Origin of the sequence: Viridibacillus sp. NPDC093762 (assembly GCF_050279675.1) — a bacterium.
GTDB lineage: Bacteria > Bacillota > Bacilli > Bacillales_A > Planococcaceae > Viridibacillus.
The window spans coordinates 288,357-346,027 of record NZ_JBNNUK010000001.1; the positions used below are offsets into that span (position 1 = coordinate 288,357).

A 57,671-nucleotide genomic window follows, 5' to 3' on the forward strand; every position below is an offset into this window, starting at 1 on the left:
GGACTTATCATGGGACAATGGGATCGCTTTTTACAGCCCTATAAGCAAGCAGTGGATGAATTGAAAATTAAGCTAAAAGGAATGCGCGCACAGTTCGAAAAATCAAATGAAACCTCACCAATAGAATTTGTAACAGGTCGGGTGAAGCCGCTTGCGAGTATTTATGACAAGACGTTAGAAAAAGGCCTAGTCTTTGAACCTTCAGATATGCTAGCGCATGAGTTACAAGATATTGCAGGGGTACGTATCATGTGTCAATTCGTGGATGAAATTCCTACTGTTATTGAATTATTACGCCAGCGCAATGATTTAACAGTTGTAGAAGAAAGAGATTATATCACTAATGTAAAAGTTAGCGGGTATCGTTCGTATCACATGATAATCGAATATCCTGTCGGAACCATTCAAGGTGAGAAAAAGATTTTAGCTGAAATTCAAATTAGAACACTTGCAATGAACTTCTGGGCATCTATTGAGCATTCATTGAACTATAAGTATAAAGGGATTTTTCCAGAGGAAATAAAAAATCGCCTGCAAAGCGCAGCAGAGGCAGCGTTTCGCTTAGATGAGGAAATGTCTTTAATTCGTGAGGAGATACAGGAAGCCCAAAAGTATTTTACCGAATACAAAGAGGCTTCAAATCCAAAAGTTAGAGGGGATAATTCGAAAGGAGCTCATGAAAATCTATGAAATTTGCCGTTCAATCACGTAATGATCCACAATCAAATGAATTAATGGAAAGAGCTACTTCGTACTTAACTGATTTTGGATTAGAAATAGATGAAGAAAAACCAGATATCGTGTTGTCGATTGGTGGAGATGGTACACTGCTACATGCATTTCACCGATATAGTCATATATTGTCAGATGTTGCGTTTGTAGGTATTCATACGGGGCATCTAGGTTTTTATGCTGACTGGAAGCCAATTGAAATCGAGAAACTGGTTATCTCTATAGCAAAGAGTGACTATAAAGTAATCGATTATCCTCTATTAGAAGTTGTGATTAATTATCAAAACTCAGATGAAAATTACACTTATTTAGCTTTAAATGAATCTACAGTTAAATCCCCAGAAGTAACATTAGTAATGGACGTTGAATTAAATGGGAGACCATTTGAACGCTTCCGTGGAGATGGTCTTTGTGTTTCTACACCTTCAGGAAGTACAGCTTACAATAAGGCACTTGGAGGTGCCATTTTACATCCATCAATAGAGGCTATTCAAATGACTGAAATGGCGTCTATTAATAATCGCGTATTCCGTACAGTCGGATCTTCACTAGTGTTACCGGCACATCATAGTTGCGTGCTAAAGCCAGTGAAGGCTAAAGATTTTATGGTCACAGTCGATCATGTGCAATTATTGCATAAAAATGTAAAATCAATTCAGTACAAAGTTGCGAAGGAAAAGGTTCGGTTCGCACGCTTTAGAGCATTCCCGTTTTGGCAACGAGTACATGATTCTTTTATTGATAGTGATTTGAAATAATATGAAAGATTTACGATATCACTTAACGTTTAAAGTAGAGCAAGACCAACTTTTTAGAGATGCACTTGCTATGTGGGGAATATCTAAAAGAGCTTTAACTGCAATAAAATTTCAAGGTGGACAACTTTTAGTAAATAATATAGAGCAAAATGTCCGTCATATTCTAAAGAAGGACGATTTAGTCACAATTATCTTTCCTCCGGAAGAAATTAGTCAGGGGTTAGTTCTTGAAGATGGGGAGCTCGAGGTCATTTTCGAGGATCATGAGCTGTTAGTTATTGCTAAACAACCTTATCAAAATACGATTCCTTCCCATGATCATCCTAAAGGTAGTGTTGCTAATTTTGTAGCGGCCCATTTACAACAGCAGGAATTAACTTCAACGGTGCATATTGTAACACGTCTAGATCGGGATACCTCAGGTCTTATGTGTATAGCAAAGCATCGCCACGTTCATCATCTAATGAGTGAAGCTCAAAAGAGACATGCAATACATCGGAAGTATGAAGCGATTGTACATGGTCATATGGAGCAAAATCAACAAGAAATTATTGCTCCAATTGGGCGCAAAGATGGTAGTATTATTGAACGTGAAGTACGAAGTGATGGACAGTTTGCACATACCGATGTTGTCGTATTAAAACGAACAATGTTAGATGGAGAAGCAATTACTCATATTCGTATAAAACTGCACACAGGACGTACGCATCAAATTCGTGTACATATGGCATCTATTGGACATCCACTTGTTGGAGATACATTGTATGGAGGGCATAGAAATTTAATAAATCGTCAAGCTTTACATTGTGTAGAGCTCCAGTTACACCATCCAGTGACGAAACAATATTATAGCTGGCAAATAAATTTACCAAAAGATATGCAATCACTACTATTAGAATAATTAATGTAAGGTGCTTTTATAAAAAAAGCACCTTATTTTTGATTTCCCGGGAAATTTAAAAAATGCCATTTGTAAAAGTACATTAACGAATGTTAGTATTAGGGGTGTTCAAAGAGCTGAAATAAAAAAGTTTTAAAAAAATAATTGCTCTTTTGAAGGTCTACACACTATTATAGTAAGGTGTTATTTTAACTGACTTAATGAGTCGAGAGGAGGGGACATGCATGATAGAAGAAACAAAGGAAAAAGATGAAGTACAATTCGATGAGCAACATCTACGTCAATTACTGGAAAATCTTGAGACAGATAATTTCCGCGAGGAGTTTCTAGCACTTCATCCGTATGATCAGGCACAGTTTTATGAGAAGGTGGGGCCAGATATACGACAGATTATCTATCAGTATCTCTCCCCTAAAGAGATGGCTGACATTTTTGAAGCTATTGAACTCGATGATGACGAATATAAAGGTATTTTAGAGGAAATGGATACGACGTATGCAGCGCAAATGATAGCTGCTATGTATACTGACGATGCGGTTGACGTTTTAAATGAATTAGATAAAGATCAAATCACTCATTTCCTTAAAATAATGGATAAAGATTCAGCACAAGATATCAAAGAGCTTCTGTACTATGCGGAGTATACAGCCGGTTCTATAATGACGACAGAATATGTCGCTATTCCTGAGAATTCAACAGTACGTTCAGCGATGACAATTTTACGCAACGCAGCGCCAGATGCAGAAACGATTTACTATATATTTGTAGTGGATGATACAAATCATTTAACGGGTGTTATTTCTTTGCGTGACTTAATCATTGCAGAAGAAGATACATTAATACGTCAAATAATGAATGATCGTGTTGTAAGTATTAATGTAACTGATGATCAAGAGGCAGTCGCGCAAATTATGAAGGACTATAACTTTTTAGCTGTACCTGTTATTAATTCAAAAAACGAGATGCTGGGTATCATTACAGTCGATGATATTATTGATGTCATTGATGAAGAGGCTTCAGATGACTACTCTAAATTAGCCGGGGTTTCAGACATGGTAACATTCGACAAAAGTCCGTTTGCTGCAGCGAAAAAACGCTTGCCGTGGCTTGTTGTATTATTATTCTTAGGCATGTTAACCGCTAATTTAGTAGACTTATTTACTGGAACATTAGAAAAAGTGACGATACTTGCTGCTTTTATTCCTTTAATAGGTGGTACTTCAGGGAATAGTGGAACGCAAGCATTAGCTGTTGCTGTTCGAGGAATTGCAACTGGTGATGTTGAAGAAGAAAGTAAGATGAAATTATTAATACGTGAAGCAATTACAGGCATAATTACAGGTGTTGTTTGTGGTGCTATTGCATTTGGTATTGTGTTCTTTTGGAAACACATGTGGCTTCTAGGGGTATTAGTAGGAACAGCTATTTGTTGTTCAATTATTGTGGCAACAATTGCAGGATCTTTTATACCATTATTAATGCACCGACTGAAAATTGACCCTGCGGTTGCATCTGGTCCGTTTATTACAACATTAAATGATATAACAAGTATTTTAATTTATCTTGGGATTGCAACGATGTTCATTAGTAAATTAATGTGAACTTATTTTCCGGAGGAGCATACAATATGAAAAAAAGGATGTGTTAACTTGGGGAATCGCCCACTCCTTTTTATCAAAGCTCCCCCGGCTTTTTTTATTGATATTAATAGTGATAGTACTCCGGTTTTGGTTGATGTTATTGAAGAGGTAGTTGTAGAAGATGTTGTAGAAGGTGTTGTAGAAGAGGTAGTTGTAGAAGAGGAAACTGAGCAAGTAGAATCCATAGAACCGGTTATAGAAGATGGTGAAGTACACCGTAAATCAGAGCGTTTAAAATTTTTATCTGCACCGTTTCAACAGAAAGCTTATCAACCATTGCAATTTAGTTTATCAGATGGCCGTATTATAGAAGGGATTGTCGATCGAGTAGTGCAAGACGAAGTGATTTTGAAAAGTTATACAGGTGTCGTATATCCAACGAAAATTAATGAACTCGTGGAAATTAAGTGGCGAGGAAGAGTATTTTAACAGCTGTCCCTGAAAAGGGATGGCTTTTTTTATGCAAAAATAAATCAAAACTGCACAAGATAAAAATATAATATCACAAAAAGCCCCGAAAGTTAGAATACCTAACTTCGAAGCTCATTGCCTGACACTGCTATCATCCATTTTAAAACAAAGACACTACTGCAAAGTCTTTTGACTTGAAATTAGTCGCATACACCTTCTAAAAATACGTCTTTTATACATTGAACTGCACAGAAGCAATTCAAGTCAACAGTAACACAGCTAGTTGATGCTTCCCAATCTACAACTTTACAGATAGTTGATAAATCTACATCAGTACCGCAATCTGTTAACAAATCAGCTACACAATCACCGTGTTTTAAAGGAATTAATACACGTAAAGTAGCACAGCAACGGTCGAAAATATCCTCTACTCGGAAAAAGACCGAGAAACAGTGATGATCGCCAGAAGCTCTAGTTCTGAAAAACGCTTTAAAAGGTGTGCCGTCTTTGTTTAATAGCATAAATACTCGTGTATTAGCGTGTGTGCGTGCAGGGCTTACTAATCCACCAAGAGGTTCAAGGAAACAGTTTGTTGGGCAAGTGTCACAATCATCATTATCATTTTGGTCTTGGATGTCTTTAATTGCGCGTACTACGTCGCAAACACATCCTTTTGACACTTTGTGACCTACTGCATCATCATTTCTTCCGCATCCCATTATTAATTTCACCTCCTTTTCAATCTCCTTATACAATATGTCATATTTGAAAATGAACTAGGGCAACTGCCTCAGTTATGCATAATTTTTCAAAAGAAACGCATACTGTTCTTAAAAAAAGGTGAAGTATATGAAGAGAAATATCTTAAGGATTTTGATTTTATCACTTAGCATCCAGTTTTTAGTCGCTTGCTCTGGAGAACAGCAGGAAAAATTCGCTACCTATCATGCAGCGGGTGATAATGGATCACAATCAGCAATTGAAAAGCTTCTGAAAGAAGAAAAGTCGATTAAAAAAGGTACTGCTGTTTTCGTGGATGATGTTGTATTAGTGGGTGTGCAGATAAAACCTTTTTCAAAATTGAAGCGATCCAAAATCGAAGAGAGTTTGCAGAAGAAATTTGAAAAGGAATTCCCTGGTAAAGACGTACTCGTTAGTACTGACTTCAAAATATCTTGGGAAGCTCAGAAGCTTTTGAAAAAAGAAATAACAGAGGAAGAGCTGAAAAAGAAAATTAAGAAATTACAAGATCTCGCAAAGGAAGAAACCTGATGAATCAAAAAGATTATGAGCAATTACAAACGAAACTATCTCCTAAAACGCCTATTGCCAAAAATGTACTAAAAGCTTTTTTAGTGGGAGGTATTATTTGTGCAATCGGACAAGCCATTTCTTTTTTCTATATTATGAATTTTGATTTTACAGAGCGTACAGCAGGTAATCCAACGGTAGCAACAATGATTTTCATTTCATTATTACTGACTGGATTTGGACTTTATAAAAAGCTTGGACAATTTGCAGGAGCAGGGTCAGCAGTACCAGTTACCGGCTTTGGTAATGCAGTTATTTCAGCAGCTATTGAACACAAGACAGAAGGCTTAGTACTCGGAGTTGGTGGGAATATTTTCAAATTAGCGGGTTCTGTTATTGTATTCGGAGTTGTATCTGCCTTTTTTGTAGCACTTGTTAAATTAATTTTAGTAACGATTGGAGTGACTCAATGGTGATGGATAAAGGTGTAATTTATTTTCCATCTAAGCCGTCCATTTTAGCAGCAGGAGTGGTAGTTGGACCATTGGAGAAGAGAAGTGTTTTTGCGCAAAATTTCGATTTAGTACTAGATGATGAAAGGGCAGATCAAAAAACAAATGAGCAAGGACATCAACATTTGATTGAAGAAGCTGCACAAATAGCATTACAAAAAAAGAAGTTGACTAAGGATGCTGTAGATTTTTTTATAGGTGGAGATTTAGTTAGTCAGATGACGCCGACGAATTTTGCTGCTGCTACTATTGGAAGCCCGTTTATCGGCATGTACTCAGCGTGTGCTACATCAACCTCAGCCGTTATTATCGCTAGCTTACTAACGGAGCTAGGTGGTAGCCATTATGCAATCGCTGGGGCTGCAAGTCAGCATAATGCGATTGAAAGGCAATTCCGATATCCTGTCGATTATGGAGGTCAAAAACCAGCAACTGCACAATGGACTGTAACTGCTGCAGGTTATGTTCTAATTGGTAAGCATCAAGAAGGCGAACCTTGTATTGAGGCTGCGACTTTCGGAAAAGTAGCGGATTTTCAACAATCCGATCCATTTCATATGGGGGCAGCAATGGCACCTGCAGCATTTTCAACTATTAAACAACATTTAAAGGGTAGAGGACAAACAGTGCAGGATTACGATGTTATTATGACTGGTGATTTGGGAAAAGTGGGCTTGCCCATTTTAAAAGAAATGCTAAGACAATCTGGTTTTACGACAAAACAGTTAGAAACAATTCGCGATGGCGGTGCTGAATATTACGGAGATAATCCATTGTTTTTAGCTGGTGCAAGTGGGGCGGGTTGCTCCGCATCTGTGTTTTTTGGCGAAATATTAGCAGAGCTAAAAAGCGGACGGATGAAGCGAGTGCTATTAGTAGCGACAGGTGCTCTCTTGTCACAATTATCTGTGCAACAAAATCAATCGATTCCAACCGTTGCACATGCAATCGAAGTAACGATGAAATGAGGGAATAAAATGTTTACTTCTTTTATAATCGCATTTATTGTTGGCGGATTAATTTGTGTAATTGGTCAACTGCTGATGGATGTCGGTAAATTAACACCTGCACATACATTAGCCATATTAGTTGTCACAGGCGCAATTTTAGATGGCTTTGGCTTATATGAACCGCTTATCGATTTTGCTGGTGCAGGTGCAACAATCCCTATTACGTCATTTGGTAACTCTTTGACACACGGTGCTTTAGCAGAAGCTGAAAAGCATGGTTGGATTGGAGTTTTAACGGGGATGTTTGAAGTGACGAGTTCGGGTATTAGTGCGGCCATCATATTTGGATTTATAGGAGCTTTAATTTTTCGATCAAAAGGAAATATCGACTAGTTCAAACGCCCTCTTCTTTCTGTAAACCGTTGCATACAATACGGTGAGAGAGAGGAGGGATTTCTTATGTCAGGATTCTCAGGTTATGGTTACGGCTACGGCGGTGGCTTCGGTGGCGGAAACGAATGCTACTATGGCGGTCATAGCGGCAATGGTTCAACGTTTATTCTAATCGTTGTTCTATTCATCTTGTTGATTATTGTTGGCGCAAGCTTTATGGGTTAATAAGGGGGGACTTAAATGCAAAGCTCATTCTTTCGAAAAATTGAAGGAAAAACTGGCGTACCAATGGAAGATGTACTTGCATTAGCAAATGCTATTCAATATGCAGATTTTCAAGACGAACGCCAAATTCGAAAAATCATTCGTAAAGTATCTCAACTAGCAAATAAACCAGTAACAAAAGAGCTAGAAGAAAAAATCGTCGCATCTATCTTAAAAGATGGTAATTCTTTAGATTTGAATAAAATTCAAAAAATGTTATAGCATACAATAATATTCTCAGTAATATACTAACTTTAATCGAAGATATGTCTTTGCAGGTAAAGTTATAATATAGGAGGGAATTTTGATGGGCTACATTCTACCAGTTCAGCCATTACAAGCAACGCAATATGCAGAACGTATGAACATGAAATCATATAATTATGCTCATGTTAATACAATTGCAAAAGTAAAAAAGCAATCTCATTTTGAACGTGAGCTTGATATGCGTGCTGAACTTACTGAAATGCAATTGAACAATGAAAAAAACAAAAATCGTGGGAACTCCCTTCAAGTCCATCAACAATTCATCCATCCTAACCCAGCAGAGTTACCAAAATTTGAACTAAAGGTTACTGATAGAGGTAAATATTATAGTAAATATGTTTTAAAAATACTATAGACGATTATCATACGGTACTTCGAAAATAAAAAGGAGCCAATCCATGGTTGAGTTTACAATCAACCGTGGTTGGCTCTTTTTGTGGTAGAAATTAGGTAGATAGATTATTAATTAAAACATTTACACTAGAAAGTCCACAAATCCAATGAAAAAGAGATGAAAGTATCAATGAATAAATAAAAAAGCTACTAAAACGTGGATTATTCAGCGTTTTAGCAACTTAATATTAGAATTCCTTTTCCATTGCGCGATATGGAATGCCAGAATCCAAAAATTCAGGTGATGTAATAATATAATTTTGTTTTTCGTAGAAAGGAATAGCATGTGTTTGAGCATTTAACTTCACTTTTGCTAATTGATGACCTTTAGCGTATTTTTCTAAGTGTGTCATCATTAAAACACCAATTTGCTTTCTTCGAAAATCAGGTAATACACAAACACGGTCTACTTTAGCGATATTACCGTCGACTATTCGTACTCTGCCTGCTGCAATCGGTTCTTCGCCATTGTATGCTACGAAATGTGTTGCGTCTTTGTCGTATTCATCTTTTTCTAAAGGTAGAGGAACACCCTGCTCTTTAACGAAGACTTCCTCCCGAACAAAGAAAGCGTCTCGTAATTCCTTCTCTGTCTCAACAATTTTAGCAAAAACCAATAATTACTCCGCTCCAGACAGTCGGAAAGTTTCGTAAACCGTCCAAGAACCGTCTTCTAACTGATAAAGTAAATGAATACGATCAATAACTTCTTCGGAATAAACGTCTGTCATGCGTAGCTGACCATAAATATCATCATGTTCACCTGAGGACATTTCTTGTGCAATGGTAATATGTGGCACAAATTTATATTCTGGTTCTTCTCCGAATGATTTAGCATGCAATGCATCATGTAATTTTTGAAGCTGTTCTGTTGCTTCCACTTTTAGATAGATAGCATTGTTCACTGGCGCAAATGAACTTACTTTTGATACGTGAATTGAAAGCGGTTTAAATTGTTTACTAATTTCTTGGAGCATACTAGTAACTTCGTTCACTTTTGAGTCATCTACTTCAAAAGCACTTTTTAAAGTAATATGAGGTGTGATTTTAGAAAAATGCGTGTCATATCTTTTTCTATATGAATTCGCAAAATCTTGTAGTTTCTTAGATGGAAATGCAACGATACCGTATTTCATTATTCCGTCCCCCCTAAGTAGTTTTATATAGCTTTTCTTAATTTTCAGTATAACAGAAAAAAGATAATATTCATTGTGAAATACATGTTAAATGGTAAAGTTTTGTTTTATGACACGTTTTAAGTCAGGTTGCCAAAATTTCCATGAGTGATTTCCTTCGAATTCATCGTAGAAAGTAGAAAAGCCTTTGTTGACTATCAACTCATGTAATGCGCGATTAGGTGTAAGAAAATCCTTAATGCTCTTATCCATAGTTACTACTTCATGTTCTTTTGTACCAATAACGTGATAGATTGAAAAAGCATGAACATCTTGTACCTGCTGCACTTTTTCTAAAACATTATCATTTACTAGAGGTGATTGCATTAATACTTTACCAAAAATATTCGGATATTGGATGGCTGCTAGTAAAGATACTGTCGCAGCCTGCGAATCTCCAATCAATGCACGACCCATCCCCATTTGATATGTAGAGTAGTGCTCATCAATATAAGGAACAAGTTCATGTGCTAAAAAGCGTAAGTAAGCTTCATGCTTTTCTCCATTTGGCAAATATTTTTGTCGTCGATCCTCTACACTTTTATAAGGTACACCAACAATTATTAAATTTTCGATATCGCCTTGCTCCAAATAGTCATCTACTACTCGAGAGATTCGGCCTAGTTGAAAATAATCTTTACCATCAGATGCGATTAACACTGAGTATTTATAAAGTGGTGAATAGTTTGCAGGTAAGTAAACTAATAGATGGATTTCTTCTTGTAAGGATTCACTGAAAAAATCTATATCTGTGATGGTGCCACGATCCAAAGCTATCACTCCTTCAGTTTTCTGTACGGAAATTGTAACATATAAGAAAGTAAAGGTATAATAGTAATAATAAAGGACCATAAATTTTGAAATGAGGATGAGTCATGTATAACAAAAAACTTCAAGTTTCATCAGAAGTAGTAGCTAAAGCGGCGCGTGATGCATTAGAACGTCGCGGTGTTACATTAAAGGATATTGCGGAAATTGTGTATGAAATGCAATTTGCATATAATGAAGGCCTATCTCTTGATCATTGTATTGAATCGGTTGATAAAGTACTGTATAAACGTGAAATTCAACATGCAATTTTAGTAGGGATTGAGCTAGATGAATTAGCAGAGAAAAAGTTGCTGTCAGCGCCACTACAACAATTAGTTGAATCCGATGAAGGATTATTTGGAGTTGATGAGACAATCGCTTTAGGAGCAGTATTTACTTACGGTAGTATTGCTGTAACAACTTTTGGACATTTAGATAAACAGAAAATCGGAATAATACAGCAACTTGATACAAAAGCAGGTGAAGGTATTCACACATTCCTAGATGATTTAGTAGGAAGCATTGCTGCATCTGCTGCATCACGTCTTGCTCACCGTATTCGTGATTTAGAAGAGCAAGGAAAATCAATCAAAGATATTAAACCATACGGTACTACAACAGATTAATATTCATCTAGTAATAGCCCAGCCCTCTACCGAAGACTGGGTATTTTTATGCTTTAAATGCTGAAAGTAAGCCGATAACTAATAGTTTATGTTAAGATTACGATGGTGATGACAATGAAAAAATGGGGACTCCTTTTAATCGGCTGTCTAGTATTTATGCTACAAGCATGTACAGAAGCTACAGTGACAAAAAAAGATGAATCAGAAAATCGAATCGATGTCGAAGTGGTAAGTATCATGGACGGTGATACGATTAAAGTGAAATACGACGGAGAAACAAAAAAAGTACGCTATTTATTAGTAGATGCGCCTGAAATGTACCATAAACAATTAGGTGAACAACCATTTGGACGAGAAGCGCAGGCTCGTAATCGTGAAATATTGAACAACGCAAAGCAAGTTTCAATAGAATTTGATGTTGGTGAACATGAAGATAAATATGGTCGCCTTCTTGCCTATATATATGCGGATGGGAAAAGTGTTCAAGAGCAACTAATCCGTGAAGGTCTTGTACGAGTTGGATATATATATGAACCGAATACTACAAATGTGAAAGCTTATGAGAAAATTCAAGATGAAGCTAAAGCATTGAGAAAAGGAATTTGGCAATACGACGGTTATGTAACAAATCGAGGGTTTGATAAATCGGCTGTGAGAAGTGGGGGCTCTACTGAAGGGCAATCAAATAAATCCGATAGCTCAAATCAATCGAATAAAACAAGTTGCTCTATTAAGGGGAATATAAACAGCAAGGGCAATAAGCTTTATCATATGCCAAGCTCCAACAATTATGATGTAGTTAAAGAGGAAAAAATGTTTTGTACTGAAAAAGAAGCGGAGCAAGCTGGATTTAAAAAAGCTAGCTAAAATATAAAAAAGACTTCTCGCAATTGCGAAAAGTCTTTTTTATATTTTTGCTCGGATTTATTATCTTGTCTATTTAATAAAATACAATACATTATCCGTCGGTTCATACTTTACACCGTAAAGAAGTTCATCTTCGTACGCATGAATATTTTCATATATCCATTTCATATGTCCAAGTATTTCTTCTTCAGCAACACCCGTTGGAGCCCAGTAATGAATATCCATTCTCAGTGGCTCGCCTGTCTTTAAATGATGTCTGCAATAACAAATATGTGATGCTAAAATGAAATCGTGACGTTTATAGAAGCGTAATCGCTTTTCAGTGTCTTCTTCAGCTTGATCCAGTGATTCTACCTCCAATAAAATTGGTTTGCCATTGCCTTTTAAATGCTCTAAAATTTTCCCTCCCAATCCTTCACCACGTGCAGAGGAAGAAACAAATAAATAATCGACAAATAAATAATCAGGGTGATCTACATATGTTAATACATATTTTTCGCCTTCTACCTTTTTATAAATACCTACTTTATCTTTCAATAAAAGTTCTATATGTTGACGTGATTTCATTTCTTCAACGGGAAAATATTCGTTCAGTTTTCCAAACCAATCCATATGTATAACCCCTTTCGAATTAATTTTATTATGCAATGTATTGTCGTAAAAATAAAACCGAAATACATCAAAAGAGTAAGATGTTGTTCAATCTTATGAAGTTCCTTGATTGGACTTCCAAATTCAACATATCATTTGGAATTTACCCAACACAAAGATGGTAGCCATTGCTGAGCATTGACTAAAGATAATTTAATTGTATTTTATATACCAAATCAACAATAGATTAATACGATTATCGAGAGATTAAGAGAATTTGGCTTTAATGCTGTTCATCCAGAAAAACTTTATAAGGAAAAGGAAGGTAAGACAATCGAAGACCCTGATGGCTCTGGAGAGTAGTGTTTATGCATACAGTCGAAATTTAGTGTGATACTCTAATGTAAAGATGGTTTAGGAGGTACTCACATGACAGAAATTTGTGTGGTAAGACATGGAGAAACAGATTGGAATACAATAGGGAAATTACAAGGTGTAACAGATGTACCTCTTAATGACAGAGGAATCCAACAAGCAAAAGAATGTGGTGTTTTTTTCAAAAAAACTAAGTGGGCTGCAATTTATACAAGTCCATTAACAAGAGCAAAACGTACAGCGGAAATAATTAACGAACAATTACACATACCTCTAATTGAAATTGAAGAGTTTAAAGAACGTTCTTTCGGTGAAGCAGAAGGTATGGACATGGAAAAACGTATAAAAGCATTTCCAGATAAACAATATCCAAATCAAGAATCCTTGGACTCAGTGCTTGCAAGGTTACGAAACGGACTTGTTGAAATTCATGAGCAGCATCCAAATGATCGAGTCATTCTAGTCGCCCACGGAGCGGTAATTCATGCGCTCTTTACACTACTCGAGAATGGCGATACTTTTCCACAGGAAGTACGATTAGCAAATGCAGGCGTTAGTTATATCAAGATTCAAGACGATAGATGGTTACTTGGTGAATTCAATCAATCATCACATTTGTCGCAAGTAAGTGAAACAGGAAAGATTTAAGATGTGTATGATATTATGTACATCTTTTTTAATTCTCTTTGAAAATGAGCTAAAATAAGGAGTTTTTTTAAATGAAGGATGGTTAACGCCGGTGTCAAGAAAGGGATCAATAATTGATAGGTTCAAAAGGAACGTTATGATCTGTGGTAACAGCTAGTACTTGATGTCTGTAAGTAGTAAGAGAAGTGAATTAGTAATTGTTAATAAATACAAAAAATAGGGAATAGGCCAAAAAATCAATATTTGAGATTTACATGATTGCTTTTTTTTATGTTGGACATACTACTATGAAATGAATTTGTTATAATTCATTTTCAATTTTCCCTACTATCATTAGTTTTTTTACCGTATTCTTTTGGTATTTCTGCGGATTTCCATGGATGAGAGAAGCTGTTTGTGGGGTATGTATAATTCAACTGTTTGTCGTGTATTTATCTTTGAAGGTATACAAGAATTCGTTCGAACGTTTAACGATTCTGTAGTTTTTGAAGTGGGACTCATATTTGTCGTATCGCCAACAACAAAAAGGCTTTCCTTTAGACAATATTCCTCGTTTTGTAAATTGTAAAACCTACATTTTGTATTAAAATGGTAGGTATTTTGTCGAAAAATAAAACGTTTACAAAGAAGTTCGATATTGACAATGGTATGTTATATTTATCATGGGGTTAAGCCTAGTATTTAAGGTCTTTTTTTACAACAGGATGTATATTTTTCGACAATATTCGATAAATGAAACGATGTGATTTTCCACATTGGAACAATTTTTTTGCGAAATTGTGAACGCTAATGTTACAGGATTGTAAAAGTTGTAATAGAATATGTAAAAATAGCAGATATTCTATTAAATTATTGTTAAGCTAATTTAGCGTTCAGGACAAATATATGTTTTGACACTAACTTTTTCAGGAGGAATTTATGTTTAATCGAAAAAAGCCAGATCCATTCTTTGAGGTTTTAGCAAAAATTGCTATAAATGTGCAAGAGGCAATGCATTATGCCAACGATTTCCGTATTCAGAGTTTGGAAGACTTAGAAGAAATTAGCAAACGAATGAAAAAATATGAAACGGATGGGGATTCTCTCATTCATGAATTAATCGTGATGCTGAATAAATCATTTATGACCCCAATTGAGAGAGAAGATATTTTAGCGCTTGCAAACAGTATGGATGACGTTCTTGATGGAATGGAAGAATGTATTGCACACTTCGACATGTTTGCATTAATCGATATCGATGATTCAATGAATACATTTATCGGTTATATTGTGAAAAGTGCTGATGAAATTGTAAAAGCAATGGACTTATTAAAAACGAAAAACTTAATTGGTATGCGTGATCATGCCATTTTAATAAAAGATTATGAAAGTAAATGTGATGAAGTGCTTCGTACATCCATTAAGCAACTATTCTTGCATGAAAAAGATTCAATCCAACTGATTAAGTTCAAGGATATCTATGAACAATTAGAGGATATTGCAGATGATTGCCAAAATGTAGCGAATACTATGGAAACTATTATTATGCGTAATGCATAGGAGCAGGAGTCACGAATGGATACAATACTCTTATTAACAGTTTTAGTTGTTATTTTTGCACTGACATTTGACTTTATCAATGGTTTCCATGATACAGCAAATGCCATTGCTACTTCAGTATCGACACGAGCTTTGCCACCTAAAGTAGCAGTAATAATGGCTGCAGTTATGAACTTTATCGGGGCAATCACATTTACAGGTGTTGCAAAGGCAATTACGAAAGACATCGTAGATCCTTTCGCATTATCAAATGGTTCAGTAATCATTTTAGCTGCATTACTTGCAGCAATTATTTGGAATTTAATTACTTGGTATTACGGAATTCCGTCTAGTTCATCTCATGCGATTATTGGTGCTATCGCTGGTGCTGCTATTGCAGCAGCCGGTTTTGGTATCTTGAACTACTCAGGTTTCGTGAAAATATTAGAAGCTTTATTATTATCACCGTTTATTGCTATGGCTGCGGGTTACTTGATGATGTCTCTATTCAAAGTCATTTTCAAAAATGCAAATCTATATCGTACAAATAAAGGAATCCGATATTTACAGATTTGTACAGCTGCACTTCAATCGTTTACACATGGTACGAATGATGCGCAAAAAGCAATGGGTATTATGACAATGGCTCTAATCGCTGCAGGATTACAAACTGGTGATGATATTCAAGGTTGGGTTCGAGTTTCCGCAGCAATAGCAATGGGTCTTGGTACGTCGATCGGTGGTTATAAAATCATCAAAACAGTTGGTGGTAAAATTATGAAATTGCGCCCTGTTAACGGTGCAGCAGCTGACTTAGCTTCTGCTTCAGTTATCTTCGGTGCAACATTAATCCACTTGCCAGTTAGTACTACACATGTTATTTCTTCCGCTATTATGGGGGTAGGATCTGCACAACGTGTGAAAGGTGTTAAATGGGGAGTAGCTCGTAAAATTGTTTTGACTTGGATTATTACAATGCCATCAGCAGCTGCAATGGCTGCATTGATTTTCTACATTTTAGATTTCATTTTTTAAAAACTTAGCTAACAACTGCCTGACAACTGATTACAAATCGGTTGCAGGCATTTTTTATGAATATTATTATTTGAAAATTATGAAAATATATTTATAATTGGTAGAAGTAAGAAAATAGGGTGTGGGGGGAGTTTTATGAAGAATAAGAGATTAGGATTCAGTGTTGTCGTAATGGCTATGATTTTCTTATTGGTGGCATGTTCATCTGCCGATACAAAAGGTGGAAAATCATCAGTTGATAAAGTAAATAACAAGGACAAACAAACTGTTGTGTATGGCCGAGGAGCGGATTCAGTTTCGTTAGATCCAAGTACAGTAACTGATGGTGAATCGTTCAAAGTAGCACGCAATATTTTTGAGACATTATTAGTTTTTGGCGAACAAGATACATCTACACAACCTGGCTTAGCTAAAGATACGAAAATCTCTGATGATGGTAAGACATATACTTTTACGCTTGAGGAAAACGTTAAATTTCATGATGGTACAGACTTTAATGCGGAAGCCGTTGTTAAAAACTTCGAGCGTTGGATGAATGGTAGTGCGGATCAATTTCCGTATTATGCAGACATGTTCGGAGGCTTTAAAGGAGACAAAAATCACATTATTGATAGCGTAAAAGCTAATGGAGATTATACATTCATCATCCAATTAAAGAAACCAATGATTCCGCTATTAAATAATTTAGCTATGGTGGCTTTTTCAATTGCAAGTCCAACCGCATTTGAAAAGGACGGAGAAAAATTTGGAGAAAATCCTGTAGGAACAGGTCCATTCAAATTTTCAGAATGGAAAAGAAATGATTCAGTCATTTTGACAAAAAACGATAGTTACTGGCAAGATGGATTACCAAAGATGGATAAAGTTATTTTTAAAGCAATGCCAGATAATGCAGCAAGATTAAATGCATTATTGAGTGGAGAAATTGATATTGCAGATGGTGTAGCTCCTGCATCTATTTCGACAGTTGAACAAAATGACCAAATTATTTTAATGGAACGGCCTTCATTTAATGTAGGATATTTAGGGATGACAACAAATAAAGCGCCATTTACAGATATAAAGTTACGTCAGGCGATTAGCCATGCAGTAGATCGCCAAGTAATTGCGGACACATTCTTTGAAGGAAAAGCATTAGTAGCAAAAAATCCGGTGCAACCTACAGCTTTAGGTTATAGCGAAGATACCCCTTTATATGATTATAATCCTGAAAAAGCGAAAGCATTGTTGAAAGAGTCTACTTATGATGGTAAAGAATTAGAATTATGGGCAATGCCCGTACCGCGTCCATATATGCCGGATGGACAAAAGGTTGCTGAGGCGATTCAGAAGAATTTAGCAGATGTGGGGATTAAAACGAAAATTGTGTCATTCGAATGGGCGACATATTTAGAGAAAACAAAAGAAGGGGAAGCAGATTTATTTTTACTTGGTGGTACAAGTGATAATGGTGATCCTGACAATTTATTATCTTTGTTCTTTGATCGTGATGGATCTTTAAATAACTCTCAGTTTTCAAATGATGAAGTTCAAAAGCTTCTGCAAGCTGGTCGTTCTGAACAGGATGTAGAAAAACGTAAAGAGATATATAAACAAATTCAGCTTATTTTGCATAAAGAAGCACCTGTATTACCATTAATACATTCCACACCACTATTAGCAGTATCTAAATCAGTAAAAGACTTTAAAGCACATCCAACAGAAGCTGATGATTTAAAGAATGTCTCTGTAGAATAAAATAAAAACAACACGCTCGTTTTTTAGAGCGTGTTGTTTTTTGTAGACGATATTAGATAGCTCGGTATTTTTTTGCGCAATGAAATTTAAGGAAATGAATAGTACCGAAAATAATAGCAATAGACCGAGGTCGATAGCGATATCTGCAAATGCAACCCATTTATACATAACGTCCGTAAGAGCATCTACGGCGTAGTAAAGTGGCATGATTTTACCGATTGAAAGCAACCAATCCGCCATGCCATCCAGTGGAAATAATCCTGTAAAGAAAATTTGCGGAACAATGACTAGTGGAATGAATTGAACCATTTGATAGACTTCACTTTTTCTTCTTTTTTAAGATCATTCTCGCGAGCAACCCTTCAACAGTAAATGAAGCAATTTGCATAACCAAAAATAATGATTGAGTATTCAGTTAATAAAATCCGGTAGAATAACAAAAAACCTTACGGGCACTTCAATTGATAGAAGGCATCATAAGGTTTCTTGTTTGAGATTATTGAGTCTTTTGTAAGAATCACTATTCATCATAGTTGTCGAGAGGATAAAAGTCAATATAACGGAAGCTTTTTAGTGAGTCTTGATAATATAAATAATGGCTGACTTGTCATGAAGACAGAGTCAGCCTTTTATTATTAATCTCTTATAATAATTCTTTACGAAGTTCTTCTGCTGATTTTGGTGACAACAAGCCAAAAGGTACATCGAAAACCGTTTTAGCTCCTTTGTCGCCAGCTTTGTTAAGCTTGTAAGCAGCACGTGCAAAGGCAACTAGGACGCTTGATGTGAAGTATGGATTGCTTTCTAAGTTTAAAGAGAACTCCATAATTTGCTTATGCTCAACGTTAGATTCACCACTTCGAATAACGAACCCACCATGTGGCATACCGCTATGATTTGTAGCAATTTCATCTTCAGAGATGAAATTTACAGTTGTATCATAATCAGAGAAATAGTTTGGCATAGTTTTAATTTGTTCTTCGATTTTCACTGCATCTGCGCCATCTTCTAAAACAACGAAACATTCACGGGCATGTTTTTCGCGAGTAGTTAATTCAGGGTTTTCACCGTTGCGTACACGATTTACTGCCTCTTCAATTGGTAATGTATATTGCACTGCATTTTTAACACCGTCAATACGACGAACTGCATCAGAGTGGCCTTGACTTAAGCCATCACCCCAAAAAGTATAAGTATTGCCAACAGGTAATACTACTTCTCCTAGAAGACGGTTTAATGAAAATAGACCTGGATCCCAACCAACTGAAATGATGCTTACTTTGTTTGCAGGTTCTGCAACTGCATTTACTGAATCAAAGAAAGCTGGAATGTTGGCATGTGTATCAAAACTATCAATTGTATTAAACCATTGTGCGAAATGAGGTACTTGCTCCGGTAAGTCCGTAGCAGATCCGCCACATAGAATCATAACATCAATGACGTCTTTAAATTTTTCTGCATCGTTCCAAGCATGTACTGGCACATTAGCACTCGCGATTTTTAAAGAAGAAGGATCTCGACGAGTGAACACTGCCACGAGTTCCATATCAGGGTTTTGCGCAATTGCCCCTTCAACACCACGTCCTAAATTACCATAACCTACGATACCAATTCGAATTTTGCTCAAAGTTGTTCCTCCTAGAAATATGTATAGTTTCATCAAATATATTACCAATTGTACTTTTTATTTAGAAAATTCACAATGCTATAGAAACTAGATTAATAGTAAGGAGTATGCACTTTTTTTATAAGGGGAATTAAGGAGGTTGGTACTAACATTCAGAGTAAGATTATTAATGCTTGGTAGAGGTTAGTATAGTACTAGATCGACACAGTTCATAGTATTCATGTTCCTTATCAATGCTTGGTGGATTATCCAAGAACAAAAAAACATCTCGAATATACAGAACCAATAGCCGCTTCGAAATAATGGATATTATCATGTTTAAGGGATATTCGCATATACACTTATTACCCCCTTGCATAATCTAATAAAGGAGGTGATACAAACTATGTTAGAAGTAAATCGTATGAGTAATATTTACAATATAGTTCCAATAAATAACGATAGTCAATGTCTTTTATTCTATCCTAACCAAAGTAAAATGATAGACGAAACTATGCATACAAGTACTATTCACTTTGGTCTACAAGAAATGGAGGTTACTTGTAAATCATTAAATACATTAAAAGAGAATGAGATAGGGTTATCAAACACTGTAATAGAAAACTTGCAACTTCCTTTAGGGGTAGATTACGAAATATCAATTCAAAACGGGCGTATAATTATAGGTCCGTTTATTGGTATATTGGTTGCGGATTCCCAAGAGGTTCTAAATAAGAGTAAAAAGAGGCTTAAACATGTTATTAAACAGTACCCGTTAATTAGAGGGGTTATTGTAGCATTTTCTTGGGAGGGGATAGATCGAAATAACTCTAAGGTAAACGGTTATATTTACAATCCTTCTTCAAAAAAGTGGGAAAGTGGTAATTTCCCATTTCCAACTGTAATCGTAAAACGAACGTTGTTATCGAGAGAAAGAAAAAAATATTTAAAAAATCTCTATGGTTCACGTTTTTTTCATTTAGCTACTCTTAATAAATGGAAAATGTATCAACGACTTAGTTCGAATAAACAATTGCTTCCTCATTTACCTAAAACATTCTTATATAAAAAGCCTGAAGATATTATAAAACATCTGAAAACCTTTTGTACAATTTATGTAAAGCCATTATCAGGATTACAGGGAATTGGTATCGAAAAATTCGTTGCAGAATCTAATCAATATTGTGTTAAATATCGAAGGAATAAAAAAAATAAAACTATAATTTTTTCCTCTGAACATGAACTACTTGATTATGTTAAATCTAAGTTCAAAAGTAAGAAATATATTATACAGCAAGGAATAGACTTAGAATTAGAAAAAAACCATACCATTGATTTTAGAATTGCTCTTATAAAAAATCAGAGTGGTTTATGGGAAGATGTGGGTATGATAGGTAGAAAGGGCATCAAAGGAAGTATAGTTAGCAACCTTTCAAATGGAGGTAAGGTAGAATTTGCGAAATCTTTACTGCTAACATCTCTTCATCTAACTGAAGCTGAGATGGTAAGTATCCGTCAAATAATGACCGATATTGCTATTAAAGCTGCCGGAGAGATTGACAAACATGAAAACATATTTAAATCTGGGGTTGATATCGCTATTGACCGCCACCGCCACATTTGGATAATTGAACTAAATAACTTTTCCCCAGGCTTTAGAAGTTTTTCAAAAGTTGGGTTTAGTGATGCAGTTTCTAAAATCAAAAATTCAAGAATGTTTTATGCAAAATATCTTGCAGGATTCCCAGAGGATAATGGAAATGGGACTTCTAAATAGAATGGGGAGACCAGCCAGAATCTCTGTGCGATGGGACCATGAAAAAACCACAAACCATTTTAAATACCTAGCGATATGGAGACACATATATAACACACTTTAGGCTGCTTTTTCATTATAATTTACTTGAGAAAGGTAGCCTGTTTCTTCTTGAATTCGTTTTTCATTATAATGTTGTAGATGGTCATCGATTTTTAAAATCATTTTCAAATTGGGTAAGGAATTGAATTTACAATACTTAAATTCCTCGGACTTCAAACTAAAATGAAACGATTAAATTACTACATTGTTCCGATAGTGTCCGTACCTAGACATACTATTAACTAGGTGATTCTTTTTCACGTAGTTATGAGAAGCTTACGATGTGTAGATGCTGCCTTGATCCGAATAGATGGTAACCCTTTTAGGATGGGTACGATTGCTTAAAGCTTCTTATAACGTATCAAATACCAGTGGCGTTTGCTATTGGCTGTAAAGCCTGAAGGTAACAATCTCGCTATTAAATAAATGGATGATTGTCGATATATCGTCGTACTCCCGTATTGAATATACGTTTTTTCAACAAAAAACACCACCATTATATGCACTTTTAACTAGTGTAACATTTAGGTAGGTGTTTCATGTTGTCTCAGTAATTCAGGAGTCCAATTTCTCACGAAATAGCTTGTGTTATTAACTGTTCAATAGTTTCATGATCACTATACGGCCCGGTTGCCATAGACAAAATAGTACTAACATTTAGGTTCAATAATGGGTAGTGGTTTGTTTACAAGCGCTAGCGGAAGCGGAAGCGGATTAATTGCACAAAAGCAATTTAAAACAACTATCATACATTCTTTTGTTTTTCGAAGGGAAAAACATCTTCATGTGAGTCAACTGGACAACCTGTCATATCAATAGGTTCAAGTAGTATCAATAGCATATAGCAAGTTTCTGCATCCATTTTTTCTAATCGAAAACCCGGATTTTTTTACATTTGGAGAAAGCCGAAAATGGCTTTTGACTGTCATTGGTGAAAAGCATTTGTGTCGGTGACTATGGTCACCGAAATAATCCAAACGATAAAGAATTGTGTTGGTACCTAGTACTCATAATTTTTCCATTTAATATATTATTAAAATCCAGCTAATGCTTTAGCGTAGTAGAGTGGAGTTACCATACTTTTATAGTATAATTCAGCATCTATTTCTCTTTTTCTAAATGCCCTATAGCGTATTTGGATTTCTAAAACCCATAGTTTAAGGTTTGAATCAACTATAATATCAAAGGCCACGTCTCCAAGGTGAACGCCTTTTTCTTCAATGGTTTCTGCTAGACTTTCACATAGTTGAACCATCTCTTTCTCTTTCTCTTTTGCTTGTTCGGGAGATAAATGATAAATAGAAGTTAATGCTTCCAATCCAGAAAGCATAGTATATCTATTATGGAAATTCGTAATAATACTATTTTCATTTGAAACTTTGCATGTAAAACCTGGACTATTCCATTGTTTAGTTGCATCCTTTTGTAAAACTACCCTAAAATCCACATTTCTATTTTCTGTTTTATAAGCGACAGATTGTTGAAGTACATAGTTTTTTCTTTTTAATGCTTTATAAAGAGAATTTACATTAAAAAAACTCTGACTACTTGAGTCGTTTTCTTTTAAGGAATATCCATTTTCTTTTTTTTCAATTACCCTAATACCTTCTCCATTAGCTCTTGTTGTAGGCTTAACATAGATTTCGTTATAATTTTCTAACATTTTGATTAAAGAGGACTTCGATAATTTGGTTGTTTTCGGTAAAAAAGATTCTAGATTAGGATTTTCGGAGAACACTTCAAACTGCTGCCACTTGTTTAAATAGTGAGAATTAAAAACCTCAACATCATGTTGGGTTAATCGGTTATACAACTCGACAGGTAATTTTTTTCTCCTATTATATATTACATCCGGAAATGGAAATGTTCCTTCTAACCATTGTGTTTTTTGTGTTTTACCACTTGGGTTATAATAGTAACCATTAATCGTTTTTTCTTCTAAATTGATATCTTTTAGTCTACAAACAAAGAGTAACCCCTTTATATTTTTATAGTCAATTGTTCTCCCAATGCGCTCTTGGTTAAAAAACCTTTTATACGAAATCATTATGCCAATTACAGGACCAATTTTTATTGTATTGTTATCTATCACGATTTCATAAGGGAGCTCCATCGGAATGTTATATCGTTCCATAATATCTTTTGAAATTGCTATTGTATTTATTGGCAGATCAGCATTCAATTCGACTGAAACTTCACATTTCCACTGTCCAAACTGTATTTCAATTTTCTCCTTACTTGAAAAATTAGTCACTATATCTTGTGAAAGGTAAATTTGATTTTTTTTATCTGTTAATACCCATTGAATATCCATTTTTTCACCTCCTTTTATTTTTTTTGGATAAAGATAGATTATGACTCACCATATTTAGTAATTGCTTTAGCATATTTAAACGGGGTGGTCATAATCTTGTGGAAAATTTCAGAAGGGATTTCATATGCCTTTTTTTCTGCTGCATAGTTCAATTGCAACTCAAGTAGCCATAAATGGAGATTATCATCTAAAATGATATCGGCAGCTATGTCTGCAATATGCATCCCTCGTTCCTCGTAAACTTGAACAGCTGACTTTACTAGCTCAACCATATCGTTTTCAATTCTCAGGGCTGATTCTTCGTCTAATTGGTAAATAGTAGACAAAGCTTCTTTACCAGTTAGCAGATTTTCCCTGCCAATGGTATTTGTCACAACGCTATCTTCCTTAGAAATCCTTGTTGTAAAACCTTGGAATATCCACTCTTTTTTATCATTCTTTTGGAGATAAACCCTAAAATCTAGCACTCGTTTTCCATATCTAAATGGTACGGGCTGCTGTACAATCGAAGGGGAAATAATATTACTATCAAGAAATTTTTTTAATTGTCTCTTATTTTCCAGGAACGTAGAGTGTTGCATTGAATCACGAACCATAAAACCATTATTTGTCCGACATAAATGAAAGATACCTCTACCACGTGAATTTCTTCGGGCTTTTATATAAAGCGCATCGTTTTCCTTAAGTAATGCAGTTAATTGGTTAACATCGGTGTATTTTTCTGTATACGGCAAATGTTTTCTTAGCTGTATCTGTTTTGATAAATACCTCCAAATTAGCCACTTATCCAGGTTTAGATAGAAAGAATTAAAAAGTACATCCCCAAGTTTTTTTTGTAACTCTGAAATAGTACGCTTTTTTATAAACGACCGATTAAAAATCACATCAGGTAGAGGAAACTCCCCATATCCCCACTGACCCCCGTTTTCAGTCCCATTAGGAGAATAATAATATCCTGCTATTCGTGAATCTTTAACGTTAATAGACTCTTTAGTACAAATAAAAATTAACCCTTTAGTTTCTTCATACTCTTTAAATCTAGGTAAATAGATTGAAAGCGTTTTATCGCTATAGTTTTTCAGTGTACCTGTAACGATAAAAGCCATTATTGGGCCGAGATAAATATGGCCCTCTTTTAATAAACAATCGTATGGTAATTCGGTTGGAATTGTATATGAGCTACTGAGGCCCATGGGTAATCCAATTGTTTCTTCCTTAATATCTACATCTTTGAGTACATTTAACTCTATTTCAAATGAACCAAAATGTATTGTTAACACTTTAGGTTGTGATAGGCTATCAAACAATGATTCAGATAATACCATTTGGTTTTCCTTTATTGATTCCATCCATTGAATATTCATTTTCTTTATCCCCCACATACATAATAAAAAAACCTCGTGTTCCCTTACTTAGAGTATTCATATTTCCTATTAATGCTTGGACTTTTATCTCGAATAGCCGTCTTAAAAACATGTAAATAGTCTACAGGTTCCTCAATTTTGAAACATTATCAAGGTAAGGGGAAATCATTAAAACTATTCTTTTGTTTAAACATATCATGCATTAAGTTAGTTCCTATCTATTCAAGTATATTTTATGTAAAATGTCTGGTTGAATTCTTAGCGGGAAAAGGAAAGGGTGGCTCTAAATAAAATGGGGAAGACTATTACAAACAATTTTATTGAATAAATCTATCGTTGCATAGGGTACAACACTACTTGTAAATACAATATTATCCATTTTTTTCGCAGATATTCTGATGAATGATCCAACTTTATTATTAGCCAAAGTGGCTAATAATGAAGATATGATATAATCGAAAACCACAAACCATTCTTTACAAATGGCTTGTGGTTTTAACTGTTCAACGGTTTCATGATCGCTAAGCCGTCCGGTTGCCATAGACAAAATAGTACTAACATTTAGGTTCAATAATGGGTAGTGGTTTGTTTACAAGCGCTAGCGGAAGCGGATTAATTGCACAAAAGCAATTTAAAACAACTATAATACATTCTTTTGTTTTTCGAAGGGAAAAAACATCTTCATGTGAGTCAACTGGACATCCGTCCATATCAACAGGTTCAAGTAGTGTCAATAGCGCACAGCATGTTTCCTCATCCAGTTTTTCTAATCGAAAAAAAGAAGTTTTTATGCAGTTGAAAAAAGCCGAAAATGGCTTTTGACTGTCATTGGTGAAAAGCATAAAGGGGATAGTATCAAATTTTTGGAGGCTACATATGAACTGAAAATCTATGTCCATTTCAGATAATATTCTTTGTTCCTTCTGTAATTTTTTCATCGCAAGGCAAATGTTACTTGCTTTATCCATACCCACTCAACCTCCTCTCAGTGTGAAAGATAAATTAATAGTATTATATAGTGTAAGGTGGGCAAAGGTGCTGGGGATAGAATGATTTTGATTTATCCTTCTTTCTTTTTTTGAATGGCAAGATAGGCAGCATAAGGAATTGTATTCATTGCAGCAGCAAACCCTCGATGACCATAACCTGGTCTCCAATTTACTTCATATATCCAAATCTTTTTATTTTCATCAATTCCTATATCAATCCCGAGCTCATCTAGTTGTTTTTTATACATGGCTTCAAACTTTTTTGGAAAACGAGCAGCAAAATGTTCAAGAGTCTTTTGAATATCATACCCCTTTAACCCATATTCTCTTTTAAAAAAATCTTCGAGATTCCCAGTATAGCCTCCACTGCTAATATTACTTATAATCCCATCTTTAGATCCAATACGTGGATAAATTAAGGTAGTAACCCATGTTCCTGACCCATTTTTTTGAACATGAATTCGGAAATCAAAGGGAAGTCCATCCTTTGTCCTGCTTGATATATAAGGCTGAACTAGAAATGGTTTCTCACTTATAATAGCCTCAATTTCTAAATGAAGTTCAGCTTCATCAATCGTCTTGCGTTTGGTTCCTTCTACAAGGTCAAATTTATCCCCGTTCCGCTCAATAAATCGTACATGTTTTCCATTATTACCCTTTAAAGGCTTTACAACGATTTTATTAAAGTCTTTAATTGCATTAAAAACTTCTTGAGGCTCTTTGATCTTGTTAGATGGTATTAAATAATTTGTAAACTCCGGTATCTTACTTATAATTTTGCATACTTTCATTTTGTTTCCTATTGGATGACTCGTGAAAGGAATAATCTTTTTTAGCTGCGAATATAGTTTTTTCTGATATGATGTCTTCAAACTGGAAGGATTATAAATTACATCTGGAAACGGCATTTCTTTTTGAAGCCAATTTCCATTCTCGTATACATAGCCATGAATAATTTTATCTTCAAATTTAACATTTCTTGGTGAAAAGTAATAAAATTCTATACCCTCCATTTTTGCAACGGCAGCACAAAAATAAGCTCTTTTAACCTTTAGAGGATTTTTTCTATAATAAAGCATACCAACTGTAACCATTTCATCCCACTCCTATATCGGATCCAAATAGAATTTAATATTACTCGCAGCATTTACTGCGTTTCTCTTTGCTTCATCCGACGAATCTCCGGACGCAATAACGTATCCGTAACGATGCCCCATTGATAGTGGGGGCATTATAGTTGCACCTTTACGGGGCTTTATATAAACTTCTCTAACTCCAGGTTGCTTAGCAGCCTTATTTTTACCAGTAACCTTTAAAAGATGCCCATAAGAGTTACTTGTTAAATAATGGGTATATATAGGTTTTTCGAATTTTCTTTTCAAGTCAGGTTCATAACCTAGATAAAGCTTGATCGTTTCTTCCACTAGATTAGTTCCAAATGCTTCCTCTATCATTCGATTCATTGCACCGCCAGATATTCTAGGATTAATCTCAACTAACTTCCAATTTCCATTTACATATCTAATTTCAATATGACAAGCAGCATTCGTTACACCTAGGTCGTTTATTATCGATTCAACCGCATTATAAAGCTCATCATATAGGTCTTCCTCTAGAGTTAGCTGTAAATCATAACCTGTTATAATAAATTTTATTTTTTTTGTGATATCTTGTTTGAAAACAGCGACAACAGTTAATTTACCATTATGCACAAGAAGCTCAACTAAATACTGTGGCCCGTCTAAGTATTCCTCGAGTAGTATATTTTGATTAGGATAGAGTGTTAAAATTTTCTTCATTACCGTTTTCATATTAAATTCATTTTCGACTAAATGGACATCCTTTGACCCTTTTGACACTGCTGATTTTATAATTAGCGGAAAATGATAACTTCTATTAATAAAGTGCTTCAAGTCGTCTGTTGGTTGGTATACCTCAAAATAAGGAGTCGTTGCATTCTCCCTTAATGCTGTTCTCAACACCGTCTTATCTTCCATTAATTTTAAAGCTTCTACAGAGATACCCGACTCACATAATTCATTCATAAGCTGTACAGCAAGTGATACAAATGGATCCACAAAGCTAACAATAGCGTTTATAATTTTCCCTTGTTGTTGAAGCTGTCTTAACTTAGTTCGAATAAAATCCTCGGTTATTTTTTTGGTATGGATCATTTGAGAAACATCTGGAAATTCTTTTCGCTGCACCATAAAGCTCTCTCTTTCAGTTAACAATACTGTGAGAAATCCTAATCGTGCAGCAGCTTTTATAGCCTCTCTACTTGATCCAGATTTTGTTGTTTCAATAAATATGATACTCTTCATGTTCTACCTCACTCTCTAGAAATAAAGAAATCAATCATAATTAATAGTGAAATCTTACAAATAGTTTTAAATATCAAATTGGTGTCGTTTTACACTTGAAAATTTTAAAAAAACTAATCCTTTTTACCTATTTGATATCTAATGAAATCATGCTCTCTACATAAAGATTCTTTATTATTATTATTATGCGATTAATGTGTATTGCTATAGGCCTTGAATGTGTAATTATTTCTAAATGCCTATAATTAAATGATGCCGGTCACTCATTTAAATTAAGCCTTTTTAAAATAAAAGGGTAAAAATTATCCAATACTATGAGTTTATTACTTTAATATATGTATGCTATTAATGTTGCTCTACATAAGGTATAAGGAGCTGATTAAAATGTACGGCATAAAAATTGTATTTGGAATAAATTGTTATATCATAAATGAAAAACTAAAAAAAGTGTTATCGATTTACCTAGAGATTATTGTATTTTCGATATTAAAACTAGAATTAGATCCAACTTATGAAGAAATAATTGAATTAGCTGCTTTAAAAGTGCGTGATAATAAAATTGTAGATAGATATGAAAGTATTGAAAACCGGATAACGAAATCTATAGATTTATAACTCAATTAACTTGAATTACGAAAGCTAAATTAAATGAAGCTTTACCGAAAGAAAATATCTTACTAGAGTTTTTCGATTTTAGAAAAGGTGACTTTTTAGTGGTGCACAATGCTAATTTTGATATCAAAAATATGCATAAAATTAAATTTATACTTTTCTGATAATTGTATTGACGAAAATGAATTCAAGGGTTAGAATCAAAACTAATCAAATAATCAGTAAGCGATGATTGGAAATAGTAAAAGGATAAATAAGCTCTTCAGAGAGCCGGTGGTTGGTGAGAACCGGTAGTTATTTGCCTTTGAACTCGTCCAAGAGCTACTCCGTGAAATAATAGTATCGGATGTCGGGATTCTGCCGTTAAAAGAATAGATGGTGATAGCCATCGAAGTGAGTGGGTTTATGTATTAGGCATGGATCAATTAGAGTGGTACCGCGAGCACAGCCTCGTCTCTATAGTTTCTATAGAGGCGGGGCTTTTTATTATTTAAAAAAGAAAAGGAGTGTATGTGAAATGTCGAGAAAAATATGGGTGTTTGATACAACTTTACGTGATGGGGAACAAGTACCGGGGGCGAAACTGAATTTATACGAAAAACTAGAAGTAGCTCATCAGTTAAAGAAATTGCAAGTTGATATTATTGAAGCGGGTTTCCCAGCATCGTCAGCCGGAGATTTTAATGCGGTAAAAGAAATTGCGATGAAGGTTGGGGATACTGATAATATTATGATTACTGCCCTAGCGCGTGCTGTTAAAGCAGATATCGATGCGGTTTATAATAGCGTAAAGTATGCTGAGAAGCCGTTAATTCATATGGTTCTTGGTACTTCAGACATTCACGTTGAAAAGAAATTTGGTAAATCAAAAAATCAAATTCTAGATATTGGGGTTGAAGCTGTTAAATATGCTAAGACACTTTTACCAGAAGTGCAGTATTCTACAGAAGATGCATCACGCTCTGAGTTTGAATACTTATGGTCGACAATTGAAGCCGTTGTCAAGGCTGGTGCTACGATGATTAATGTCCCAGACACAGTTGGTTATGCAGTGCCAGAGGAATTCGGTGAACTTATATTCAAATTAAATGACCGTCTAAAAAATCTGAATGAAAAAGTACTTTTAAGTGTACATTGTCATAATGATTTAGGTATGGCTACAGCAAATACATTAGCTGCTATAAAAAATGGAGCAGATAAAGTGGAGTGTACGATTAACGGAATAGGAGAGCGAGCTGGAAATGCAGCATTAGAAGAGGTTGTTATGGCATTAAATACACGTTCACCTTTCTACAATGCAAACACAAATATTAATACAAAGGAAATTATGAACACATCTAAGCTTGTAAGTAGCCTAATGGGACTTGATGTACAGGTGAATAAAGCCATTACAGGAGATAACGCCTTTGCACATTCTTCTGGTATTCACCAAGATGGTTTACTAAAATCACGTGATGCCTATGAAATTATTAGTCCTACTGAAGTTGGATTAGATGATATGGAGCTTGTTCTAACTGCCCGTTCTGGACGTCATGCAGTGAAAAATGCACTCGAAAAACTAGCCTTTAATAAGCTAACAGATGATCAATTTGAAGAAATTTTTGCTGACTTTTTAGTATTGGCTGATGCGAAAAAAGAAGTATATAACCACGATTTATATATCATTGTAGAGAAGTATTTTGCGCGTCATGACATGAATGAAGAAATTCACCATCACAGTGAAAATTTTTATGAGTTGTTGGATTTGCAAGTAATTAGTAATACAATTTTCCCATCAGCAAGCGTTAAAATAAAAAAGGGAGATCAGATTTTCAAAAGCAGCACTACAGTAGCATCCGGTCCAATTGATGCACTTTACTCATCGATTAAAGAAATCATTGATATCGATATCAAATTATTAGAGTATAAAATTAGCAGTGTATCTAGAGGGAAAGAAGCATTAGGAAAAGTAAAATTACAAGTAGAATATAAAGGCGAAAAATATATTGCAAAAGCAACGGATACAGATGTCATTAAGGCAAGTGCTTTAGCTTATATTAATGCAGTAAATAGTATTATTGTAGATAATTTAATGCCTGAAATAAGCAAAGAACCTATTGCACAATCACTTTAAATGCCAAAGACAACTTCTGCTTCATACGAGGAGTTGTTTTTGTTGTTCAAGGGTCTTGTAATTTTTAAAGGAGGATAATAAAGTGAAAGTTTATCAAGCAGATCTATCTGATACAGTTGGCGTAGCGGGGTTATTCGATATGTATCGCCAATTTTATAAGCAACAAACAAATATAGAAGGAGCTTATAAATTCATCCACAGCCGACTAACTAATAAGGATTCAGTCATATTTGTAGCGAAAAAGGGAGAGGAGTATGTAGGATTTACACAACTTTATCCAACTTACTCCTCCATATCAATGAAAAAAGCATGGATATTAAATGACTTGTTCGTGAAAAAAAATAATCGGAAATCTGGCGTTGCACAGCAATTATTACAATCAGCAATGGAACTAGGTAGACAAACAATTGCTAGCTATTTAACATTAGAAACTGCTCTCACGAATATAAATGCTAAACAGTTATATGAAAAGCATGGATTTGTTTACGACACGGAATTTGAACATTATACATTGAATTTAATTACTGTAGATAATAACCGATAATAATTCATTTTTCGCCTCTATGAAAATGGTGAGTTATCAAATAGATTATTTACATATAAAAAGACACCTTTTTATAAAATACTAAATTCATCTACCTCTGAATAGTATATAGCCGCACCTAAACTTACACTTTTAGAAGCAGTTGTTGCATAGTTAATAGTTCAAGAAATAATTTCCTGTTGCAGATGTTGTTGAAATTTCAGTAATTGGGTTTTTGGATAATTGTGAATCGAAATAGGAATCTGCTATAGACCAAATACCAATTCGGCCACTTGTATTATAAGGGAGTACTTATTATTGAATTGATTAGGCTAGCTAGTGATATTGTCATTATAAAAATTAATAATGGTATTTAATAATTTTAAAGTTAATAGCAAAGGATACTTCAAACTCTCCTTAACTCATAGAAAACTCCAAAGAGCTTTAATAAATCAAATGTTTATTATTAAAAAAAGAATTGTAATATTAGCGAAATTTAAATAGAGTAAATACGAATTAAGGCAACTTTTCGTTTTATTTTATACGAAAAGTTGCCTTTATCTTCAAGTAATATTATTTGGTATTAATTAAGCGATATTCACATAATTTCAATTAATACCAAAATTAATTTATTGTATAACGATGTATTTTATGGATATTTTCAGCATTAACTATTAGGTAAGAATTACAGTTTTTAAGATAGTTAATCTTAAGGAATTAACTAATTGAAAGACCTGAGCTAGCATACCCAGCTACCATATTATCAAGTGAATGACCAGTGGCTGCTGTAGAAAATACCATTAATAGTCGTGTTTGTGCTGTTACCTTTATATTTAATCCTGTAGTGATTCCGTGACTTACATAACCTAGAGGAAGATTGCCAGAGAGTTTAGGAGATAATGTTACAGAAGCACCTGGAACAGGAGTGAATAGATTATTTGGTGTAGTTGATTGATATAATTGAGCTGTAATTGTAATAGTAGTATTAACTAGAGATAGAGCCTCTGAAGTACTGAAAAAAGCATCCATCGAAGTGATTTTTCCATCACGAGGTATTGAAAATGCAAAATTCAGAAGTGCTCCAGCAGAACCTGTAAGATTTATTTTTGTCCCATCTAACTTAACGTTTGATGCAGAGTTCCCAAAGCCGATTAAACTAGTTGTTCCAACGTGCCCACCAAAAGTTGTAAGTTTAACAGGAATACCTGATGCGAAAGGGATTATTGAGCCAGGACCAGTAGATCCGGTAGATCCTGGAGGCCCAGCCTCTCCAGGGATACCTCTTAGACCCCTAGGTCCTTGTTCACCATCAGCTCCAGGAAGACCCATGAATCCCCTAGGACCTCGTTCACCTTTAGGTCCTTGAGGGCCAGGATGTCCAACAGGGCCTATAGTACCTTTATACCCTCTTGGACCTCGAGCAAGGTCAGTATCACAAGTACAGATATATTTACTGCACTTACTACATCTTTTTTTCTCATAATTCATTATTTCACCTCCTATCATTATCATGCTATTCACTTCAAAATAATTGATAAGGGCAGGCAACAAAAAGAAAGGTAATTGAAAAAAACAAAAATTTATATTAATCTTACTATTCTTTATTATTACAACTATTCTTTAAAAGAATGGAGCGTTTTACTATAAGTTATGGACGTTTCAAAATATTGTACTAGTAAACTTAATTAAGAAGGAGTTGGCTTTAGAATGATTGCAGCAAAGTTAAAAAAGGGTGACGAAATACGTATTATTGCCCCTAGTCGTAGTATGAAAATTTTATCTAAAGAGGGTATTCAAGAAGCAAGTGAGCAGTTGGAGGAATTGGGTTTAAAAGTGACCTTTGGTGAGCATGTATATGATTGTGATCTACATTACTCTTCTTCAATTCATGCGAGAGTGAAAGATTTACATGCAGCTTTCGCAGACTCAAATGTAAAAGGAATCTTGACAGTCATTGGTGGATTTAATGTCAATGAGATATTGCCCTATATCAACTATGAATTAATAAAGAACAATCCGAAAATCTTATGTGGCTATAGCGATATTACAGCGCTAGCATGGGCAATAACAGCTAAAACAGGTTTAGTCACATATTCTGGACCTCACTTTTCAAGTTTTGGAATGCGGAAGGAACAGGATTATCAAACGACTTATTTCAAAAAATGCTTCATGCAAGAAGAAGTCTATGAGGTTGAACAGTCGGCTGTTTGGAGTGATGATGCTTGGTTTAGAGATCAAGATAATCGCACCTTAATTCCAAATGAAGGTTTGAAAATTTATAATGGTGGATTAACTAATGGTACATTATATGGTGGGAACCTTTGTACTCTCAATTTACTACAAGGAACAGAATTTATGCCAGATTTAAAGGATGTCATATTGTTTATTGAAGATGATGAGTTAACAGATCCACTAACTTTTGCACGTGATTTTACTTCCTTGCTTCAGCAGGAGAAATTAGTCAACTTAAAGGGACTAGTAATTGGTAGATTCCAAAATAACTCTCAAGTTACTGAAGAGCATTTGCATTTTATCTTTGATAAACATCCTATTTTGAAGAACATCCCTGTGATGTATAATGCAAGCTTTGGTCATATTCAGCCTATGTTTACTTTTCCTATAGGAGGACTTGTAGAGATAGACACAGACAAAAAGTCGATAAAAATTATTGAACACTAATAATAAATACATATATTAAGTCTATGTATTGAGGTGGAAAAAGGCTACTGATTTTAGTAGCCTTTTCCTTTTTAAATTCATATCAATCAATCCATGCATTGGCTAAACGATTAATGCCATCCGTGATTTGTTCTTCGTTTAATCCACCATAACCTATTAAAAGGAGGATATCCTTTGGTGAAGTACGGTAATAATTAGATACAGAATAAATCTTCACGCCACATTCCATACCTCTTTGAATAGCAGAGGCTTCAGAAATGTTTAGTTTTAAGTGAATAATTAAATGAAGGCCTGCATTCTCACCTATAATTTGAACATTTTCTCCGAGTTTCAGTTTTAATTGTGTAACGAGGATGTCACGCCTTTTTCGATATAGAGTACGCATTTTCCTCAGATGCTTATCCCAATGACCTTGCTTCATAAATTCAGCAATAGCTAGTTGGTCTATGCGCGATACAGTGGATTTTTGTTCAGTATAAAAGTCGTTAAAGTCCTTTACCAGTTTGTTAGGTAAAATCATATAACTTATTCGTAATGAAGGAAGTAATGACTTTGAGAAAGTGCCAAAATAGATGACACGATCTTGGTAATCTAAACTGTGAAGTGAAGGGATTGGCTTGCCACTGTAACGAAATTCACTGTCATAGTCATCTTCAATAATATACGCATCTGTTTGTAATGCCCATTCAAGAAGTGCGTATCTTCTTTGAATTGGCATAATAATACCGAGCGGAAATTGATGTGCAGGCGTCGTGTATAACAGTCTAAGAGGTTCTTTTGGAATGGACATTCCTTCTGCATCTACAGGAATTGAAGCAATTTTCATTCTATACTGATTGAAAATGGTGTAAGCACGAGAGAATCCAGGTTCTTCAAATCCCACCGATGCTGTTGGGCCAAAATAATGACAAAGTAAGGAGAGCTGGGCTTGTATACCATTACATATGTATATTTGATCTACTGTACAGGATACACCTCTTGATAAATAAACGTATTGACATATTTGCTCGCGAAGAGACATTTCTCCGTGCCACGGACTATGATAAGTCATATCAGCGCGCATAAGATTAGTTGTTATTTTCCGCCAAGCTTTAAAGGGGAAGTGATCATGTGCAATTTGGCCAGAATTAAAGTCGATGTCTATAGATTCAATAACATCATTATTAAAAGTTTCTTTTGGTGTGGGGATTATTTTCATTCGCCACTCTTCAAGAAAGGGAGCTATGAAATAACCAGAACGTTCACGACTTGAAATAAAACCTTCAGAAGTTAACTGTTCATAAGCAATTTGTACGGTATGAATGCTTACTTGTAATTGATTTGCAAGTTGGCGTTTTGAAGGGAGTTTCGAACCTTCGATTAACTGTTGCGACTGGATTAACTCCTTTATTTGTTCATAAATCTGTATATATAAAGGTGTTGTAGATTGGTCAAAATAAATAGTCAATGTCATAGCTTCACCTCATCTGGTATGGTTAGAACCTTTCTTTTTGGTGCTATTCATTAAATCAAAATCTGTTTTAATAATAGCAAAGGAGTGAAGCGTAATGGAAGATATACAGCTAATAGGTGAACATGTATTGCTAGTACCCTTAAAGGATAGTCATCTAGAGGGACTTTATGTGGCGGGGCAGTTTCAAGAAATTTGGGCATATACATCGGCGAAAATAAGATCGATTGAGGATATGAAACAATATATACAACAAGCTTTATATGAAAAAATCAATTGCACCCAAAATCCATTCGTTATTATAGAAAAAAAGACAAATCAAATAATTGGATCTACGAGGTTTTTGGACATTGATTATAAACAAAAGCGATTAGAAATTGGATTTACATGGCTCACTCCAACAAAATGGCGAACGCCTATTAATACAGAATGTAAGTATTTATTGTTGAAGTATGCGTTTGAGCAATTAAGTGTCAATCGAGTACAAATAAAAACGGATCACGAGAATAAACGCTCACAGGCAGCAATTGAAAGATTGGGAGCAAAAAAGGAAGGGATTTTACGCAATCATATGATCCGGTCAAATGGTACAATCCGTAATACGGTAATATATAGCATTATAGATTCAGAATGGTCAGATGTGAAACTTCGTTTAGAAGGATTGCTAATACAATGAGGAATTAGATTAAGTCGAGTACAAATATATGTTGATACACCTAATTTAATAATACAAATAATGTATAAACAGTGATAATCTAATTGTAAATTTACATTATGGATACACAAGGGGGTTCTTATGAAGAAAATAATAGTTAAGCAATACGATGCATTTTCAATTAAACCTGGTAAGGGAAATCCAGCTGGAATCGTGTTAGATGCTGATAATTTAACCGATGAAGAAATGCAAGAAATCGCATCGAAGGTTGGTTTTAATGAATGTGCTTTTCCCGTGAAATCCAATGTTGCGGATCTTCGTATTCGGTATTTCACTCCAGGGCATGAAATGGATTTATGTGGTCATGCCACAATGGCTACTATTTTTGCTCTTGTTACAGAGAAATATATCGAATTTAAACGTAATTTAACAATTGAAACAAAAGCGGGCATACTATCGATTCAGTTAACTGAAGAACAAAAAACATATCATATGAGGATGGAGCATGCAAAACCGCGATTTAAACCTTTTGGTGGATCTATCAAAGATTTAGCCACTTCAATTGGTATTACTATAGAAGATATCCATGCTGAATATCCAATTGTTTATGGTAATACGGGGATTTGGACACTATGTATTCCTATTAAAAATATGGATGCCTTTGCAAAAATGGAACCAAAAACAACAACATTTCCTTCTATATTAAAAGAAATGCCGAATGCATCTTTACATCCTTTCTCACTGAAAGCTTTTTCTGAGGATGCGGATATGCATGCAAGGCATTTCTCCTCTCCTATTTCAGGTACTATTCAAGATGCAGTGACAGGGACAGCATCGGGTGTTATGGGTGCTTATGTTGCAACGTATTTACTTCCTGAGAGAAAAGGGCAGTATGATTTGATTGTTGAGCAAGGTCAAGAATTAGATAAAGATGGTAGAGTAATTGTCCATGTTGAGAATAATGAGGATATTACAATAGCGATTACAGGAACCGCTGTTTATGTGAAAGATATTGCAGTATATATTTAAATATTATCTCCGACTTTCAATTACATGAAGAATAATGATGTGATAAATAAGGCTGCTCAGTTTTTTTAACTGAGTAGCCTTATTTACTAGTATACGCTTATAATTATATTGTTTTGTTAAAATTGTATAATGGAGTTACGAGACAGCTGAAAAATTTGAAAAGCTTTTATTAAATGTGCGGATAATAGCTATGCTTAAAGCGATAGGAGAGACAAGATGGCGGAAGTAAAAACTGTTATAGAAAAGTTAAAGTTGCAACAATACGAAAAAAAAGTAGTACTGAATATGCCGAATCATGTAACGGAATTAGATGAGCTAGAGTTTGATAAGGATTTTAAGGAAGAGAATTATAATTTAGTTTTTGCATTTGTTTTTTCTCTAAATGAGTTTACTGCATTGCTTCAGGAGGTCGTGGAAAAGAATCGAGTTAAGGACAACGGGTACCTTTTTGTAGCTTATCCAAAGAAAAATAATAAAGAATATACGGAATATATTGAGCGAGACGCGCTGTTTCCAGCTATTTCGCCAGATGATGATGGCTACGTTTTAAATAGTACAATGAAGTTTGCTCGTATGGTTAGCTTTAATGATACATTTACAGTTGTAGGTATTAAAAATGAGCCAAAGCATGCAAAAAAATCTACTACTAGTAAAGCGAGTCAACGTGTCGGTGATTATGTGAATCGTATTCCAGACATCCAGCAGTATTTGAGTGATCAAAAAGAAATACTTGATGTTTATAATGCACTAACACCGGGGTATCAGCGAGATTGGGCACGATTTGTGTATAGTGCGAAACGTGATGAGACACAAGAAAAACGTTTGTCAGAAATGGTAGAGATTCTCGGTGAGGGATTTAAAACAATGAATTTATATCGTGCTAATAAGAAATAATCAATAGGTCGTTATTTTTATATATTTTAAATTCAACACCTTGAAACCATAGAAAATAAAAACTCCTGCTAAGTAGCAGGAGTTTTATTGTTTATAATGCTTTTTTAATATTGTTGTCCATGCGGTCACAGGCTGTAATTCTACATTAAGTCTGCAAGCATAATTTTAGTTATGGATGTATTCATATATCTGTAGTTGTCAGTGTCAAAATTATTATAAAAGCTTCCGAATCTCGAAAGAAATAGGAGCTATTTTGAAAAAAATTCACATAAGTTATGAGTATAGATTTATTTTGTATTAGGGATAGGCAAAGTGGAGGTGATATTATGCAGAAGGTTATTCAATTTTTAGCCATTTCAGCAGTCATAATAGGTGTAGGATATATTTCTTCTATTTGGAATATGAAAATTACATACGTAATAGGCATACTTATTGAGTTATTTGGACTTGTAATTGTCATTAAGCTAATTTTCTTTGATATACGTAATACCTCATCAAAAGTCGTTTGGATTACAGTTATTTTAGGTCTCCCAGTCATTGGAACAGGTTATTATTTATACTTTGGTAGAGATCCAATAACACGTAAATTTTCGGATTCACAAATAAAAGAAACAACGAAATTAGTTGAAGTAACACATGCGATACAAAAAAAACATCATTCTACCGCGCTCCCCCGTTTATCAAAGCGTATTGCAAATTTATCAAGTATTAAACCACTGAAAGGGAATAAGATTGATATTTTAACAAATGGTGCTGCAACTTTTTCAGCTATTATGGAGGCTATAAAAAATGCCAAACATCATATCCATATGCAATTCTATATTTATAAAAAAGATGAAATTGGTACTGAAATTAGAGATTTATTGGTTCAAAAGGCAAAGGCAGGTGTAGAAGTACGTTTTATGTATGATGCAATAGGTGCGAAGTGTTTAAATTCGGCTTTTCTTAAACCATTGTCTGATGCAGGAGCTGAGGTTATAGCATTCGATCCAATATTATCTCTGTGGTTATTGCATAAGGCAAATTTTCGAAATCACAGGAAGGTAATAGTTATAGATAGTCAAATCGGTTTCACTGGCGGTTTGAATGTAGGTGATGAATATTTATCTAATACCAATACCTTTAAAATTTGGCGTGATACACATCTCCGTATTGAAGGTTTATCAGTTAGTGAACTACAAGAATCTTTTCTAAATGATTGGATATTTATGAAAAATGAAAAGGGTGCAGCGACTCCTTTTATAAATGAAAAGGGAATACAAAATTACTTTTCCCCGATTGAAAAAGGAAATGATTGGGCACAGGTGATATATGGTGGGCCATATGATAAAGAAAATATAATTCGTGATGCCATGCTAAATTTAATCGAATCAGCGCATGAAAATGTATGGATTGCAACTCCTTATTTTATCCCAGATGCTGAAGCTTTAGCGGTGGTAAGGAGGGCAGCAATGAGTGGTATAGATGTACGAATTATTCTTCCGGGGAAAGGTGATATGGGAATTTCTTATCATGGTAGTAATGCCAATATTAAAACTTTACTTGAAGCGGGAGTACGTGTATTTGCTTATGATGAAGAATCGTTTTTACATTGTAAAATTATTACTGTAGATGGTGTAAATGCTGCTATTGGAACCGCCAACTTCGACATTCGTAGTTTCCGTCTTAATCATGAGCTAATGGTCTTTCTATATGAGGCTAGTGCTGCAGTTCATCACTTATTGCATGATTTTACAATAGATTTTCAAGCAAGCAGAGAGCTGACAATGGTAGATATGAAAAATAAAAGCTTCGGGAAACAAATAAAAGAGTCAATAAGTAGTTTATTTTCACCTATTTTATAGATGGGATATATTACCTTGTGCTAAAGTTTGTGTAAAGGGGGAATTGAAATGAATATTGGTGAGAATTATTTAAGCATAGTAAAGAATAGATTTATGGAAATAAAAAAGCTTGGGGATCAAACTTTCCAACAACTGGATGATGGAAAACTGTATTGGTCCAATCACGAGGAATCTAATAGTATTGCGGTTATTGTAAAACATGTAGGGGGTAACATGGTTTCACGATGGAGTGATTTTTTAAGTACAGATGGTGAAAAACCAACTAGAAATAGAGATTTAGAATTTGATAATTCGTACTTACCTAGGGAAGAGTTAATCCGGATTTGGGAACATGGTTGGCAAATTGTATTTAACACACTTGACGATTTGACAGAGCAAGATTTACTGAAGAAAATTAAGATACGTGGGGAAGAACACCTTGTGATGGCAGCGATTGAGCGCCAAGTTTCACATTATTCCTATCATGTTGGACAAATTGTGTATATCGGAAAGGTTTTAAAATCTTCTGAATGGCAATCGTTAAGTATTCCAAAAGGAAAGTCCAGTCAGTTTAATGAAACAATGTTTGAGAAGCATAAAAAGTAGTGAAGTGAAATGCTAAATTAGCATGATAATGCAGAATATATAATATTAATGGGGCTGATATTTATGACGCCCCTATTTTATTCTAATTGGAGGCACTTTATTGAAATAGTATTGTTAAAAAGCGTGGACTTTATTTCAAATTTGTATTCAGATATATTTTAAGGGAATATAAAGAGTTAACCAATAAACAACTACATTTCAGTAACAAAGTGCTCTTATAGCAACGCCCCTTACTTCCATCGTAATCATCCTTTCTACGGCAAATAATATTGGAGGCTGGTACAGCAACCAAAGTAGGATTAATCTCCCATGAGTACTTCCCGTAAGGGAGCGACATTCTGTGATACACCGTAGTCGTTGGAGTCAGACTAACGGATGGGCTCTATGGCACCATAGTTCATCGACCTTCCTCTCCCAGCCGTAGAATCAGTATTGACAGGCCCTAACCATTTTCATTCTCTGTGGTGTTGCGCTGATTTTGCGCTACATGGATGGCTAACGGTGCAGGATAGTTGAAGAAGGATTGGTTGTTAAAGGACTTTAATCACAAGGAGACAAAAATAAAAAAAATTCAATTTCTCCAAGACCTAAAGGAAAATGAGAAAGACCCTCTGTTTAATCAGGTTCATGTAGAGCCAAATTAATTAATATATAATGAAAGTATTACATAAGATATCACCACTTTTCTCGTTCAAATCTGAAACTTAAAAAAGGATTCCTTGAACGGCGTGAACCGTCACGGGATCCTCCTATTCCTATTTATCTAGGAGAACTGGGATTTGTTAGATGATGCAACAACTTAATCTAATGTGTCTAATTTCCCTCTTATATATTTAGACCGTGCTTCAATAAAGTCCAATATATACTCCGGTTCTTTATCAAATAAATGGATATCGTCTTTTTTATAAGGATCTTTTTGAATATAAGGCCTTATTAAATCATGCATACCTTGTATTTTCGGTTTCAAATAGCCTACATTAAATTGGTTGTTTAAAATAGCTTCTAGCAAGTTTTTATATTGACATCGAAATGTTTTTACGTCAAGAATCCTTGCGGTTAGCGTATTAAATCCTTCGATTCGTAAATAGTCCTCCTCCATCACTCTCCCGTTTACATCCCTTCCCCATGTTGCATCGTAATCCCACGGGATGATTTCGAATAGCCTCGTTTCGCTATTCTGGTATAGTGCGTAATTATGAACAAAACCATCAAAATTCTGGGTGAAAACAACGCCAGCCAACCAGCGGAGATACTGATCAACATCAAGGTATTTTACAATTTCATTTTCAAATTCAGCTTTTGAAATAGTATTAATTTCAATTATCATTTTTTGTAAATGAAATTCATCTTGTTCTGTCCCGTGTTTTAGTTCATAGCCAACCTTAAGTGATTTTTTTACTTCTTTATCAAGATCACTCAATAAAGAGAAGTTAGCATCACCATCAACCGCATAGAATATTGGTCCTTGAGGAAGTTGTCGATTCGTCAGGAAATACTCATCGACTGATTCTAATTCCAAATAAAGCCCTTCATTTTTTCCATTCAATTTCATATATACAAATTGGGACTTTGGCGATAAGCACCCTATTTCATTGAAAAAATCGAGCGATAATTTATTTCTTAATAGAGAAGGATCTTTATATTCTGCGTTGATATGAATTTCTTTGGCATTTCTATACGTACTTGGCTTATAAAACGAAATGTGATACGACTTCTTTCGAAAATCGCGGATATGGGAGCCACGATAGGCGATATCAATATCAAACTTTCTTTTGTTAATTGTTAGCTTGGCAGAGATAGGATCGTCACACCATATATCTTTCCGGAGTTCACTTAAATCTAAAGGATGAATATAAAGCTGATATTCAGGTAATTTTTTCCCGTTATCCACGCCAATTCTTTCCTTTCATTTTTAAATTATTTGTATGAAACAAAAATGTAAGATGCCACAAAAAGATACAGAAATATATTTTACTTTCGAAAACTATGCGATTGTCTCTAACATTTTAAGTACAACCTCATATCTTACGGATAAGGGAAAGAAAATTGCAACAGTACAGATTTGATTCTTCTTGAAAAAGGAATACTCATCTACCTTCTTTCTCTAATAAAGAAGAAAGGAGGTTTGAATATGTCATTTATACAGAATGCAGTAGAACGTGCTAACAACGCAGGATTAGGTCACTTCATGAACCAGGATCCTTTTAGTAATGAACGATGCACGAGCAGAGTACGTCGAACATCGCGAAACCAACGACGCACGAGCAGAGTACGTCGAACATCGCGAAATCAACGATGCACGAGCAGAGTACGGCGAACATCGCGAAACCAGCGATGCACGAGCAGGGTACGTCGAACATCGCGAAACCAACGACGCACGAGCAGAGTACGTCGGACATCACGAAACCGACGACGCACGAGCAGGGTACGTCGAACATCGCGAAATCGACGATGCAAGAGAAAAAATTCCTTTTGGAATGACGTATTATTTTAAAAAACTTCGAGGCGATTTTTCGCTATCTGAAGAGTATGACACTTTATGTTCTTCAATGGACTATTGAGTGTGTTCTTGTTAAAAAGTTAACTAGTTCTTACTAGTTAACTTTTTAGTGTTATTCCTATAGAAATCCAAGTTTGAAAGAAAAATGAAAGGTAAGCTAGGAGTGGGTTCCTTCTGATCTTTTCTTGTATGTATATTTTTCTGGATGAATGGTTATTGTAGTGTATTTCACGGCATCTTTCAGAATTGTCTAATTCACTGTAGGCTATTCGCTTTTCCTGTTCCATTCGGGAATTCAAAAAAGATTGCTTTAACGGGGTGATCCGTTAGTTGATTCTTCTATTCCTAGTTATCTAGGAAAATAGGGAAACATTTGCCGTCCTTCGTTAAACCGTATTGGAGCTACCATTTTTTAACTCTCTTCATAGAGTATAATATAGGCTATTCATAATTAATAAAAAGTCTTAGACTAATACCCATGTTTTGGATCTTTGCATGGAATGATTTTGAATTGTTCCGTAAATCGCCATCTATACAGCCACACGCCAATTGGCATCTAACCAATTATCATTCCCTTGATCGGATGTTATGAATTAAACGTATATAAAAATGTATTCGATTTTGGCGTGAATTGAAACATTAATAAAATTATTCTTCAACTATCGGGGCAAGTTAGTATAATAATTATTTCAAAGAAAGTTTACAAATGTTGAATTATTTTCAGTAGAAGATATACCTCAACACTTCAAACAATTCAAAGAGGCATTCGGTCCATTAAATGATTATAATAAAAATTCAGGCGCTGTTCTAAATGATTGTTGCTTTTGATATATTTTTTGCTGAATATTAAATATTACGGGTTATTATTCCCACCTACACCTACACAGGTAGTTAATATCAAAAAGTAGTAATCAAGGCTTTTAATAAGTTAGAATGAATATATGTGTGAAACAGTGAAAAGAATGTAGGTGACTATTACTATGAAAATTCGGTTAGGAATAATAGGCGTTGAAGATAATTACAAATTGGTGGAATCTGTTGCAAAGGAGAATTCAAAGTTCATTACTTCTTCATTTAGCCACTCTACTGAAGAAGAGATTATCGATATTTTGGAGACACATCAAAATGATGTCGATATGTGGCTTTTTTCAGGATATATTACATATAATACTGCAAGACTATCTGGGAAAAGCACTAAGCCTATGTTTTTTGTCACACTCAAGGGCTCTTGTTTGTACAAAGCTTTGTACCACGCATTATATGAAGATAAAATGCACATTAATGATCTGAGCTTTGATTGTTTTACTCCATCTCAGATAAAACAAATTGCTGAAGAGTTAGGTTCTAACTTTAACCCAGACTATTTAAAACAGTATGTGAACTCATTCGATTTGATTGTAGAACACCACTTTGAGTTATGGAAAAAAGGAATGACAAAGGCAGCTGTTACTTGTATATGGGATGTGTCAAACAAGCTAAAAAAACTCGGTGTACCGGTATTTCGCGTGAACCCAACAAAAACAGAAATTGAATCTGCGTTGAATATGGCACTTCTTTCACATGAAATGTTGATATTTAAAAACAGACAAATCGCGGTACAGTTGTTTGAAGTAGCTGTACTTACTGGTTTATCGATGGATATGTACTCGTCGGATGAATTATATCAGAAGGAAATACAAATAACACAAAAGTTACTCAACTATACGAAAAAAATCCAAGGATCACTAAAAAAAGCAGCTTCCGGTCGATACGTCATTTTCTCAACGCGAGGTGCACTTTCAAAAATAACTCAAGATTTTACGGAAGTTCCAGATATAGCGGAAATCCATCGACTTAGTCAACTAAGTGTGACATGCGGCATAGGATTCGGCCAATCGGTATTTGAGGCAGAAATTCACGCAGGTAAAGCTTTAATTCATGCGAAGGAATATGGAAACGGAACCTGGATGGTTTTCTTGGATAAGAAAATGATTAAGGGGCCATTAGGGAAACTTGAAAAAAATAAGTACTTTTATGGATCAAAGCAATTCCAAACGATTAGTGAACTAACATCATTAAGCGTTTCTACAATAAATAAAGTTGATTCAATTCTAGAAACAATAGGTAAGACAGAAATCACCGCAAATGAGCTTGCACAGCATATGGAAATCATTCCAAGAAGTGCACGTAGGATAATCGTGCAACTTATGAAAAAAGGGTTTGCAAGAGAGATTGCGGAAGAAACTCCTCATCCTCGAGGACGTCCAAGAAAAATATATCAAATCACATTGTAACAGGATGATACCCAAGCATCCTGTTTTTTTGTATGCACAGAATGTCCAAATCATCTCTTGTGTTAATGTTCCGATGGATGGGAACCCCACCTAATTCTTTATTATATAATTTTCTGAATATTTAACCTTGACTGATAATAATGGCTGGTCTAAAATCATTTTAAGACATGACCTTAAATAATTTTAGGTCATGACCTAAAAACAAGGTTTCTTACAAAAACCAGGAGGAGACGTGAATGAGAATTTATTGCTTGCAAAATGAACCTTTAGCAGGACTTGGAGCAATTGAAAATTGGATTAGTAAAAAAGGATATTTAGTTACCACTACTCAAGTTTATAAGGATAACCATTTTCTTTCTCAAGATGACTATGACTTGCTCATTATTTTAGGTGGATCAATGGGAGCGTACGAGAAGGAGAAATACCCGTGGTTACAGTTGGAAAAAGATTATATTTCAGAGGCAATTCGCAAAAAGAAACATGTATTGGGAATCTGTTTGGGGGCTCAGTTGATCGCAAGTGCTTTGGGGAGCCCTGTTTACCCTCATACGGTCAAAGAATTCGGCTGGTGTCAGTTGAAACGTACAAAAAAAGGAGAATTCATGCAGCTTTTTGATAGTTTCCCAGAAACATTTTCGGTTTTTGAATTTCATGGGGATACGTACGATTTGCCACAGGGAGCTGTTCACCTAGCCGAAAGCAATGCATGTTTGAACCAAGCATTTATCTACGAAAATCGAGTCATAGGGCTGCAATTTCACCCTGAATTTACAGAAAACATGATTAATCAGCTTGTTGAAACATTCGGTCATGAATGGACTGATGGGAGGTCTATTCAAAAACCTGAGGAGTTTGTTGACCGAAGCAATCTGGTTGAGGGGGCACATGCTCTTTTGTTTACCTTGTTAGAAAACATCGACAAGAACTATCAACAAGAATTAAGAGAAAACGACACCAAGAATGGGAGGGAAGGAAAATATGATATCAAAACGTAAAAGAAATTGGATATTAGCTTTACTTTTTCTAGGATGGTCGTTAGGGAATCTTGATCGCTACATAATGAATTTCGCGGTTTTGTACATTACGCAAGATTTACATTTAAGTGCATCTGCTACCGGAATGTTGCTTAGTAGTTTCTTTGCCGGTTATGCAATAATGCAACTTCCAGCGGGGTGGCTGGCAGACCGATTTGGTCCTAGGAGGGTTCTCCTTGCGGCAGTCGTTGTTTGGTCGATTTTTACCGTACTGACCGGTGCGGCATGGTCCCTAGCTTCTATGCTTGTGATTCGTTTCTTTTTTGGTATCGGTGAAGGAGGGTTTCAGCCTGCATGCGGAAAAACAATTACGCTTCTGTATCCTAAAGATGCACAGGCTAGAGCCATGTCTATCGTATTGTCATCAAGTGGGTTAATGTCCTTAATTATCCCCATTGCCTCCATAGCAATGCTTACTACAATCGGATGGCGCATGATGTTTGTCATAATGGGAGTAGCAGGTGCCATTGTTGCGGTCCTATATTGGTATTTCATTAGAACTCCTGAAAGAAATGAGGAGGATACAGAGATTTCCATCGCTGCCTCGAGGGAGCAAGGTGTTTTCCGTTCATTGCTTAAAACGCCATTAGTCTGGAGTTTATTTGTTGCTTCTTACAGCCTTTATGCAGTGAACTGGGGACTTGCAACCTGGTTACCGACCTATTTGGTAAAAGTTCGCGGCATGGACTTAATTTCTCTTGGTTGGATTCAGACTATTCCGGCAATCGCTATGCTTTTGGGAATGTTATTAAGCGGTTACATTCTTGATAAGCTACCAAAAGGTACTGAAAGAATCGTAGGTAGTATATGTTGTGTATGCATTGGGATACTGCTGTACCTCATGTATTCCGCGACAAGCGTGACCATTTTTGTTACGTACCAAACGATCGTAGTCCTTGTCCTTTCCCTTCTTCTTCTGCTATTACCAGCAATTATGATGAAGCGATTGCCGTCTTCTGTAATGGGTACAGCTGGGGGGCTTGTAAATACTGGTGGGCAGTTAGCTGGCTTTATCACTCCTATGGCCATTGGATTTATTGTTGACGCATTCAATGGCTCATTTGACGCAGCATTTTGGATGTTAATCGGATTCGCCGTTCTCGGCATGTTGGCAATATTGTCAATGAATTTTAGTAAAGGAGCTCTGTTGAACCAAACAACAAAGGAGTCTTTGACTGCTTGATATATTACTAGAAATGGAGAGGATTATTTATGGAATTGCAAAAACTTATCTCAGATTTGGTCGAACAAAAAAGAGATAAAACAATTGAGCTTAGTGATAAAGTTTGGGAGACACCAGAGATTTACTTTCAAGAGTACAAATCTTCGGAGTATATCATTCATGCATTGGAGACAGAAGGATTTCAGGTTGAAAAAGAAGTTGCTGGACTTAAAACAGCATTTATTGGGACATTTGGAAGTGGAAAACCCGTCGTCGCTATTTTAGGAGAATTCGATGCGTTACCAGCGTTAAGTCAGAAAAAAGGACTTACTGTAAGTGACCCAGTAGTTCAAGATGGTCATGGGCATGGTTGCGGCCATAATCTGCTAGGAGCGGGTGCTTTTGCTGCTGCCGTTGCCATCAAAGATTACATGGAAAAAAAAGAATTGCAAGGGACAGTTCGATACTACGGTTGTCCCGCTGAAGAAAATGGCGGTGGGAAGACGATTATGGCTCGCGAGGGTTTGTTTGATGATGTAGATTTTGCTCTTTCCTGGCATCCGTTTAGCATTCCTAGTATTATGAATGTCAGCTCGCTTGCTAATTACAGTGTAGTTTGCAAGTATACAGGGGTAAGCTCGCATGCTGCTGCTTCTCCTCATTTGGGACGAAGTGCACTAGATGCTGTGGAATTGATGAATGTCGGCGTCAACTACCTAAGAGAGCATATTATACCTGAGGCAAGGGTTCATTACGCTGTCACTAACACAGGCGGGGCTTCGCCAAATGTCGTACAAGCGAATGCAGAAGTTGCTTATTTTATCCGGGCCCCTAAATTGCGCCAAGCAGAAGAGATCATTGAGCGTGTACACAACATTGCAAAAGGTGCAGCATTGATGACAGGAACAACTGTCGAATTCATAGTACAAGGCACTGTATCGAACTTGATACCGAATACCGTATTAGCAGATGTGATGCACAAAAATTTAGAAGCTGTTGGAGTTCCTTTTTATGATGAATTTGATCAACAATTTGCGAGAGAAATTCAAAACACGCTTTCTGGAGAAGAAGTAAGGGCGGCTTTGGCAATATGCGATAGAGCAACTGCGAAGCAACTAGAAGGGAAAGCTATTGCAGACATCGTTCCACCTTTCGGTATGGAGGCTACATTAGCGGGGTCCACTGATGTAGGAAATGTGAGTTGGGTTACTCCAACTATGCAATGCGGGACTGCTTGTTTCGCGCTTGGAACCCCCCTTCACACCTGGCAAGTGGTTTCACAAGGTGCAATGCCTATCGCTCATAAAGGTATGCTTCAGGCAGGAAAAGTAATGGCATGCACAGCAATTGAGATCATGCAGAATCCTGATATTATAGAACAAGCAAAATCAGAATTGAAAGATCGATTGGAAGAAGAAGCGTAAACTTAACTTGTCTTTTATTCGAAAAATTCACTGATTTCAAATCGTCATGCAAGAAATGAGAACGGCGATAATGTGAGAGTGGCCGGTGAAAAATCAACAAGGTTGTTGTAAATAACAAAGTGAAATGGATAGAGATTCAGATATTTTCTGAGAGCTCTATCCATTCTTTTTTACTAATAAAATGTGTTCATTGTTGTTTTGATATTAGCAAGGCTTGCACTAACTCTTTTACCTCATCGTATACAGTAATTTTGGTTTTTTTTACTTTCGGTTTTGCAACACTTTCAACAGGGGAACGTTCGATTACTTGCATACTAACAGCGAATTTAAAAATATCACGAAGTACTCTGTAATAATAGTAAATAGTCTCCCCAGACAACTTTCCTTTTTTACCATCCAAACGCATTCCATCTTCAGATAAATTACTCAAGAAATCGACTATATGTGCAGGCTTTACTTGTTCTATCCGAAGATACTTAAACACTGGTATAATCCTTTCTTCAGCTGATCAAAACCCCGTATTGGATGCCGTTCGTTTGCGTGAGAGTGAAATACGAATCAATCAAATACAGAATAGTAGTATTGATGGATTATTTGTTTATATCAGATATCTATTTAGGTCAAAACTCTTTTAAAAATTAAATAATATTTTAGATATTTTGTTTCTTAAAAAAGTCAAGTGTTTACATTTTAATAGTAAAATGGTAATTTATAAGTGTAATACAATTAAGGAGGAATTATTATGAAAAAAAGTTTGTTATTAGCCCCAGTTATAGCGGTTGGAATATTTGCTGGAGTATCAGGTGAAGCATCAGCTAACGAAGTGAATCATAATACTAAAGAAGGTCTTCAAAAAGTAATTTCGTATAGTAGTGTATATGATAATGCACGACAACTTAAAAGTATGGAGTATGTATATGCATCAACAAGCCGCTATGACACTATTCACTACTACAAGTTTTATTACGATGGTAGTTCAGGATATGCTCCTTTTAATTTCCAATCAGAAGGAAACCATAAATTAAATATTCTAAATGGTAACTTGATTAGAGTGGCGACAGAAAATAACAACACTGCAAGCAACTTAACTTATGGATGGAATTATGTAGAAGTAATACAAACAGCTGCAGGAAATGTACCTAATCAGCCATACAAATTTGCAATTGGTTGGGAATGATATAAAGAATTACTTTAACTTTTAAAAGGTTAGGATATCTTTTAAGGTTTCAAAACACTGAATTTATACATAAATTCAGTGTTTTTTATTTTTCAATGACACAAACAAATGCCTTGTTGGTAAGCCCCTTATTGGATGGCGTTCGTTTGTGTAAGAGTGAAATATATCGATTATCAAATATGTAATTTAATTGCTTCTTATGATTGCGTATAGTGGTTGTGGGAGGTGAATAATTTGAGATACCAGATTGAAGTATTCAGTACTAATCCCGATCATGAAAATACTAGTTTCAGTTTTATTAATCAGGAAAAAAGAAATAATGTATTGGGATTAGTTTCTGATAATTTCACAAAATTGAAGAGTGATGAAATAAAAGAAGATTATGTAAGAGTGAGTGCTTATAATGAAAGTACAGATGGCCCAAATAGAGGGGTTGCTGCAATTGCTCAAGCAGATGCATTGAGATTATTTCCTCTAAAAGAATTCGATAAGATTAAAGCTTTTATTTATAAGAAGCTTATCGAAACATGAAGAAAGTATAAACGCCTTTTATAGGCGTTTTTTATTTTTATCAAATTAAGCAACTAGCGATGACGAGGTGATACATAAATAATTGATTATTCGGAGGTGGTGTTATGAGAGATGGCTAGACCGAGAAACCCCAAACGTGATGAAGCTTTTGAATTGTAGAAGAACAGTAATGGTGAAATGAAGCTAAAAGACATTGCTGAACAATTAGAGCTGTCTGATTCACAAATACGAAAGTGGAAGAATCAAGGTAAATGGGATGAACAATTGAATGGTAACGTTACTAAACAGAAATAATCAGAGAGAAAGACTAAAAAAAGCCATCTGTTACAGAAGATTTACCATTGAATGAAAATGGTGAGTTGACTGATAAATAGTGGCTTTTTTGTATGTACTACGCAAGACATATGAATGCTACAAAAGCATATCAGAAGGCTTTTGAGTGTGGTTATGATACGGCTAACGCAAACGGAAGTCGCTTGCTTGTAAAGGCTAGTGTTAAGAAAGCTATTTTAGATTTAAAGAAACAGCGTGTAGAAAATGAATTGCTTCATAAGAATGAAGTCTTGAAGAAGTATATAGACATTGCTTTTGCTGATATAGGCGACTTTGTAAAGCGCGGTGATTCTGGTTTTTCATTTTCAATTAAGCCGTTAGAAGAAATGGATACATCCATAATTAGTGAACTGAGCAATACGGAGAATGGTGTGAAGTTGAAACTTGCTGACAAAATGAAGGCGTTAGATTTCTTAGCGGAATACCCAGATTGACTTGATGACCGTCAGCTGAAACGGTTGCGGGAAGAAAAATTGAAGGCCGACATTGCTAAGGCTCATAGAACGAGATAAAAAGCATATGGATAACTTGAAAGCAAATTTTACTTTTAAAGCTTGGGTTGAAGAAGAGTTAAAAAAGTTAAACAGAGATCTAAGAGATGTGAGTCGAACATTAGGTATGCGTGGAATGAAGGTATTGGAAGGTACAAAAGATATTGATGAATATTTTGTTGCGTACACAGTTAAAACTAGAGGAAATGATAAAGAATTACGTTACTCGAAAGTTGCTTTAAGGAATAAAGTAAATGAAGAAGTGAAAATGCGTTTGGGATTGGAATGTGATAAAGAGCGATAGCTGATTAGTGGCCATCGTTCTTTTATTATAATTTTAATAAAAGAACAAAATGAGCTGATATAAATTAACGAAAACACTTAAAAAACATTAAGAAATTCAAATTTGTCGGCAGAATGGTCGGAAAGAAATAAAAAAAGACCCCCAGCAATACGTGCTGTTAAGGGGTCTTATTCATGAAAACCGTTGATATAAATGGCTTCACGCTGTGTTTTATAACTATGATTCCTACTGGGCTCGAACCAGCGACCTCCACCCTGTCAAGGTGGCGCTCTCCCAGCTGAGCTAAGGAATCGGGAGAAATTCTAATTCTAAAATTTATGTAAGAATTACTTAATATCATAAGATGGCATACAGTAAAAGTCAATCATTGTTTTCAACAATAAAATAGAAAAGGCCGGTTTGGTCAATATAACCAAACTAGCCCTTTTTTAATGAAATAACCCTGATTTTCTGGATTTAAGTAGCATACGTGACGTGATGACATTTAATCGTTTTTTGAGGATGGCGCCGAATAACAGAAAAACTATGAGAACTATGCCAAGTACTATGACCTCCATAAATATTTTATTCCAAATGATTCCACCTATCGCTTCTCGAGCCATGCCTATAGCGTATGTGAAAGGTAAGAATGGGTTAATCACCTGGAAGAACTTTGGTAGTAAAACAACTGGATAAGTACCGCCAGAGCCTGCTAGCTGAAGTACAAGGAGCACGATTGCAAGTGCTTTTCCGACATCTCCGAATACAGATACTAAAGTGTAGACTATGCTCATAAATACGAGACTGATGAATAGGCAAAATAGGACGAACCATACTGGATTATGGGCAGGTACTTTAAGGATGAAAAGGTCACCCATAGTAATGATTAGTGTTTGGAGTAGGCCAATGGTCCAAAATGTAAGTAGTTTCCCAAAATATACTTGTCGAGTGGTGAAATCTTCTTCATTCTTCGCTCCGACTGAAAGTAGAGAAATTAAAAGTAAGCAACCAACCCAAATGGATAAAACAGTATAGAAAGGTGTCATACCTGTTCCGTAATTTTTGATTGGGAAGAGGGCATTTTCATTTAGCTTAATAGGCTGTTCAAAGAATGATTTCTCCGCATTTGGATCGTTGATAAGTAATTGAATGACGCTATTTAAATCTGTTTCTTTTTCGAAGTCCCGGATTTTGTTAGCAAGTTCTTTAACCTTGGTATTCAAATAAGGATATTGACCGAGCGCTGTATTGAGACCAGATTTCGCCTCTGTGATGTAGCCATCAGTATTATTAATGATACGCACAATTTCAGGCAATTGGGTTTGGATTATAGTCAACTTATCCTTTGCAGTAGATAACGTATTTTGAGCATCATTAATAGCTTTAAAAACAGTTGGTTCAATAGATTGTGCATATTCTTTGATAAAGCTGTCGAGCTCAACAGAAGTGTTTTGTGCAATAGCCTGCAATGAGTTGATGGCATCAACAACCTCTTGTTCTTTACCAGCAAGTACTTCGTTAACATTACGTGCATTTGTTTGTGCTTCTACTAATAAAGCTTTTAAATCTTTTGTACGGTCAATTGCTGATGAGAGTAGTTGTGATTGATCTTGAATGTTATTTTTATCGTTGAATTGCTTTAAATCTGCCAATGTTTGTTCAATGTTAGATACTTTATCAATAGCAGACGTAACCTGATTGTCTAACGTTTTTTTTGCTTTATTTACCTCAGTAAAATCGATCTTTGTATTTTGTAGTTGTTTTAACAATGTATTTGCATCAGTTGAAATTTTCTGGACTGTTTGTAGATCTTCTTTAATTTTCGGACTCATATCATTGAGGCGACCTTCTGCTTGTGCCAAGAAGGTTAATGTGTTTTCAATTGTATTTAGTCCATCTTCTGTTAGTTTTTTTACTTGTGGAATTTCATTTTTAGCATCACCAATTAAAGAGCTTGCAGAATTGGCATCTTTTTGAGCTTTCCTCAATTCTGTATGAATGCCCGGCAAATCTTTTTCTAATGTAAAAATATAATTTTTGAATTTTTCGATATCAGGTAAGTTGGTTTGCATTTCTATTCCAATTCGATTGAACATCTCAAAGATTGTACCGTTTACTGTACCAATAAATTTACTACTCATTTCTTCAGCAAGTACACTCGCACCTCCGCTTGTAATTTTTGGAGCAATTGAGTTGATTTTTTCGTTAACAAAATATTCTATTTCAGCTTTTCGTGGCTTACCTGAAACAACTGTAGCGAGTTCTTTAGAGAAATTCTCCGGAATAATGATTACCGCAAAAAAATCACCGTTTCGAACTTTCTCCATTGCTGTTTTACGATTTGTAAATTGCCAATCCATATCATGATTTTTATGTAACGTTGCAACTAGCTCTTCTCCAGCATTAATATGTTGGCTTTGTATCTTTGCACCACTATCTTCATTCACAATACCGACGGGCATTTGAGAGGTTTTCGCATAAGGATCCCATGAAGCTGCAATATTAAACCATGCATATAATGAAGGTAAAATAATAAGCCCGCCTAATAATACCGCGGCTACCCAGTTAGAGAAAATACTTTTAATGTCCCTCTTATAAATTTCCCAAATATTTTTCATGACAGTCCTCCTGTGTTAAAAAAGAAAAAGATTAAGAATAATAACTCTTTATAATTGCATACCCCTTTTGAAAAGGTTGTAGCGATGAATTTGAAAATATATATAGTTTTTTTGTTTAAAATAGGGAATAAAAAACCGGGAGTTAAGCGTGATTTGATAAAAAATGAAATTTTGTGGAGGATACGGCGAGGTAGTAAATAGATTCGATTTGAATTAAATGGTAAAATGTGATAAATAGATGACTATACCAATTACAGTTTGGGTAGGCTATTATTATACATACGTTAATAATGCTTTTATCCAATGGTTAAAGAAAAATATATAAAGTAGGAGCTGTCCTTTTTAAGTAGACAGCTCACTTTGCTACATTTCATTCAAGATGGCTGTTCATTTTCTTCCGATGCTGTATCATTGTACTGAAAGAATAAAAAAGATTCGTCCTCTAATTCCTCTTGTTTTTGCGGATGTATGCCATGTGCTAATGGCCCTGTGAAAATTGATTCCCACCATGTTTCTGTTTTCAACATGTAACATTCCCCCTTTTAGAAGTCTTCAACATTTGACAGCAACCTTCTTGAAAATGGTACAATTTGAGTCAGATAAGGCTCTTTTTCTTATGAAATTATGTAACACTTTTATTATGGATAAATCACGATGTATTTATGCAAGCTTATGAACAAAATTCGATAATTATTTCGATAAATTGGAGGTTTTTTAATGGCGAATTTTAATGCCCACGATGTAGAAGCAATGATTGCAGCACAACGGAAATTTTACTTATCAGGCGCTACAAAAAGCTTGTCATTCCGTAAAGAACAATTAAAAAAATTAAAAGTTGCAATCGTCGGTCATGAGAAGGAAATTCTACAAGCACTGCACAAAGATTTAAGAAAAAGTGAATTCGAAGCGTATTCCACTGAAGTAGGGATTGTGTTAGATAGTATTAGCTATATGCAGAAGTATTTAGAAGAATGGTTACAGCCAGTTACTGTGCCAACGCCACTACATTTTCAACCAGGGAAAAGTTTTATTGTCCGAGAGCCGTATGGGACTGTACTTATTATTGGACCATTCAATTATCCATTCCAATTAGTAATGGAACCTTTAATTGGGGCAATTATCGGTGGCAATACAGCGATTGTAAAACCTTCTGAATCATCTTTACATACTGCTGAAATTATAAAAAAAATAATTCAAGAAACGTTCCAGGAAAATTACGTGCGTATAGTGGAAGGAGAGAAGGAAGAAACAACTGCTTTGATACATGCTTCGTTTGATTATATTTTCTTTACTGGAAGTGTAGCTGTTGGGAAAATCATTGCGAAAGCTGCAGCAGAACGCTTAACGCCACATACGCTTGAACTTGGTGGGAAAAGTCCTGCGATTGTTGACCAAACAGCAAATTTAGAAGTTGCTGTAAAGCGTATTGCATGGGGGAAATTTACGAATGCTGGTCAAACATGTGTCGCTCCGGATTATATATTAGTGCATGAGTCAGTGAAAGTACCTTTTATCCGTATTCTGAAAAAGACTCTCCAAAAGTTTTATGGCAAAGATGCACAAGATAGCCCGGATTATGGTCGCATTATTAATGAGCGTCAATTTGACCGCTTGCAGAGTATATTAGATCGAGAGCAGAGCCAAGTATTATTTGGTGGTAACTATGATCGTGATGATTTATATATGGAGCCAACTGTCCTACAAAATATTACGTGGAATAGCCCTTCTATGGAAGATGAACTATTTGGACCAATTCTACCGATTATTGTTTATGATGATTTGCGTGTAGCAATTCATCAAATTCGACAATATCCGAAACCACTAGCGGCATACTTTTTCTCTGAAACAGAGAAAGCCATTCAATATTTCCTTGATGAAGTACCGTTTGGTGGTGGCTGTGTAAATGATACAATAACTCATGTAGCAAGTGTGTATTTACCATTTGGTGGTGTAGGCAATTCAGGCGTTAATGCTTATCATGGTAAGGCAAGCTTTGAATGCTTTACACATCCAAAATCTATTTTGAAAAAGTCAACGAAGCTGGCAAATAATTTATTATTCCCGCCGTATAAACAGAAGGTGAAATTAGTAAAAACCATTTTAAGATAGGTTTTCTTATCTTTTCTGTAAAGATTGAGAGTATTAAAACTCAGCGTGACTGTATTCTGTTTGTTCTATTAGTGAAATTAATTGATAAAAGAAACAGCATTTCTAAAGTCTTATAAACAATAGAAATGCTGTTTTATGTAAATTAAACGTCAACGCAAGGCAGCTTAATCGTAATACTAGTACCTTTACCGTATTCACTATCAATTGTAATTTGACCTTCGTGTTCTTGAATAATTTTCTCTGTAATCATCATTCCAAGACCAGTACCTTCTTCTTTTGTCGTATAAAAGGGTTTGAAAATATGTTCAACAACTTCTTTTTCCATGCCACCCCCATCGTCAGTAAAACTGATACTACAAAATTGTTTGGCTGTTTTTTCAATAGTAACGCTAATGGTACCTTCTTTTTCAATCGCTTCTACTGCATTTTTAATAATATTAATAAAAACTTGTTTAATTTGGTTGGCGTCACCTTTGATCATCATATTATTGGTGTTCCAATTTTGAATGAGTTCAATGTTTTTTAATTGTAATTCAGGCTGATATAAAGTCAGAGTATCTGAGATGATTTTATCGATTTGGAATACTTTTGGTTGCATAGCATGAGGTTTTGAAAGAACTAAAAACTCACTTATAATTAAGTTAATGCGATCAATTTCTTCATCAATTAAATTTAAATAAAATGCATATGGTGAATTTTTATCGTTATTCATCATTTGGACAAAACCAGAAATAACAGTTAGTGGATTACGTACTTCGTGTGCGACACCTGCAGCTATTTCTCCTATCGCCTTTAACTTTTCCGATTGAATGATTAGTTTTTCAGCTTCTTTTTTATATGAAATATCACGCGTAATAACTGATGTAGCTATAATTTTGCCATTATAATCAAAAATAGGAGATAACGTCATTTGTGCATCGAAATAAGTGCCGTCTTTTCTCATATCTTTTGATTCAAGCATATCGAAGCTCCCACCATTCAATAAGTGTTTGCATCGTTCTTTTGCTAAGTTTATATACTCTGGAGCTACTAAAGGAACAGCT

The 57,671-nt window shown here is 35.2% G+C and carries 58 protein-coding genes, 1 tRNA gene, 4 pseudogenes and 1 other annotated feature (1 of these 64 only partly in view); of the genes and pseudogenes, 41 read left to right on the forward strand and 22 right to left on the reverse strand.

The window, feature by feature from the left end:
• The first annotated feature begins 9 nt into the window (after positions 1-9).
• The 5 genes from ACQKM9_RS01290 to ACQKM9_RS01310 all read left to right on the forward strand — a co-directional run bounded on the left by ACQKM9_RS01290 (position 10) and on the right by ACQKM9_RS01310 (position 4,460).
• Entirely contained in the window at positions 10-690 is a 681-nt protein-coding gene (locus ACQKM9_RS01290) for a GTP pyrophosphokinase (RefSeq protein WP_427731953.1), read from the forward strand.
• The gene (locus ACQKM9_RS01295) at positions 687-1,490 is read left to right on the forward strand and encodes an NAD kinase (protein WP_427731955.1); all 804 of its coding nucleotides are present in this window, start codon (positions 687-689) and stop codon (positions 1,488-1,490) included. Before ACQKM9_RS01290 ends, ACQKM9_RS01295 begins: the two co-directional genes overlap by 4 nt.
• Before the next feature lies 1 nt (position 1,491).
• On the forward strand, positions 1,492-2,391 hold the full coding sequence (locus ACQKM9_RS01300) for an RluA family pseudouridine synthase (protein WP_427731957.1): 900 nt from the start codon (positions 1,492-1,494) through the stop codon (positions 2,389-2,391).
• 224 nt (positions 2,392-2,615) lie between these two features.
• On the forward strand, positions 2,616-3,992 hold the full coding sequence (gene mgtE, locus ACQKM9_RS01305) for a magnesium transporter (protein ID WP_427731959.1): 1,377 nt from the start codon (positions 2,616-2,618) through the stop codon (positions 3,990-3,992).
• 48 nt (positions 3,993-4,040) lie between these two features.
• A complete protein-coding gene (locus tag ACQKM9_RS01310) occupies positions 4,041-4,460 on the forward strand; it encodes a hypothetical protein (protein WP_427731961.1) in 420 nt (139 codons plus the stop codon).
• 182 nt (positions 4,461-4,642) lie between these two features.
• On the opposite strand, the gene ACQKM9_RS01315 is transcribed toward ACQKM9_RS01310, so the two are convergent.
• A complete protein-coding gene (locus ACQKM9_RS01315) occupies positions 4,643-5,161 on the reverse strand; it encodes a CotY/CotZ family spore coat protein (protein WP_427731963.1) in 519 nt (172 codons plus the stop codon).
• A gap of 130 nt (positions 5,162-5,291) precedes the next feature.
• Here ACQKM9_RS01315 and ACQKM9_RS01320 point away from each other — a divergent pair, with 130 nt between their 5' ends.
• The 7 genes from ACQKM9_RS01320 (at position 5,292) to ACQKM9_RS01350 (ending at position 8,434) form a co-directional block, all read left to right on the forward strand.
• On the forward strand, positions 5,292-5,714 hold the full coding sequence (locus ACQKM9_RS01320) for a YhcN/YlaJ family sporulation lipoprotein (protein WP_427731965.1): 423 nt from the start codon (positions 5,292-5,294) through the stop codon (positions 5,712-5,714).
• Complete coding sequence (spoVAC, locus tag ACQKM9_RS01325; protein WP_427731967.1) at positions 5,714-6,169, forward strand: stage V sporulation protein AC; 456 nt, start codon at positions 5,714-5,716, stop codon at positions 6,167-6,169. The genes ACQKM9_RS01320 and spoVAC overlap by 1 nt, the downstream gene beginning before the upstream one ends.
• The gene (locus ACQKM9_RS01330; RefSeq protein ID WP_427731969.1) at positions 6,163-7,173 is read left to right on the forward strand and encodes a stage V sporulation protein AD; all 1,011 of its coding nucleotides are present in this window, start codon (positions 6,163-6,165) and stop codon (positions 7,171-7,173) included. Before spoVAC ends, ACQKM9_RS01330 begins: the two co-directional genes overlap by 7 nt.
• A 9-nt stretch (positions 7,174-7,182) precedes the next feature.
• Positions 7,183-7,548: a stage V sporulation protein AE gene (gene spoVAE / locus ACQKM9_RS01335; RefSeq protein WP_053417711.1), complete on the forward strand. Its 366-nt coding sequence runs from the start codon at positions 7,183-7,185 to the stop codon at positions 7,546-7,548.
• 66 nt (positions 7,549-7,614) lie between these two features.
• Positions 7,615-7,773: a YjcZ family sporulation protein gene (locus ACQKM9_RS01340; RefSeq protein ID WP_427731971.1), complete on the forward strand. Its 159-nt coding sequence runs from the start codon at positions 7,615-7,617 to the stop codon at positions 7,771-7,773.
• 15 nt (positions 7,774-7,788) lie between these two features.
• Positions 7,789-8,034: a stage VI sporulation protein F gene (locus ACQKM9_RS01345; RefSeq protein WP_427731973.1), complete on the forward strand. Its 246-nt coding sequence runs from the start codon at positions 7,789-7,791 to the stop codon at positions 8,032-8,034.
• An 85-nt stretch (positions 8,035-8,119) separates the two neighbouring features.
• A complete protein-coding gene (locus ACQKM9_RS01350; protein WP_427731975.1) occupies positions 8,120-8,434 on the forward strand; it encodes a hypothetical protein in 315 nt (104 codons plus the stop codon).
• Between the two features lie 226 nt (positions 8,435-8,660).
• Here ACQKM9_RS01350 and ACQKM9_RS01355 read toward each other — a convergent pair whose 3' ends face one another.
• The 3 genes from ACQKM9_RS01355 to ACQKM9_RS01365 all read right to left on the reverse strand — a co-directional run bounded on the left by ACQKM9_RS01355 (position 8,661) and on the right by ACQKM9_RS01365 (position 10,418).
• Complete coding sequence (locus ACQKM9_RS01355) at positions 8,661-9,089, reverse strand: GNAT family N-acetyltransferase (protein WP_390391728.1); 429 nt, start codon at positions 9,087-9,089, stop codon at positions 8,661-8,663.
• A gap of 3 nt (positions 9,090-9,092) precedes the next feature.
• Entirely contained in the window at positions 9,093-9,608 is a 516-nt protein-coding gene (locus ACQKM9_RS01360) for a YjcG family protein (RefSeq protein WP_427731977.1), read from the reverse strand.
• An 87-nt stretch (positions 9,609-9,695) separates the two neighbouring features.
• Positions 9,696-10,418 (reverse strand): alpha/beta hydrolase, encoded by a 723-nt coding sequence (locus ACQKM9_RS01365; protein WP_427731979.1) that lies wholly within the window; start codon positions 10,416-10,418, stop codon positions 9,696-9,698.
• A gap of 104 nt (positions 10,419-10,522) precedes the next feature.
• Between ACQKM9_RS01365 and ACQKM9_RS01370 the strand changes: the two genes are divergently transcribed.
• Positions 10,523-11,083: a phosphatidylglycerophosphatase A family protein gene (locus tag ACQKM9_RS01370; RefSeq protein ID WP_427731981.1), complete on the forward strand. Its 561-nt coding sequence runs from the start codon at positions 10,523-10,525 to the stop codon at positions 11,081-11,083.
• A 108-nt stretch (positions 11,084-11,191) separates the two neighbouring features.
• Complete coding sequence (locus ACQKM9_RS01375) at positions 11,192-11,950, forward strand: thermonuclease family protein (RefSeq protein WP_427731983.1); 759 nt, start codon at positions 11,192-11,194, stop codon at positions 11,948-11,950.
• Positions 11,951-12,019: 69 nt separating this feature from the next.
• On the opposite strand, the gene ACQKM9_RS01380 is transcribed toward ACQKM9_RS01375, so the two are convergent.
• Positions 12,020-12,562: a GNAT family N-acetyltransferase gene (locus tag ACQKM9_RS01380; RefSeq protein ID WP_427731985.1), complete on the reverse strand. Its 543-nt coding sequence runs from the start codon at positions 12,560-12,562 to the stop codon at positions 12,020-12,022.
• A 237-nt stretch (positions 12,563-12,799) separates the two neighbouring features.
• Here ACQKM9_RS01380 and ACQKM9_RS01385 point away from each other — a divergent pair, with 237 nt between their 5' ends.
• The 5 genes from ACQKM9_RS01385 (at position 12,800) to ACQKM9_RS01405 (ending at position 17,854) form a co-directional block, all read left to right on the forward strand.
• Positions 12,800-12,904 (forward strand): hypothetical protein, encoded by a 105-nt coding sequence (locus ACQKM9_RS01385; protein ID WP_427732787.1) that lies wholly within the window; start codon positions 12,800-12,802, stop codon positions 12,902-12,904.
• 66 nt (positions 12,905-12,970) lie between these two features.
• Entirely contained in the window at positions 12,971-13,564 is a 594-nt protein-coding gene (locus tag ACQKM9_RS01390; RefSeq protein WP_427731987.1) for a histidine phosphatase family protein, read from the forward strand.
• 918 nt (positions 13,565-14,482) lie between these two features.
• The gene (locus ACQKM9_RS01395; RefSeq protein WP_427731989.1) at positions 14,483-15,103 is read left to right on the forward strand and encodes a DUF47 domain-containing protein; all 621 of its coding nucleotides are present in this window, start codon (positions 14,483-14,485) and stop codon (positions 15,101-15,103) included.
• A 15-nt stretch (positions 15,104-15,118) separates the two neighbouring features.
• Positions 15,119-16,117 carry an inorganic phosphate transporter gene (locus ACQKM9_RS01400; protein WP_427731991.1) on the forward strand — a complete coding sequence of 333 codons (999 nt, stop codon included), beginning with the start codon at positions 15,119-15,121 and terminating at the stop codon, positions 16,115-16,117.
• A gap of 135 nt (positions 16,118-16,252) precedes the next feature.
• Positions 16,253-17,854, forward strand: coding sequence for an ABC transporter substrate-binding protein (locus tag ACQKM9_RS01405; protein WP_427731995.1), 1,602 nt, complete (start codon positions 16,253-16,255; stop codon positions 17,852-17,854).
• Positions 17,855-17,906: 52 nt separating this feature from the next.
• Here the strand turns inward: ACQKM9_RS01405 and ACQKM9_RS01410 are convergent.
• Together ACQKM9_RS01410 and ACQKM9_RS01415 are read right to left on the reverse strand one after the other, a co-directional pair.
• Positions 17,907-18,169 (reverse strand): annotated as a pseudogene (locus ACQKM9_RS01410) (ABC transporter permease); the annotation flags it as partial.
• 328 nt (positions 18,170-18,497) lie between these two features.
• On the reverse strand, positions 18,498-19,481 hold the full coding sequence (locus ACQKM9_RS01415; protein ID WP_427731997.1) for a diaminopimelate dehydrogenase: 984 nt from the start codon (positions 19,479-19,481) through the stop codon (positions 18,498-18,500).
• A gap of 385 nt (positions 19,482-19,866) precedes the next feature.
• On the opposite strand from ACQKM9_RS01415, the gene ACQKM9_RS01420 reads away from it, so the two are divergent.
• Positions 19,867-21,237, forward strand: coding sequence for a YheC/YheD family protein (locus tag ACQKM9_RS01420; RefSeq protein ID WP_427731999.1), 1,371 nt, complete (start codon positions 19,867-19,869; stop codon positions 21,235-21,237).
• A 99-nt stretch (positions 21,238-21,336) separates the two neighbouring features.
• Here ACQKM9_RS01420 and ACQKM9_RS01425 read toward each other — a convergent pair.
• The 7 genes and pseudogenes from ACQKM9_RS01425 to ACQKM9_RS01455 all read right to left on the reverse strand — a co-directional run.
• Positions 21,337-21,498: pseudogene (locus ACQKM9_RS01425) on the reverse strand (IS3 family transposase); the annotation flags it as partial.
• 853 nt (positions 21,499-22,351) lie between these two features.
• Positions 22,352-23,632: a YheC/YheD family protein gene (locus tag ACQKM9_RS01430; RefSeq protein ID WP_427732001.1), complete on the reverse strand. Its 1,281-nt coding sequence runs from the start codon at positions 23,630-23,632 to the stop codon at positions 22,352-22,354.
• 38 nt (positions 23,633-23,670) lie between these two features.
• Positions 23,671-24,996, reverse strand: coding sequence for a YheC/YheD family protein (locus ACQKM9_RS01435; RefSeq protein WP_427732003.1), 1,326 nt, complete (start codon positions 24,994-24,996; stop codon positions 23,671-23,673).
• A 283-nt stretch (positions 24,997-25,279) separates the two neighbouring features.
• A complete protein-coding gene (locus ACQKM9_RS01440; RefSeq protein ID WP_427732005.1) occupies positions 25,280-25,537 on the reverse strand; it encodes a hypothetical protein in 258 nt (85 codons plus the stop codon).
• Positions 25,538-25,550: 13 nt separating this feature from the next.
• On the reverse strand, positions 25,551-25,964 hold the full coding sequence (locus ACQKM9_RS01445) for a CotY/CotZ family spore coat protein (RefSeq protein WP_427732007.1): 414 nt from the start codon (positions 25,962-25,964) through the stop codon (positions 25,551-25,553).
• Between the two features lie 92 nt (positions 25,965-26,056).
• A complete protein-coding gene (locus ACQKM9_RS01450) occupies positions 26,057-27,079 on the reverse strand; it encodes a YheC/YheD family protein (protein ID WP_427732009.1) in 1,023 nt (340 codons plus the stop codon).
• 12 nt (positions 27,080-27,091) lie between these two features.
• Positions 27,092-28,309, reverse strand: coding sequence for an ATP-grasp domain-containing protein (locus ACQKM9_RS01455; RefSeq protein ID WP_427732011.1), 1,218 nt, complete (start codon positions 28,307-28,309; stop codon positions 27,092-27,094).
• A gap of 384 nt (positions 28,310-28,693) precedes the next feature.
• On the opposite strand from ACQKM9_RS01455, the gene ACQKM9_RS01460 reads away from it, so the two are divergent.
• The 3 genes from ACQKM9_RS01460 to ACQKM9_RS01470 all read left to right on the forward strand — a co-directional run bounded on the left by ACQKM9_RS01460 (position 28,694) and on the right by ACQKM9_RS01470 (position 31,578).
• Positions 28,694-28,924, forward strand: coding sequence for a hypothetical protein (locus tag ACQKM9_RS01460; RefSeq protein ID WP_427732013.1), 231 nt, complete (start codon positions 28,694-28,696; stop codon positions 28,922-28,924).
• 216 nt (positions 28,925-29,140) lie between these two features.
• Positions 29,141-29,382 (forward strand) — a binding site (T-box leader).
• 56 nt (positions 29,383-29,438) lie between these two features.
• Complete coding sequence (locus ACQKM9_RS01465; protein WP_427732015.1) at positions 29,439-31,034, forward strand: 2-isopropylmalate synthase; 1,596 nt, start codon at positions 29,439-29,441, stop codon at positions 31,032-31,034.
• Positions 31,035-31,116: 82 nt separating this feature from the next.
• Positions 31,117-31,578, forward strand: a complete 462-nt coding sequence (locus tag ACQKM9_RS01470) for a GNAT family N-acetyltransferase (protein WP_427732017.1) — start codon at positions 31,117-31,119, stop codon at positions 31,576-31,578.
• A gap of 696 nt (positions 31,579-32,274) precedes the next feature.
• Here the strand turns inward: ACQKM9_RS01470 and ACQKM9_RS01475 are convergent.
• A complete protein-coding gene (locus ACQKM9_RS01475) occupies positions 32,275-33,045 on the reverse strand; it encodes an exosporium glycoprotein BclB-related protein (protein ID WP_427732019.1) in 771 nt (256 codons plus the stop codon).
• A 219-nt stretch (positions 33,046-33,264) separates the two neighbouring features.
• Here ACQKM9_RS01475 and ACQKM9_RS01480 point away from each other — a divergent pair, with 219 nt between their 5' ends.
• Positions 33,265-34,236 carry a S66 family peptidase gene (locus ACQKM9_RS01480; RefSeq protein WP_427732021.1) on the forward strand — a complete coding sequence of 324 codons (972 nt, stop codon included), beginning with the start codon at positions 33,265-33,267 and terminating at the stop codon, positions 34,234-34,236.
• A gap of 82 nt (positions 34,237-34,318) precedes the next feature.
• Here the strand turns inward: ACQKM9_RS01480 and ACQKM9_RS01485 are convergent, their stop codons facing one another.
• Positions 34,319-35,689: a PLP-dependent aminotransferase family protein gene (locus tag ACQKM9_RS01485; RefSeq protein WP_427732023.1), complete on the reverse strand. Its 1,371-nt coding sequence runs from the start codon at positions 35,687-35,689 to the stop codon at positions 34,319-34,321.
• Positions 35,690-35,783: 94 nt separating this feature from the next.
• On the opposite strand from ACQKM9_RS01485, the gene ACQKM9_RS01490 reads away from it, so the two are divergent.
• The 5 genes from ACQKM9_RS01490 (at position 35,784) to ACQKM9_RS01510 (ending at position 40,693) form a co-directional block, all read left to right on the forward strand.
• Positions 35,784-36,362 carry a GNAT family N-acetyltransferase gene (locus tag ACQKM9_RS01490; protein WP_427732024.1) on the forward strand — a complete coding sequence of 193 codons (579 nt, stop codon included), beginning with the start codon at positions 35,784-35,786 and terminating at the stop codon, positions 36,360-36,362.
• 120 nt (positions 36,363-36,482) lie between these two features.
• Entirely contained in the window at positions 36,483-37,370 is an 888-nt protein-coding gene (locus ACQKM9_RS01495) for a PhzF family phenazine biosynthesis isomerase (RefSeq protein WP_427732026.1), read from the forward strand.
• 216 nt (positions 37,371-37,586) lie between these two features.
• Entirely contained in the window at positions 37,587-38,264 is a 678-nt protein-coding gene (locus ACQKM9_RS01500; protein ID WP_427732028.1) for a YdeI/OmpD-associated family protein, read from the forward strand.
• A 326-nt stretch (positions 38,265-38,590) separates the two neighbouring features.
• Positions 38,591-40,108 (forward strand): cardiolipin synthase, encoded by a 1,518-nt coding sequence (gene cls, locus ACQKM9_RS01505; RefSeq protein WP_427732030.1) that lies wholly within the window; start codon positions 38,591-38,593, stop codon positions 40,106-40,108.
• Positions 40,109-40,156: 48 nt separating this feature from the next.
• The gene (locus ACQKM9_RS01510) at positions 40,157-40,693 is read left to right on the forward strand and encodes a DUF1572 family protein (protein ID WP_427732032.1); all 537 of its coding nucleotides are present in this window, start codon (positions 40,157-40,159) and stop codon (positions 40,691-40,693) included.
• 799 nt (positions 40,694-41,492) lie between these two features.
• On the opposite strand, the gene ACQKM9_RS01515 is transcribed toward ACQKM9_RS01510, so the two are convergent.
• Positions 41,493-42,584: a CotH kinase family protein gene (locus ACQKM9_RS01515; RefSeq protein ID WP_427732033.1), complete on the reverse strand. Its 1,092-nt coding sequence runs from the start codon at positions 42,582-42,584 to the stop codon at positions 41,493-41,495.
• 240 nt (positions 42,585-42,824) lie between these two features.
• Between ACQKM9_RS01515 and ACQKM9_RS01520 the strand changes: the two are divergent.
• From ACQKM9_RS01520 to ACQKM9_RS01545, 6 genes and pseudogenes are all read left to right on the forward strand, one after another.
• Positions 42,825-42,893: pseudogene (locus ACQKM9_RS01520) on the forward strand (CotG/ExsB N-terminal domain-containing protein); the annotation flags it as partial.
• 10 nt (positions 42,894-42,903) lie between these two features.
• Positions 42,904-43,254 carry a hypothetical protein gene (locus ACQKM9_RS01525; protein ID WP_427732821.1) on the forward strand — a complete coding sequence of 117 codons (351 nt, stop codon included), beginning with the start codon at positions 42,904-42,906 and terminating at the stop codon, positions 43,252-43,254.
• A 919-nt stretch (positions 43,255-44,173) separates the two neighbouring features.
• Positions 44,174-45,466, forward strand: a complete 1,293-nt coding sequence (locus ACQKM9_RS01530; RefSeq protein WP_427732035.1) for an ArsR family transcriptional regulator — start codon at positions 44,174-44,176, stop codon at positions 45,464-45,466.
• 236 nt (positions 45,467-45,702) lie between these two features.
• Complete coding sequence (locus ACQKM9_RS01535) at positions 45,703-46,461, forward strand: type 1 glutamine amidotransferase (RefSeq protein ID WP_427732037.1); 759 nt, start codon at positions 45,703-45,705, stop codon at positions 46,459-46,461.
• The gene (locus ACQKM9_RS01540; protein ID WP_427732039.1) at positions 46,445-47,683 is read left to right on the forward strand and encodes an MFS transporter; all 1,239 of its coding nucleotides are present in this window, start codon (positions 46,445-46,447) and stop codon (positions 47,681-47,683) included. Before ACQKM9_RS01535 ends, ACQKM9_RS01540 begins: the two co-directional genes overlap by 17 nt.
• Before the next feature lie 29 nt (positions 47,684-47,712).
• Positions 47,713-49,086: a M20 family metallopeptidase gene (locus tag ACQKM9_RS01545; protein ID WP_427732041.1), complete on the forward strand. Its 1,374-nt coding sequence runs from the start codon at positions 47,713-47,715 to the stop codon at positions 49,084-49,086.
• Between the two features lie 187 nt (positions 49,087-49,273).
• On the opposite strand, the gene ACQKM9_RS01550 is transcribed toward ACQKM9_RS01545, so the two are convergent.
• The gene (locus ACQKM9_RS01550) at positions 49,274-49,570 is read right to left on the reverse strand and encodes a phage integrase SAM-like domain-containing protein (RefSeq protein WP_427732042.1); all 297 of its coding nucleotides are present in this window, start codon (positions 49,568-49,570) and stop codon (positions 49,274-49,276) included.
• Between the two features lie 258 nt (positions 49,571-49,828).
• Between ACQKM9_RS01550 and ACQKM9_RS01555 the strand changes: the two genes are divergently transcribed.
• The 5 genes and pseudogenes from ACQKM9_RS01555 to ACQKM9_RS01575 all read left to right on the forward strand — a co-directional run bounded on the left by ACQKM9_RS01555 (position 49,829) and on the right by ACQKM9_RS01575 (position 51,922).
• Positions 49,829-50,263 (forward strand): hypothetical protein, encoded by a 435-nt coding sequence (locus ACQKM9_RS01555; protein ID WP_427732044.1) that lies wholly within the window; start codon positions 49,829-49,831, stop codon positions 50,261-50,263.
• A gap of 234 nt (positions 50,264-50,497) precedes the next feature.
• Positions 50,498-50,794, forward strand: coding sequence for a hypothetical protein (locus tag ACQKM9_RS01560; protein ID WP_427732046.1), 297 nt, complete (start codon positions 50,498-50,500; stop codon positions 50,792-50,794).
• Positions 50,795-50,965: 171 nt separating this feature from the next.
• Positions 50,966-51,088: pseudogene (locus ACQKM9_RS01565) on the forward strand (phage terminase small subunit-related protein); the annotation flags it as partial.
• A gap of 92 nt (positions 51,089-51,180) precedes the next feature.
• Positions 51,181-51,561 carry a terminase small subunit gene (locus ACQKM9_RS01570; protein ID WP_427732047.1) on the forward strand — a complete coding sequence of 127 codons (381 nt, stop codon included), beginning with the start codon at positions 51,181-51,183 and terminating at the stop codon, positions 51,559-51,561.
• Positions 51,562-51,646: 85 nt separating this feature from the next.
• The gene (locus tag ACQKM9_RS01575) at positions 51,647-51,922 is read left to right on the forward strand and encodes a hypothetical protein (RefSeq protein ID WP_427732049.1); all 276 of its coding nucleotides are present in this window, start codon (positions 51,647-51,649) and stop codon (positions 51,920-51,922) included.
• Between the two features lie 219 nt (positions 51,923-52,141).
• Here ACQKM9_RS01575 and ACQKM9_RS01580 read toward each other — a convergent pair.
• The 3 genes from ACQKM9_RS01580 to ACQKM9_RS01590 form a co-directional block, all read right to left on the reverse strand.
• Positions 52,142-52,214, reverse strand: a tRNA-Val gene (locus ACQKM9_RS01580).
• 136 nt (positions 52,215-52,350) lie between these two features.
• On the reverse strand, positions 52,351-54,519 hold the full coding sequence (locus tag ACQKM9_RS01585; RefSeq protein ID WP_427732051.1) for a YhgE/Pip family protein: 2,169 nt from the start codon (positions 54,517-54,519) through the stop codon (positions 52,351-52,353).
• A 374-nt stretch (positions 54,520-54,893) separates the two neighbouring features.
• Positions 54,894-55,046 (reverse strand): hypothetical protein, encoded by a 153-nt coding sequence (locus ACQKM9_RS01590; RefSeq protein WP_427732053.1) that lies wholly within the window; start codon positions 55,044-55,046, stop codon positions 54,894-54,896.
• A 190-nt stretch (positions 55,047-55,236) separates the two neighbouring features.
• Here ACQKM9_RS01590 and ACQKM9_RS01595 point away from each other — a divergent pair, with 190 nt between their 5' ends.
• Positions 55,237-56,628: an aldehyde dehydrogenase gene (locus ACQKM9_RS01595; RefSeq protein WP_427732055.1), complete on the forward strand. Its 1,392-nt coding sequence runs from the start codon at positions 55,237-55,239 to the stop codon at positions 56,626-56,628.
• A gap of 142 nt (positions 56,629-56,770) precedes the next feature.
• Here the strand turns inward: ACQKM9_RS01595 and ACQKM9_RS01600 are convergent, their stop codons facing one another.
• On the reverse strand, positions 56,771-57,671 hold the 3' portion of the coding sequence (locus ACQKM9_RS01600) for a two-component system sensor histidine kinase NtrB (RefSeq protein WP_427732057.1). The gene runs 677 nt beyond the window's last position; only the last 901 of its 1,578 coding nucleotides appear in the window; its start codon lies beyond the right edge, outside the window; it ends in the stop codon at positions 56,771-56,773.

What these genes read in the sequence shown, in the direction of transcription:
- ACQKM9_RS01435 (WP_427732003.1), bottom strand. Translation starts at nt 24,996, where the DNA reads ATGAATATTCAATGGATGGAATCAATAAAGGAAAACCAAATGGTATTA.
- ACQKM9_RS01430 (WP_427732001.1), bottom strand. Translation starts at nt 23,632, where the DNA reads ATGGATATTCAATGGGTATTAACAGATAAAAAAAATCAAATTTACCTT.
- ACQKM9_RS01500 (WP_427732028.1), top strand. Translation starts at nt 37,587, where the DNA reads ATGGCGGAAGTAAAAACTGTTATAGAAAAGTTAAAGTTGCAACAATAC.
- ACQKM9_RS01480 (WP_427732021.1), top strand. Translation starts at nt 33,265, where the DNA reads ATGATTGCAGCAAAGTTAAAAAAGGGTGACGAAATACGTATTATTGCC.
- ACQKM9_RS01420 (WP_427731999.1), top strand. Translation starts at nt 19,867, where the DNA reads ATGTTAGAAGTAAATCGTATGAGTAATATTTACAATATAGTTCCAATA.
- ACQKM9_RS01400 (WP_427731991.1), top strand. Translation starts at nt 15,119, where the DNA reads ATGGATACAATACTCTTATTAACAGTTTTAGTTGTTATTTTTGCACTG.
- ACQKM9_RS01570 (WP_427732047.1), top strand. Translation starts at nt 51,181, where the DNA reads ATGTACTACGCAAGACATATGAATGCTACAAAAGCATATCAGAAGGCT.
- ACQKM9_RS01495 (WP_427732026.1), top strand. Translation starts at nt 36,483, where the DNA reads ATGAAGAAAATAATAGTTAAGCAATACGATGCATTTTCAATTAAACCT.
- ACQKM9_RS01455 (WP_427732011.1), bottom strand. Translation starts at nt 28,309, where the DNA reads ATGAAGAGTATCATATTTATTGAAACAACAAAATCTGGATCAAGTAGA.
- ACQKM9_RS01395 (WP_427731989.1), top strand. Translation starts at nt 14,483, where the DNA reads ATGTTTAATCGAAAAAAGCCAGATCCATTCTTTGAGGTTTTAGCAAAA.
- ACQKM9_RS01525 (WP_427732821.1), top strand. Translation starts at nt 42,904, where the DNA reads ATGAACGATGCACGAGCAGAGTACGTCGAACATCGCGAAACCAACGAC.
- ACQKM9_RS01555 (WP_427732044.1), top strand. Translation starts at nt 49,829, where the DNA reads ATGAAAAAAAGTTTGTTATTAGCCCCAGTTATAGCGGTTGGAATATTT.
- ACQKM9_RS01370 (WP_427731981.1), top strand. Translation starts at nt 10,523, where the DNA reads ATGTATAACAAAAAACTTCAAGTTTCATCAGAAGTAGTAGCTAAAGCG.
- ACQKM9_RS01595 (WP_427732055.1), top strand. Translation starts at nt 55,237, where the DNA reads ATGGCGAATTTTAATGCCCACGATGTAGAAGCAATGATTGCAGCACAA.
- mgtE (WP_427731959.1), top strand. Translation starts at nt 2,616, where the DNA reads ATGATAGAAGAAACAAAGGAAAAAGATGAAGTACAATTCGATGAGCAA.
- ACQKM9_RS01450 (WP_427732009.1), bottom strand. Translation starts at nt 27,079, where the DNA reads ATGGTTACAGTTGGTATGCTTTATTATAGAAAAAATCCTCTAAAGGTT.
- ACQKM9_RS01490 (WP_427732024.1), top strand. Translation starts at nt 35,784, where the DNA reads ATGGAAGATATACAGCTAATAGGTGAACATGTATTGCTAGTACCCTTA.
- ACQKM9_RS01545 (WP_427732041.1), top strand. Translation starts at nt 47,713, where the DNA reads ATGGAATTGCAAAAACTTATCTCAGATTTGGTCGAACAAAAAAGAGAT.
- ACQKM9_RS01575 (WP_427732049.1), top strand. Translation starts at nt 51,647, where the DNA reads ATGGATAACTTGAAAGCAAATTTTACTTTTAAAGCTTGGGTTGAAGAA.
- ACQKM9_RS01290 (WP_427731953.1), top strand. Translation starts at nt 10, where the DNA reads ATGGGACAATGGGATCGCTTTTTACAGCCCTATAAGCAAGCAGTGGAT.
- ACQKM9_RS01445 (WP_427732007.1), bottom strand. Translation starts at nt 25,964, where the DNA reads ATGGATAAAGCAAGTAACATTTGCCTTGCGATGAAAAAATTACAGAAG.
- ACQKM9_RS01485 (WP_427732023.1), bottom strand. Translation starts at nt 35,689, where the DNA reads ATGACATTGACTATTTATTTTGACCAATCTACAACACCTTTATATATA.
- ACQKM9_RS01510 (WP_427732032.1), top strand. Translation starts at nt 40,157, where the DNA reads ATGAATATTGGTGAGAATTATTTAAGCATAGTAAAGAATAGATTTATG.
- ACQKM9_RS01345 (WP_427731973.1), top strand. Translation starts at nt 7,789, where the DNA reads ATGCAAAGCTCATTCTTTCGAAAAATTGAAGGAAAAACTGGCGTACCA.
- spoVAE (WP_053417711.1), top strand. Translation starts at nt 7,183, where the DNA reads ATGTTTACTTCTTTTATAATCGCATTTATTGTTGGCGGATTAATTTGT.
- ACQKM9_RS01340 (WP_427731971.1), top strand. Translation starts at nt 7,615, where the DNA reads ATGTCAGGATTCTCAGGTTATGGTTACGGCTACGGCGGTGGCTTCGGT.
- ACQKM9_RS01590 (WP_427732053.1), bottom strand. Translation starts at nt 55,046, where the DNA reads ATGTTGAAAACAGAAACATGGTGGGAATCAATTTTCACAGGGCCATTA.
- cls (WP_427732030.1), top strand. Translation starts at nt 38,591, where the DNA reads ATGCAGAAGGTTATTCAATTTTTAGCCATTTCAGCAGTCATAATAGGT.
- ACQKM9_RS01330 (WP_427731969.1), top strand. Translation starts at nt 6,163, where the DNA reads ATGGTGATGGATAAAGGTGTAATTTATTTTCCATCTAAGCCGTCCATT.
- ACQKM9_RS01535 (WP_427732037.1), top strand. Translation starts at nt 45,703, where the DNA reads ATGAGAATTTATTGCTTGCAAAATGAACCTTTAGCAGGACTTGGAGCA.
- ACQKM9_RS01465 (WP_427732015.1), top strand. Translation starts at nt 29,439, where the DNA reads ATGTCGAGAAAAATATGGGTGTTTGATACAACTTTACGTGATGGGGAA.
- ACQKM9_RS01380 (WP_427731985.1), bottom strand. Translation starts at nt 12,562, where the DNA reads ATGGATTGGTTTGGAAAACTGAACGAATATTTTCCCGTTGAAGAAATG.
- ACQKM9_RS01360 (WP_427731977.1), bottom strand. Translation starts at nt 9,608, where the DNA reads ATGAAATACGGTATCGTTGCATTTCCATCTAAGAAACTACAAGATTTT.
- ACQKM9_RS01440 (WP_427732005.1), bottom strand. Translation starts at nt 25,537, where the DNA reads ATGGCAACCGGACGGCTTAGCGATCATGAAACCGTTGAACAGTTAAAA.
- ACQKM9_RS01315 (WP_427731963.1), bottom strand. Translation starts at nt 5,161, where the DNA reads ATGGGATGCGGAAGAAATGATGATGCAGTAGGTCACAAAGTGTCAAAA.
- ACQKM9_RS01540 (WP_427732039.1), top strand. Translation starts at nt 46,445, where the DNA reads ATGATATCAAAACGTAAAAGAAATTGGATATTAGCTTTACTTTTTCTA.
- ACQKM9_RS01300 (WP_427731957.1), top strand. Translation starts at nt 1,492, where the DNA reads ATGAAAGATTTACGATATCACTTAACGTTTAAAGTAGAGCAAGACCAA.
- ACQKM9_RS01475 (WP_427732019.1), bottom strand. Translation starts at nt 33,045, where the DNA reads ATGAATTATGAGAAAAAAAGATGTAGTAAGTGCAGTAAATATATCTGT.
- ACQKM9_RS01295 (WP_427731955.1), top strand. Translation starts at nt 687, where the DNA reads ATGAAATTTGCCGTTCAATCACGTAATGATCCACAATCAAATGAATTA.
- ACQKM9_RS01390 (WP_427731987.1), top strand. Translation starts at nt 12,971, where the DNA reads ATGACAGAAATTTGTGTGGTAAGACATGGAGAAACAGATTGGAATACA.
- ACQKM9_RS01585 (WP_427732051.1), bottom strand. Translation starts at nt 54,519, where the DNA reads ATGAAAAATATTTGGGAAATTTATAAGAGGGACATTAAAAGTATTTTC.
- ACQKM9_RS01530 (WP_427732035.1), top strand. Translation starts at nt 44,174, where the DNA reads ATGAAAATTCGGTTAGGAATAATAGGCGTTGAAGATAATTACAAATTG.
- ACQKM9_RS01405 (WP_427731995.1), top strand. Translation starts at nt 16,253, where the DNA reads ATGAAGAATAAGAGATTAGGATTCAGTGTTGTCGTAATGGCTATGATT.
- ACQKM9_RS01375 (WP_427731983.1), top strand. Translation starts at nt 11,192, where the DNA reads ATGACAATGAAAAAATGGGGACTCCTTTTAATCGGCTGTCTAGTATTT.
- ACQKM9_RS01460 (WP_427732013.1), top strand. Translation starts at nt 28,694, where the DNA reads ATGTACGGCATAAAAATTGTATTTGGAATAAATTGTTATATCATAAAT.
- ACQKM9_RS01320 (WP_427731965.1), top strand. Translation starts at nt 5,292, where the DNA reads ATGAAGAGAAATATCTTAAGGATTTTGATTTTATCACTTAGCATCCAG.
- spoVAC (WP_427731967.1), top strand. Translation starts at nt 5,714, where the DNA reads ATGAATCAAAAAGATTATGAGCAATTACAAACGAAACTATCTCCTAAA.
- ACQKM9_RS01350 (WP_427731975.1), top strand. Translation starts at nt 8,120, where the DNA reads ATGGGCTACATTCTACCAGTTCAGCCATTACAAGCAACGCAATATGCA.